50 protein-coding genes and 1 pseudogene (1 of these 51 running past the window's edge) are annotated in these 50,188 nt (G+C 70.8%); 28 read left to right on the top strand and 23 right to left on the bottom strand.

Annotated features, from left to right (window positions below):
- Positions 1-107 precede the first annotated feature (107 nt).
- The 8 genes from ACGFNH_RS23965 (at position 108) to ACGFNH_RS23930 (ending at position 7,241) form a co-directional block, all read left to right on the top strand.
- Positions 108-767, top strand: a complete 660-nt coding sequence (locus tag ACGFNH_RS23965; protein ID WP_393656855.1) for an HAD family hydrolase — start codon at positions 108-110, stop codon at positions 765-767.
- 121 nt (positions 768-888) lie between these two features.
- Positions 889-2,142 (top strand): MFS transporter, encoded by a 1,254-nt coding sequence (locus ACGFNH_RS23960; RefSeq protein WP_393656853.1) that lies wholly within the window; start codon positions 889-891, stop codon positions 2,140-2,142.
- Positions 2,093-3,265, top strand: a complete 1,173-nt coding sequence (locus ACGFNH_RS23955) for an acetoin utilization protein AcuC (RefSeq protein ID WP_393656851.1) — start codon at positions 2,093-2,095, stop codon at positions 3,263-3,265. Before ACGFNH_RS23960 ends, ACGFNH_RS23955 begins: the two co-directional genes overlap by 50 nt.
- A 291-nt stretch (positions 3,266-3,556) precedes the next feature.
- A complete protein-coding gene (locus ACGFNH_RS23950) occupies positions 3,557-4,372 on the top strand; it encodes a phosphatase (protein WP_393656849.1) in 816 nt (271 codons plus the stop codon).
- Between the two features lie 128 nt (positions 4,373-4,500).
- Positions 4,501-4,710 (top strand): helix-turn-helix domain-containing protein, encoded by a 210-nt coding sequence (locus ACGFNH_RS23945; RefSeq protein ID WP_351507891.1) that lies wholly within the window; start codon positions 4,501-4,503, stop codon positions 4,708-4,710.
- Between the two features lie 111 nt (positions 4,711-4,821).
- Complete coding sequence (locus tag ACGFNH_RS23940; protein ID WP_003948845.1) at positions 4,822-4,920, top strand: 30S ribosomal protein bS22; 99 nt, start codon at positions 4,822-4,824, stop codon at positions 4,918-4,920.
- A gap of 199 nt (positions 4,921-5,119) precedes the next feature.
- A complete protein-coding gene (locus ACGFNH_RS23935) occupies positions 5,120-6,172 on the top strand; it encodes an NAD-dependent epimerase/dehydratase family protein (RefSeq protein WP_393656847.1) in 1,053 nt (350 codons plus the stop codon).
- Position 6,173: 1 nt separating this feature from the next.
- A complete protein-coding gene (locus tag ACGFNH_RS23930; protein WP_393656845.1) occupies positions 6,174-7,241 on the top strand; it encodes a lysophospholipid acyltransferase family protein in 1,068 nt (355 codons plus the stop codon).
- Between the two features lie 138 nt (positions 7,242-7,379).
- Here ACGFNH_RS23930 and ACGFNH_RS23925 read toward each other — a convergent pair whose 3' ends face one another.
- The 4 genes from ACGFNH_RS23925 to ACGFNH_RS23910 form a co-directional block, all read right to left on the bottom strand.
- A complete protein-coding gene (locus ACGFNH_RS23925; RefSeq protein WP_393656843.1) occupies positions 7,380-8,579 on the bottom strand; it encodes a DUF5667 domain-containing protein in 1,200 nt (399 codons plus the stop codon).
- Positions 8,580-8,843: 264 nt separating this feature from the next.
- Positions 8,844-9,623, bottom strand: coding sequence for an ECF subfamily RNA polymerase sigma factor, BldN family (locus ACGFNH_RS23920; RefSeq protein ID WP_393656841.1), 780 nt, complete (start codon positions 9,621-9,623; stop codon positions 8,844-8,846).
- Positions 9,624-10,716: 1,093 nt separating this feature from the next.
- Positions 10,717-11,649, bottom strand: a complete 933-nt coding sequence (locus ACGFNH_RS23915; RefSeq protein WP_393656904.1) for an HAD family hydrolase — start codon at positions 11,647-11,649, stop codon at positions 10,717-10,719.
- Between the two features lie 264 nt (positions 11,650-11,913).
- A complete protein-coding gene (locus tag ACGFNH_RS23910) occupies positions 11,914-12,195 on the bottom strand; it encodes a glutaredoxin family protein (RefSeq protein WP_393656902.1) in 282 nt (93 codons plus the stop codon).
- A 339-nt stretch (positions 12,196-12,534) separates the two neighbouring features.
- Here ACGFNH_RS23910 and ACGFNH_RS23905 point away from each other — a divergent pair, with 339 nt between their 5' ends.
- From ACGFNH_RS23905 to hemB, 5 genes are read left to right on the top strand one after another with little or no spacing between them, the layout of a single operon-like run.
- A complete protein-coding gene (locus tag ACGFNH_RS23905) occupies positions 12,535-13,311 on the top strand; it encodes a redox-sensing transcriptional repressor Rex (RefSeq protein WP_393656839.1) in 777 nt (258 codons plus the stop codon).
- Positions 13,308-14,681 (top strand): glutamyl-tRNA reductase, encoded by a 1,374-nt coding sequence (locus ACGFNH_RS23900; protein ID WP_393656837.1) that lies wholly within the window; start codon positions 13,308-13,310, stop codon positions 14,679-14,681. Before ACGFNH_RS23905 ends, ACGFNH_RS23900 begins: the two co-directional genes overlap by 4 nt.
- Positions 14,678-15,688 carry a hydroxymethylbilane synthase gene (gene hemC, locus ACGFNH_RS23895; protein ID WP_393656836.1) on the top strand — a complete coding sequence of 337 codons (1,011 nt, stop codon included), beginning with the start codon at positions 14,678-14,680 and terminating at the stop codon, positions 15,686-15,688. The genes ACGFNH_RS23900 and hemC overlap by 4 nt, the downstream gene beginning before the upstream one ends.
- Positions 15,685-17,343 carry a uroporphyrinogen-III synthase gene (locus ACGFNH_RS23890; protein ID WP_393656834.1) on the top strand — a complete coding sequence of 553 codons (1,659 nt, stop codon included), beginning with the start codon at positions 15,685-15,687 and terminating at the stop codon, positions 17,341-17,343. Before hemC ends, ACGFNH_RS23890 begins: the two co-directional genes overlap by 4 nt.
- Positions 17,340-18,341, top strand: a complete 1,002-nt coding sequence (hemB, locus tag ACGFNH_RS23885; protein ID WP_393656832.1) for a porphobilinogen synthase — start codon at positions 17,340-17,342, stop codon at positions 18,339-18,341. Before ACGFNH_RS23890 ends, hemB begins: the two co-directional genes overlap by 4 nt.
- Positions 18,342-18,646: 305 nt before the next feature.
- Here the strand turns inward: hemB and thrS are convergent, their stop codons facing one another.
- Complete coding sequence (gene thrS / locus ACGFNH_RS23880; protein ID WP_393656830.1) at positions 18,647-19,936, bottom strand: threonine--tRNA ligase; 1,290 nt, start codon at positions 19,934-19,936, stop codon at positions 18,647-18,649.
- Positions 19,937-20,257: 321 nt separating this feature from the next.
- Between thrS and ACGFNH_RS23875 the strand changes: the two genes are divergently transcribed.
- Both ACGFNH_RS23875 and ACGFNH_RS23870 read left to right on the top strand, forming a co-directional pair.
- Positions 20,258-20,911 carry an ATP-dependent Clp protease proteolytic subunit gene (locus ACGFNH_RS23875; RefSeq protein ID WP_393656828.1) on the top strand — a complete coding sequence of 218 codons (654 nt, stop codon included), beginning with the start codon at positions 20,258-20,260 and terminating at the stop codon, positions 20,909-20,911.
- Between the two features lies 1 nt (position 20,912).
- Positions 20,913-21,524, top strand: a complete 612-nt coding sequence (locus tag ACGFNH_RS23870) for a ClpP family protease (RefSeq protein ID WP_393656826.1) — start codon at positions 20,913-20,915, stop codon at positions 21,522-21,524.
- Positions 21,525-21,567: 43 nt separating this feature from the next.
- Here the strand turns inward: ACGFNH_RS23870 and ACGFNH_RS23865 are convergent, their stop codons facing one another.
- Positions 21,568-22,002, bottom strand: a complete 435-nt coding sequence (locus tag ACGFNH_RS23865; RefSeq protein ID WP_393656824.1) for a helix-turn-helix domain-containing protein — start codon at positions 22,000-22,002, stop codon at positions 21,568-21,570.
- Positions 22,003-22,096: 94 nt separating this feature from the next.
- Positions 22,097-22,459 carry an SCO5918 family protein gene (locus ACGFNH_RS23860; protein ID WP_393656822.1) on the bottom strand — a complete coding sequence of 121 codons (363 nt, stop codon included), beginning with the start codon at positions 22,457-22,459 and terminating at the stop codon, positions 22,097-22,099.
- Between the two features lie 300 nt (positions 22,460-22,759).
- Between ACGFNH_RS23860 and ACGFNH_RS23855 the strand changes: the two genes are divergently transcribed.
- Both ACGFNH_RS23855 and ACGFNH_RS23850 read left to right on the top strand, forming a co-directional pair.
- The gene (locus tag ACGFNH_RS23855; RefSeq protein ID WP_009715709.1) at positions 22,760-22,963 is read left to right on the top strand and encodes a cold-shock protein; all 204 of its coding nucleotides are present in this window, start codon (positions 22,760-22,762) and stop codon (positions 22,961-22,963) included.
- A 213-nt stretch (positions 22,964-23,176) separates the two neighbouring features.
- A complete protein-coding gene (locus tag ACGFNH_RS23850; protein WP_393656820.1) occupies positions 23,177-24,688 on the top strand; it encodes a DEAD/DEAH box helicase in 1,512 nt (503 codons plus the stop codon).
- Between the two features lie 39 nt (positions 24,689-24,727).
- On the opposite strand, the gene ACGFNH_RS23845 is transcribed toward ACGFNH_RS23850, so the two are convergent.
- The 4 genes from ACGFNH_RS23845 to ACGFNH_RS23830 all read right to left on the bottom strand — a co-directional run bounded on the left by ACGFNH_RS23845 (position 24,728) and on the right by ACGFNH_RS23830 (position 27,065).
- On the bottom strand, positions 24,728-25,306 hold the full coding sequence (locus ACGFNH_RS23845) for a hypothetical protein (protein ID WP_393656818.1): 579 nt from the start codon (positions 25,304-25,306) through the stop codon (positions 24,728-24,730).
- Between the two features lie 170 nt (positions 25,307-25,476).
- Positions 25,477-25,782, bottom strand: coding sequence for a phosphotransferase (locus tag ACGFNH_RS23840; RefSeq protein WP_393656816.1), 306 nt, complete (start codon positions 25,780-25,782; stop codon positions 25,477-25,479).
- 219 nt (positions 25,783-26,001) lie between these two features.
- Complete coding sequence (locus ACGFNH_RS23835; protein ID WP_393656814.1) at positions 26,002-26,250, bottom strand: DUF397 domain-containing protein; 249 nt, start codon at positions 26,248-26,250, stop codon at positions 26,002-26,004.
- A complete protein-coding gene (locus ACGFNH_RS23830) occupies positions 26,247-27,065 on the bottom strand; it encodes a helix-turn-helix domain-containing protein (RefSeq protein ID WP_393656812.1) in 819 nt (272 codons plus the stop codon). Before ACGFNH_RS23830 ends, ACGFNH_RS23835 begins: the two co-directional genes overlap by 4 nt.
- Positions 27,066-27,177: 112 nt before the next feature.
- Between ACGFNH_RS23830 and ACGFNH_RS23825 the strand changes: the two genes are divergently transcribed.
- From ACGFNH_RS23825 to ACGFNH_RS23815, 3 genes are all read left to right on the top strand, one after another.
- Complete coding sequence (locus ACGFNH_RS23825) at positions 27,178-27,579, top strand: ATP-binding protein (protein ID WP_393656811.1); 402 nt, start codon at positions 27,178-27,180, stop codon at positions 27,577-27,579.
- A gap of 65 nt (positions 27,580-27,644) precedes the next feature.
- Complete coding sequence (locus ACGFNH_RS23820; RefSeq protein WP_393656809.1) at positions 27,645-27,875, top strand: antitoxin; 231 nt, start codon at positions 27,645-27,647, stop codon at positions 27,873-27,875.
- Positions 27,872-28,282, top strand: a complete 411-nt coding sequence (locus tag ACGFNH_RS23815; protein ID WP_393656807.1) for a type II toxin-antitoxin system VapC family toxin — start codon at positions 27,872-27,874, stop codon at positions 28,280-28,282. Before ACGFNH_RS23820 ends, ACGFNH_RS23815 begins: the two co-directional genes overlap by 4 nt.
- A gap of 73 nt (positions 28,283-28,355) precedes the next feature.
- On the opposite strand, the gene argS is transcribed toward ACGFNH_RS23815, so the two are convergent.
- Positions 28,356-30,125 (bottom strand): arginine--tRNA ligase, encoded by a 1,770-nt coding sequence (gene argS, locus ACGFNH_RS23810; protein WP_393656805.1) that lies wholly within the window; start codon positions 30,123-30,125, stop codon positions 28,356-28,358.
- An 81-nt stretch (positions 30,126-30,206) separates the two neighbouring features.
- On the opposite strand from argS, the gene lysS reads away from it, so the two are divergent.
- Positions 30,207-32,027 carry a lysine--tRNA ligase gene (lysS, locus tag ACGFNH_RS23805; RefSeq protein WP_393656803.1) on the top strand — a complete coding sequence of 607 codons (1,821 nt, stop codon included), beginning with the start codon at positions 30,207-30,209 and terminating at the stop codon, positions 32,025-32,027.
- Positions 32,028-32,271: 244 nt separating this feature from the next.
- Here the strand turns inward: lysS and ACGFNH_RS23800 are convergent, their stop codons facing one another.
- From ACGFNH_RS23800 to ACGFNH_RS23790, 3 genes are all read right to left on the bottom strand, one after another.
- Positions 32,272-33,858 carry a DUF2637 domain-containing protein gene (locus tag ACGFNH_RS23800; protein ID WP_393656801.1) on the bottom strand — a complete coding sequence of 529 codons (1,587 nt, stop codon included), beginning with the start codon at positions 33,856-33,858 and terminating at the stop codon, positions 32,272-32,274.
- A gap of 348 nt (positions 33,859-34,206) precedes the next feature.
- Positions 34,207-34,995, bottom strand: coding sequence for a DUF3558 domain-containing protein (locus tag ACGFNH_RS23795; protein ID WP_393656799.1), 789 nt, complete (start codon positions 34,993-34,995; stop codon positions 34,207-34,209).
- A 24-nt stretch (positions 34,996-35,019) separates the two neighbouring features.
- Positions 35,020-36,021 carry a hypothetical protein gene (locus tag ACGFNH_RS23790; RefSeq protein WP_393656798.1) on the bottom strand — a complete coding sequence of 334 codons (1,002 nt, stop codon included), beginning with the start codon at positions 36,019-36,021 and terminating at the stop codon, positions 35,020-35,022.
- A gap of 161 nt (positions 36,022-36,182) precedes the next feature.
- Here ACGFNH_RS23790 and ACGFNH_RS23785 point away from each other — a divergent pair, with 161 nt between their 5' ends.
- The gene (locus ACGFNH_RS23785) at positions 36,183-37,376 is read left to right on the top strand and encodes an RtcB family protein (protein WP_393656796.1); all 1,194 of its coding nucleotides are present in this window, start codon (positions 36,183-36,185) and stop codon (positions 37,374-37,376) included.
- Positions 37,377-37,743: 367 nt separating this feature from the next.
- Here the strand turns inward: ACGFNH_RS23785 and ACGFNH_RS23780 are convergent.
- The 3 genes and pseudogenes from ACGFNH_RS23780 to ACGFNH_RS23770 all read right to left on the bottom strand — a co-directional run.
- Positions 37,744-37,845 (bottom strand): annotated as a pseudogene (locus tag ACGFNH_RS23780) (transposase); the annotation flags it as partial.
- 178 nt (positions 37,846-38,023) lie between these two features.
- Positions 38,024-39,115: a hypothetical protein gene (locus ACGFNH_RS23775; RefSeq protein ID WP_393656794.1), complete on the bottom strand. Its 1,092-nt coding sequence runs from the start codon at positions 39,113-39,115 to the stop codon at positions 38,024-38,026.
- Positions 39,116-39,266: 151 nt separating this feature from the next.
- Positions 39,267-39,536, bottom strand: a complete 270-nt coding sequence (locus tag ACGFNH_RS23770) for a hypothetical protein (RefSeq protein ID WP_393656792.1) — start codon at positions 39,534-39,536, stop codon at positions 39,267-39,269.
- Between the two features lie 562 nt (positions 39,537-40,098).
- Between ACGFNH_RS23770 and ACGFNH_RS23765 the strand changes: the two genes are divergently transcribed.
- Positions 40,099-41,016: an alpha/beta hydrolase gene (locus tag ACGFNH_RS23765; protein ID WP_393656790.1), complete on the top strand. Its 918-nt coding sequence runs from the start codon at positions 40,099-40,101 to the stop codon at positions 41,014-41,016.
- 282 nt (positions 41,017-41,298) lie between these two features.
- On the opposite strand, the gene ACGFNH_RS23760 is transcribed toward ACGFNH_RS23765, so the two are convergent.
- The 3 genes from ACGFNH_RS23760 to ACGFNH_RS23750 form a co-directional block, all read right to left on the bottom strand.
- Positions 41,299-41,826 (bottom strand): hypothetical protein, encoded by a 528-nt coding sequence (locus tag ACGFNH_RS23760; protein WP_393656788.1) that lies wholly within the window; start codon positions 41,824-41,826, stop codon positions 41,299-41,301.
- Positions 41,827-42,430: 604 nt separating this feature from the next.
- A complete protein-coding gene (locus ACGFNH_RS23755; RefSeq protein ID WP_393656786.1) occupies positions 42,431-43,198 on the bottom strand; it encodes an SDR family oxidoreductase in 768 nt (255 codons plus the stop codon).
- A 46-nt stretch (positions 43,199-43,244) separates the two neighbouring features.
- A complete protein-coding gene (locus tag ACGFNH_RS23750) occupies positions 43,245-43,580 on the bottom strand; it encodes a YnfA family protein (protein ID WP_393656784.1) in 336 nt (111 codons plus the stop codon).
- Positions 43,581-43,661: 81 nt separating this feature from the next.
- On the opposite strand from ACGFNH_RS23750, the gene ACGFNH_RS23745 reads away from it, so the two are divergent.
- Entirely contained in the window at positions 43,662-44,402 is a 741-nt protein-coding gene (locus tag ACGFNH_RS23745) for an AAA family ATPase (protein WP_393656782.1), read from the top strand.
- Positions 44,403-44,408: 6 nt separating this feature from the next.
- Here ACGFNH_RS23745 and ACGFNH_RS23740 read toward each other — a convergent pair whose 3' ends face one another.
- On the bottom strand, positions 44,409-45,986 hold the full coding sequence (locus ACGFNH_RS23740; protein WP_393656780.1) for an FAD-dependent oxidoreductase: 1,578 nt from the start codon (positions 45,984-45,986) through the stop codon (positions 44,409-44,411).
- Between the two features lie 117 nt (positions 45,987-46,103).
- Between ACGFNH_RS23740 and ACGFNH_RS23735 the strand changes: the two genes are divergently transcribed.
- Both ACGFNH_RS23735 and ACGFNH_RS23730 read left to right on the top strand, forming a co-directional pair.
- Positions 46,104-46,775, top strand: a complete 672-nt coding sequence (locus tag ACGFNH_RS23735; protein WP_393656778.1) for a TetR family transcriptional regulator — start codon at positions 46,104-46,106, stop codon at positions 46,773-46,775.
- Between the two features lie 293 nt (positions 46,776-47,068).
- Entirely contained in the window at positions 47,069-47,527 is a 459-nt protein-coding gene (locus ACGFNH_RS23730) for a hypothetical protein (RefSeq protein WP_393656776.1), read from the top strand.
- A 350-nt stretch (positions 47,528-47,877) separates the two neighbouring features.
- On the opposite strand, the gene ACGFNH_RS23725 is transcribed toward ACGFNH_RS23730, so the two are convergent.
- Positions 47,878-48,456, bottom strand: coding sequence for a hypothetical protein (locus ACGFNH_RS23725; protein WP_393656774.1), 579 nt, complete (start codon positions 48,454-48,456; stop codon positions 47,878-47,880).
- Positions 48,457-48,572: 116 nt separating this feature from the next.
- On the opposite strand from ACGFNH_RS23725, the gene hemL reads away from it, so the two are divergent.
- Both hemL and ACGFNH_RS23715 read left to right on the top strand, forming a co-directional pair.
- The gene (hemL, locus tag ACGFNH_RS23720; protein ID WP_393656772.1) at positions 48,573-49,901 is read left to right on the top strand and encodes a glutamate-1-semialdehyde 2,1-aminomutase; all 1,329 of its coding nucleotides are present in this window, start codon (positions 48,573-48,575) and stop codon (positions 49,899-49,901) included.
- Between the two features lie 8 nt (positions 49,902-49,909).
- A protein-coding gene (locus ACGFNH_RS23715; RefSeq protein ID WP_393656770.1) for a histidine phosphatase family protein crosses the window boundary here: on the top strand, positions 49,910-50,188 show its beginning. 462 nt of this gene lie beyond the right edge of the window; the window shows 279 of its 741 coding nt (coding positions 1-279); the start codon lies at positions 49,910-49,912; its stop codon lies beyond the right edge, outside the window.

Genomic DNA, 50,188 nt, shown 5'->3' with positions numbered 1-50,188 from the left:
CTGCAGGGGGGACCCTGTGGGAGAGTAGGACACCGCCGAACAATTTTTAGCCTCAACCCCTGGGTCCAGCCCGGGGGTTGAGGCATTTCTGCGTTTAGGCTGCATCCATGCGCTACGACCTGGTGATCTTCGACAACGACGGCGTGCTCGTCGACAGTGAGCCGATATCCAACACGATCCTCGCCGCGTACCTCACCGAATTGGACCACCCCACCACGTACGAGGACTCGATCCGCGACTACATGGGTTCGGCCATGCACCGCATTCACGACCTCGTCATGGAGCGGCACGGAAAGCGGCTCCCCGAGGGTTTCGACGAGGTCTTCCACGCCCGGGTCTTCGAGGCCTTCCGGCGCGAACTGCAGCCCGTCGCCGGTGTCGACGAGGTGCTGGAGAAGCTCGCTGCGGACGATGTGCCGTACTGCGTCGCCTCGTCCGGGAGCCATGAGCGTATCCGCGTCACGCTGCGCACGACGGGCCTCTACGACCGCTTCGGCGAAGGCCGTATCTTCAGCTCGCAGGACGTGGGCCGCGGAAAGCCGGCTCCCGATCTGTTTCTCCACGCCGCGGCCGCCATGGGTGTGGTGCCCGAGCGGTGCGCGGTCGTCGAGGACAGTCCGCTCGGGGTCCGGGCGGCTCTGGCGGCGGGCATGGACGTGTACGGCTTCACCGCCATGACTCCGTCCACCGCGCTCGCGTCTTCCACCGCGTGCTTCGCCGGCATGAGGGAGCTTCTGCCCCTCCTCGCCGGGGATGTCCTCGCCTGAGACACCGCTCTTCCGGAACACGGCCCGCCTGAGACGCCCTCGTCTGAGGCGACCCGTCCGGTTGATTCGGGACGTGACGGCGTCTACCCAGCGGTAGCTCCGGGTCGTACGCTCCACGGCCATGGACGCAAAGCTGCGGCACGGCCGGGCCTCGCTGACGGTCAGCTTCTTCGTGCAGGGCGTCTGCTTCGCGCTGCTCGTGACGCGGATCCCGGCGATCCAGGACCGCTACCGGCTCAGCGACGCGTACTTGCCGGTCTTCCTCGCCGCGGTGCCGATCCTCGCCGGCGTCGGCAGCGTCCTCACCGAGCACCTGGTCAAGCGCGTACGTCCCAGCACGGTTCTCCGCTCGGTCCAGCCCGTCGTCTGCCTCGCGCTCCTCGGCGCGGGCGCCGGGACCGACCTGTGGCAACTGGCCACCGCGCTGGGGGTGTTCGGCCTCGCCGTCGGCGGCCTGGACGCATCCATGAACATGCTCGGCGTCAGCCTGCAGCGCACCTACGGGCGCAGCATCATGCTCGGCTTCCACGCCGCGTACAGCCTCGGCGGGATCCTCGGGGCCTCGCTCGCCTGGAGCGGAGCGCACTGGAAGTTGTCGCTGGCGGTGCTGTACGGGCCGGTGGTGGCGGTGCTCGTCCCGGTCGTGCTCGTCGCCGGCCGCTGGTACGTCGACCGGGCCCGGCCGGTGTCACCCGCTCCGGCCCCGCCACCGGTCCCGCAGGCCAATGGCGGCCGCAGGGCCGCGTCCGCCGGCGCCGGGTTGTCGATGACACTTCTGCTGCCGCTCTGCCTGGTCATGACCTGCGCGTACATCGGCGACTCGACGGTGGCGAACTGGAGCGCCAAGTACCTCCAGGACGTGCTGGGCAGCTCCGAGCAGCTCGCCACCGTCCCGTACAACGTCTACATGGTGACGACCCTGCTCGGGCGGTCCGTGGGGGACCGGGGCGTCCGTCGGTTCGGGGCGGTCGCCGTCGTGCGGGCGGGGACGGTGACCGCGGCGACCGGGTTCGCGGCCGTCGCGGTGGCGCCGGGTGCCTGGTGGGGGATGCTCGGCTTCACTCTGCTGGGCCTCGGCCTGTCCGTGATCGTCCCGCAGACCTTCGCCGCCGCCGGCCGCCTGTTCCCCGACTCCTCGGACGCCGCCGTCGCGCGTCTCAACATCTTCAACTACGTCGGCTTCCTCATCGGATCACCCCTTGTGGGCGGGCTGGGGGACCTGTGGGGCTATCGCGGCGCCATGCTCGTACCGATGGCCCTGGTGCTGGTGACACTCGTGTACGCCCGATCGTTCGGCGCTGAACCAACCCGATACGGTGGCGGACATGAGCGGCCGCGCACAGCTGATGTGGGACGAGGCAGTAACGGGCTATGACTTCGGGCCCGGACACCCCATGGATCCGGTGCGGCTGGCACTGACCATGCGCCTGGTGGAGGCGTTCGGCCTGGATCGCGCCGTGGACGTGGTGTCCGCCAAGGCTGCCGGGGACTCCACGCTGCGGCTCGTCCACCGCGCCGACTACATCGAGGCCGTACGGCGGGTGTCGGCCGATCCGAAGACCGCGGACGGCTCGTACGGGCTGGGCACCGAGGACGATCCCGCGTTCGCCGGGATGCACGAGGCGTCGGCGCTCATCGCCGGGCAGTCGGTGGGCGCGGCGGAGGCGGTCTGGCGCGGGGAGGCGCAGCACGCCGTGAACTTCGCGGGCGGGCTGCACCACGCCATGCCGGGCAGCGCCTCCGGCTTCTGCATCTACAACGACGCCGCGCTGGCCATCGCCCGGCTGCTGGAGCTCGGCGCGGAACGGGTCGCGTACCTGGACGTGGACGTGCACCACGGCGACGGGGTGCAGGCGGCCTTCTGGGACGACCCGCGGGTGCTGACGGTGTCGGTGCACGAGCATCCGCAGACGCTGTTCCCGCAGACCGGCTGGCCGGAGGAGACCGGAGGCCCGGGCGCGGAGGGCAGCGCGGTGAACGTGGCGCTGCCGGCCGGGACGGGTGACGAGGGCTGGCTGCGCGCCATCCATGCGGTGGTGCCGGAGCTCCTGGCCGCCTTCCGGCCACAGGTGCTGGTGACGCAGCACGGTGCCGATACGCACTTCGAGGACCCGCTCGCGCATCTGGCGGTGAGCCTGGACGCGCAGCGGGCGGTGGCGGAGTCGGTCCACGCGCTGGCCCACGAGCACGCCGAGGGGCGCTGGGTGGCCCTGGGCGGCGGCGGTTACGCGATCGTGGACGTGGTGCCGCGGTCGTGGACGCATCTGGTGGGGATCGCGGCGGAGCGGCCGGTGGAGCCCGAGTCCCTCGTACCGGAGGAATGGCGCCACCAGGTCTACGCCCGGACACGGCAGATGGCGCCGGGGCGGATGACGGACGGGCGCACGCCGGTGTGGCGGGACTGGGAGGAGTCGGGGTACGACCCGGCGGACCGGCTGGACCAGGCGATCCGTGCGACGCGGATGGCGGTCTATCCGGCGCACGGGCTGATGCCGTAGCGCTGGTTCCGTAGCGGGGACGCGGTACCGGCGGGGACGCACCGGCGGAGGTCGGCGTCCGAACGTCGTCCGCGTCGCAGGACGTACGCCGCAGATCGCATGCCGCACATCGCGTGCCGCGTGCCGCGTGCCGCACATCGCGCCAACTCCGGGCGATTTCCCGGCCGTACGCGGCTGCACTTGCAGCCCCCTCTCGTACAGAGGTCCATTCCGTGCCGCGGAATTACGCCGACCGTGGGTCGTACGGCCGATCCCGGCCCCGCCGGGCGTGCCATGGGCGAGCATCAGGACGTGCTGAGTGCTGGAGCGTTACGGGCGCACCTGATGGCGGCGCGGCTGGCGGGGAGCGTGACCACATCCCGCGAGGAGAGCCTGCGCAGTTACCGGCTCTTCGCCGCGGGGGACCCACGGGTGCTGCTCGGCCTTGAGCCCGAACGGCCATGGGACGAGTCCGGTCTGCTGCGGTTGATGGCCGATCGTTGTGGCGTGTCAGACGACCCGTGCCATGTAACGGGACCGGATGTGATCGATCCCGACCGCACGGTGTCCGCGCTCGATGCCTTCGCCGCCCGGCTCGGTGTCGTCGCGGCGGCGCGCGCGCCCGTTCTCCTCGGCACCGGACACCCCCATCGGCTCCTGGGTTTCTACGCCTCCTTGGCTGGTGCGCTGTCGGCGGCAGGATGTCCTGTCCTCACACCAGCGCATGGTCGATGTGTCGACATACCGACCCGGTTCGGCGTACGCACGTACCAGCTCGACTACGTACGGGGCGTCGCGTTCGTGCGCGAGCCGGACGCGCGCGGTGACGCCCCCGGCGGCGGTGCGCACAGCCACTCCCCGCTCCCGGTCCGGGCCGCCCTCGCCGCCGCGGCCGACGCCGACGCGCCCCTTCCGGCGCTCGTCGTCGGGGACCATGGATGGGTCTGCGGGGCAGGTCAGCTGGGGATCGAGGCGATCGGTCTCGCGGATACGGACGATCCCGCGCTCTTCGTCGGCGAGGCCGAGGGCCTGGTCTCGGTGACGGTCCCGCTCGATGACGCTGCGCGGTCCGATTACTACCGTCCGCTTACTCGCTATGTACTCAATCGAGCGTGTCTGTCACGGTAGGCGGTCGATGGCTGCTCCTCTTCCCCACTTGCATCACACGCCCCTACTCTGGGGAGAGAGCGCACAGGGACGAGAAGCCACCGGAGGGGAAGCCGGTGCCCGTCATGTGCGGAAGGTTCAGGTGTGTCATGGCTGCTGGCGAGAGGCCTCTGAACGAGGTTCAGTTCCTGACTGTGGCGGAAGTCGCCACGGTGATGCGCGTGTCCAAGATGACCGTGTACCGCTTGGTGCACAGCGGTCATCTGCCTGCTATCAGGGTGGGGAGGTCCTTCCGGGTTCCGGAGCAGGCGGTGCACGACTATCTCCGCGAGTCCTATGTGGGGGTGGAGACCGCCTGACGAAGACCCTCGGATTACGATCCTCACTCTGTGCCGGGTAGGCTGAGCCGCCGTAGGTAGTGTGGGCTCGGACGCCCCGCACCGAGTGATTCGAAGTGAGCGAGGGTAGTCGTGGGCTCTGTTATCAAGAAGCGGCGCAAGCGGATGGCGAAGAAGAAGCACCGCAAGCTGCTCAAGCGCACCCGCGTTCAGCGTCGCAACAAGAAGTGAGCGACAGCTGAGCGTGACACGACGCCCTCCCACCCGTTCGCCGGTGGGAGGGCGTCGTCGTCTTCCCGTGTCCCGCGTCCGGCTGGAAATGTAGCTCTATGCATCCTCAGGTCACCACAGTGCAACATCCACTCGATACGGTGACCGCGGAAGCAACAAACCCGAACGCCGTCGAAGTGCGGGAAGGAAGGCGCTGATCTTGGGCAAAGTCGTGCTCGTCACCGGTGTCGCGCGACAGCTCGGGGGCCGATTCGTACGGCGTATCCAGCGCGAACCGGACGTCGACCGGGTCATCGGGGTCGATGCCGTACGGCCCGAGCACCGGCTCGGTGGGGCCGTGTTCGTCCAGGCCGACATCCGGCAGCCGACGATCGCGAGGGTCCTCGCGGAGCACTCGGTGGACACCGTCGTTCACATGGATGTCACCGGCACTCCGCTCGGCACTCGCGGCAGCCGGGGCACCATCAAGGAAACCAACGTCATCGGCACCATGCAGCTCCTCGGTGCCTGCCAGAAGGCGCCGTCCGTCTCGCGGCTCGTGGTGAAGTCGACCACCAGCGTGTACGGCTCCGCGCCGCGCGATCCGGCCGTCTTCACCGAGTCGACGCCCCCCAAATCGCTGCCCAGCGGCGGCTTCGCCAAGGACGCCGTGGAAGTGGAGGGCTACGTCCGGGGCTTCGCGCGCCGGCGCCCCGATGTCGCCGTCTGCGTCCTGCGCTTCGCCAACATCCTCGGGCCACGCGCGGACACCCCGCTCGCCGACTACTTCTCCCTGCCCGTCCTGCCCACCGTCCTCGGCTACGACCCCCGGCTGCAGTTCGTGCACGAGGACGACGTGATGGAGGTGCTGCGGCTCGCCTCCTTCGACCCCCGTCGCGGCACGCTCAACAGCGGCACGTTCAACATCGCGGGAGACGGCGTACTGCTCCTCTCGCAGACTGCCAGACGGCTCGGCCGCCCCACCGTGCCCGTGCTGCTGCCGGCCGTCACCTGGGTCGGCCAGGCCCTGCGCTCGGTCGGTATGACGGACTTCTCGCCCGAGCAGATCCGGCTGCTCACCCACGGCAGGGTGGTGCAGACGACGCAGATGCGCGAGACCCTGGGGTTCCATCCCCGCTATACGACGGCGGAGACCTTCGCGGACTTCGCGCGCAGCCGCGGACCGGGACTGCTCCCGCCCGAGACCCTCGCCCGTACCGTCGACCGGCTCGCGGACCTCGTCTCCGCGACCCCCAGTGAGGAGCGCACCTGACATGGCCGATGCCAAGGTCATTCCCTTCGGCGAGGATCCGAGGTCGCGTCGCGGCGGCAAGGCGGGCAAGCCCAAGTCCAAGGTGAACGGGCGCAGGACGGGCCAGCTCTCGCCCGTACCGGAGCAAGCGCTCACGGACGGCGCGGAGGGCGCGGAGAAGGCCGGGACGGGGCCGGCGGCCCAGCGCGGGGCGGAGGCCGGGGAGGCCGCCGAGGGGCAGCGTGCGGGCGGCGGTTGGGACCGCAGACTGGCGCAGGGGCTGTCGTTCCTGCGGCGCCGGGTGACCGGGGACTACGAGGTCGACGACTTCGGCTACGACGAAGAGCTGACCGACCAGGTCCTGATGTCACTGCTGCGCCCGCTCTACGACAAGTACTTCCGTGTGGATGTGAAGGGCATCGAGAACATTCCGGATGCCGGCGGCGCGTTGATCGTCGCCAACCACTCCGGGACGCTGCCCATGGACGGCCTGATGCTCCAGGTCGCCGTGCACGACAACCACCCGGCGGACCGCCATCTGCGGCTGCTCGCGGCCGACCTGGTCTTCATGCTGCCCGTCGTCAACGAGCTGGCGCGCAAGGCCGGTCACACCCTCGCGTGCGCCGAGGACGCACAGCGGCTGCTGGAGCGCGGCGAGGTGGTCGGGGTGATGCCGGAGGGCTTCAAGGGCATCGGGAAGCCGTTCTCGGAGCGCTACAAGCTCCAGCGCTTCGGGCGGGGCGGGTTCGTCTCCACGGCGTTGCAGGCGCGGGTTCCGATCGTGCCGTGCTCGATCGTCGGGGCGGAGGAGATCTACCCGATGATCGGGAACGCGAAGACTCTCGCGCGTGTGCTGGGTTTCCCGTACTTCCCGATCACGCCGACGTTCCCGTGGCTCGGGCCGCTGGGTGCGGTGCCGCTGCCGACGAAGTGGACGATCCAGTTCGGGGAGCCGATCGCGACCGACGGTTTTCCGCTGGAGGCGGCCGAGGATCCCATGCTGATGTTCAACCTCACGGATCAGGTGCGCGAAACGATTCAGCACACGCTCTACAAGCTGCTGGTGCAGCGGCGTTCCGTGTTCTTCTGAGTGGCCGGGAGGGCGGTCTCGCCCCGCTCGGCACGACGAACGGCGCTCGGCCTCCTCACGATGCATGACGTGAGGAGGCCGAGCGCCGTGGTGCGACGAGCCTTGGTGCGGCCGCCCGAACATGGCGGCCGCGCGCGCCTATCTGTCGTCGTCCCCGTCGATGCCCAGGCCCGGGAGCAGGCCGGGGAGCAGCGGCGGGAGCGTGATGTCCGGCTTCGCCGAACCGCCTGCGCTGCCACTGCTGCTGCCGGGCAGCGTCGACGCGCTCCCCTTGGGCGGGTCGAGCAGATCGCCGGCGCCGCCGATCAACCGCTCGTCCAGGCGCTGCGATTCGCTGGGCCGCGGCGTGGTGCCCCCGCTGGCCCCTGGCTCTGACGAGGAGCCCGACGTGGACGGCGTCGAATCCTGCGACGCCTTCGCGTCGCCCGTCCCCGAGGAGTCCCCTGCCCTGCCGCGGGAGGGATCCGAGCTGCCGGGGGCGGCGGGCAGCAGCGACTTCAGCGGACCGACCTCGTCGTCTATGGCGTCGAAGACCGAGGTCACCCCGTCGCCCACATCGGTGAGTTGGACGGGGAGCCGGTCGCGCAGTTCGCTCCAGCTACGGCGGTTGGACGTCGAGAACGACTCCAGCGCCTGGATGGGGGCGAGCGAACCGTCGCGTGCGTACGCGGCGGAGAGCAGCCGGTGGCCCTCGGAAGCGTCGTGACGCATACCGGAGAGGGCCCGGCGGACCTCGCCGAGCGACTCGTGGTCGAGGTCGCCGGAGCGGCCCCGCTCCATGAGCCTGCGCGCCTCGTTCATCCGCGTGGACGCCTGGCCGAGGTAGATCTCACCGCGGTCGGACTCGTCGTCCGCCATGCCGCGCTTCAGATCCTCCATGCCGCGCTTCAGCCCGTAGAGCGAGTCACCGGGCAGCGCGTCGGAACTGGCTGCCGCGACACCGCTGAACGCCCCCGCCGCCACGCCGACCGTGAGCCCGCCCGCCGCGAGCCCCTGGGACCAGCGGGACCGTGGTTTGAGCTTGCTGAGCGACGTCGCCCGGTGGGCACCCCTCCGCCGCTGTTCCGGAACGCGCGGACCGTCGGACCCCGCCCCTTCGGAGAGCATGGCTTCCATGGCGGCGACCAACTGGGCTCGCTGGACGATCCTGACGTCGGGGTCAAGCTCCGGCTTCGGGATCCGGGCGAGTCTCCCCGCCACGGCCGGCAGTCTGTCCTGCTCGTCCGCCGCCGCCGGAGCACAGGTCTGCTCGGGCGTCCGGTCCTGGCTGGCCTGCCGCTCATCCAGGGCCTGGGCGAAGGCGTTCGCCCGCCGGTGCGCCGATACGTTCGCGATCACGGGCGGCACCTCCTCTCGTCATCACCTGCAACTCCCTGGCATGTATGGAAGGTTGCACACCTTGAGCGCAACCACTCTTTCGAGTGACGCATTCTGGACAGCATGCGACCACAGGGAGTCTGCACCCCGGACAACGAGCGGTGATGCAGCCGGGTTACGCAGTCACGATGATCCGACCGCTGGGTCATCTGGGGGTCACCGTATGTGTTGTCTTCTGTGGCGGCGTGTTCTGCGTTGGTGGGGGTTCTCGCCGGGGCGCCCGGGTCAGCGGGCGTCATCCGGCAGAAGCCGGGCCAGCGTGCGGACCGCCCGGTACTGGAGGGTCTTGATGGCACCCTCGTTCTTGCCCATGACCCGGGCCGTCTCGGCGACCGAAAGGCCCTGCAGGAAGCGCAGCGTGACGCATTCCTGCTGCTGTGGGTTGAGCTTGCGAACGGCTTCCAGCAGCGCCGCGTTGGAGAGCGACTCCAGGACGGAGTCCTCCGGGCTGCGCTCCACCTCATTGGCGTCCAGCATTTCGCCGGTCGTCACCTCGAGGCGGAAGCGGCTGGACTTGAAGTGGTCGGCGACCAGGTTGCGGGCGATCGTCACGAGCCAGGCCCCGAAGTCGCGGCCCTGCCAGGTGAACGTCCCGATACGGCGCAGAGCGCGCAGGAACGTCTCACTTGTGAGGTCCTCGGCGGTCGCCTTGCCGCCCACTCGGTAGTAGATGTACCGGTACACCGTGTCGGCGTACTGGTCGTAAAGGCGCCCGAAGGCTTCGGCCTCTCCGGCCTGGGCGCGTTCGACCAGGTCCATCATGCGGCGGCTGTCGCTGTCCGCGGCGGGACGGCGGGCGGTGGTTGCACCGCCGGCGCGCGATCGTCTCCCGACCGCTGCGGTGTTCTCGGCCAGGGCGTAGGCGGGGCCGGCAGGACCGGCAGGGACAGGCGCGGCGAAGGCAGGGACGGCGTACGCGGTGGGGACGATGCCGCGCATATGGTCGGCGACCGTTGCGCGGAGCGTAGCCAGGCCCGAGGCGTCAACCCCGACGTGTGGGTACACGGGACTCCCAGAGGCAGAGCTTCCATCACGTGCAGTGCGGAACCGTTCACCCGTCGTAGGGACGTGTGGGTACCGGTTTGCGTCTGAGGAGAATAACGCTTCGTACAGGCCGTGCTACGCCGAGTTGCTCAAATCGCCGGGTCGGAACGCTCTGTTATGAATTGGTGACCGATGCAATATCGAACATTCGATAGATAATGATCGGAATTTTGCTCGATTCGCCCGAGTGGCGCTCAAGTCGTGGCAGTCCAGGGGCATCAGGACTGGCAGGAGGCCTGTAGGGGTAAGTGGCCTGGATTGGCCGCACATCGCTTCGCGTGGTCCGATCCGATGCGGTACGCCACCCATGACGCGTCCAGGAACGATCCGGTTCCCGCGCGTTTCGCGCGCATCTCGTGCATCCCCCGCGGGTGCGCGTGTTGCGCGGCTCCTGGAACGGCTACCGGTGCCGCGCCGGTGCCGCCCGGGCGGCCGTCCCGTACGGACGGCGGTGCGCCCGATGCGCCGCGAAGGCTGTGATGTGGCCCGGATCACAGGGTGATTTGTGCGGTTGTCGCGCCCGTATCCCCGTGAGAGGTGGTCCCGCCCCGTGCCTCCCGTGCCGTGCCCCCGTGCCGCGGCGTGTCGAGCCGAAGGCACGCTCCTGCGCGGCCGTTGAGTCCCTAAGGGTCGGCGTAGGGCGTAAGGCGCCGTCGGCGGGCGCGGGGCAGTGGGAGAGGTGAGCGCGGGACCTGCGCAATGACGCGCCTCGTGAGCCGGTCCTCCGAAGGGCGACCCAACGTACGTCGGTGACGGGCCCTGGACCCCGGGGCGTCCGAAGCGCGACCGAACGTATGCCGCTGACGGGACCGGACCCCGGGACGTACAGAGCGCGCCCAGAGGGGCGGGAGTGCTGTGTCCGGCGTCGGCAGCGGCGACCCGGGGAGCCGGCCCTCCGCGGGGGCGCCCCGGCCCCGGGTGCGGACACCGGGGCCCGCGGGCGCCGCCACGCGTGAAGCCGCCACGCGTGAACCAGGGCGGCGAAACAGCCGCGGTGAACCAGTGCCGCGAACCCATCGCGGCGAACCAGGGGCCGCGAATCAACCGCGGCGAACTAGCGGCGGCGGCGCTGGAGTGCCACCGCGGCCGCCGCTCCGCCCGCCAGTGCCCCGACCCCGGCCGCGGCCGGGATGCCGACCTTCGCCGCCTTGCGGCCCGTCCTGTAGTCGCGCAGCCGCCAGCCGTGTTCGCGCGCGTGCTTGCGCAGCCTGCTGTCCGGGTTGATGGCGTACGGATGCCCGACGATCGACAGCATCGGGATGTCGTTTGCGGAGTCGCTGTACGCCGCGCAGCGCGACAGGGTCAGGCCTTCCGCCGCCGCCAGGGCTCGTACGGCCTCGGCCTTCGCCGGGCCGTGGAGGATCTCGCCGACCAGCCGGCCCGTGTAGATGCCGTCGACGGACTCGGCAACCGTGCCGAGGGCGCCGGTCAGGCCGAGTCGGCGAGCGATGATCGTCGCCGTCTCGACCGGGGCCGCGGTGACCAGCCAGACCTTCTGGCCCGCGTCGAGGTGGGCCTGGGCCAGGGCGCGGGTGCCCGGCCAGATGCGCTCGGCCATGTACTCGTCGTAGATGTCCTCGCCCATCTCCATGAGTTCGGAGACGCGGTGGCCCTTCACGATGGAGAGCGCGCTGTTGCGGGCGTCCTCCATGTGCGCCGGGTCCTCGACGCCCGCCATCCGGAACCACGCCTGCTGCCAGGCGAAGCGGGCGAGTTCGCGCTTGCGGAAGAACTTGCGCTTGTGCAGGCCGCGGCCGAAGTGGAAGAGCGCGGCGCCCTGCATCACGGTGTTGTCGAGGTCGAAGAAGGCGGCGGCGAGGGCGTCCCCGGCGACGGGGAACTCCGGCTCGGCCGACTCCTCGCCGGCTTCCATCTCGATCTCTTGCGAGGTCTTGCGGGCCGCTTCGGCGGCCGCCTCGCCGGCCAGCACACTGCGTGCGGTCGCGGGGCGCCTGCGGCGCGTGAGCCATCCCCATCCGAGGTGCATCGCGGAGGGACGCCAACCGGAACGGTGGTCGGGCGATGGGAGGGACATGACGTGAGCATAGCCAGCCCGACCCGTCAATCCGGAGTCGGGAGGATTCGGACGCGTGAACTTCCTCCGACGGATTTGTTACGGCGTACGGGCCGTTGTCCCGTCCCCGTCCCCCTCCGGCCGGTCGCGCGACCGCCTTTCGGGGGCGTGGAGTTCAGGTTCGACGTCGCGCCCGGTGGCAGTTCAACCGCTGGTCAGCGCCGTGCCGCCGGGGTGTCACCCGCCGCCCAGCGCCTTGCGCAGACGGTCCGGGTCCACGCGCCAGAAGTCGTGCTGGGCGCCGTCGATGAGGACGACGGGAATCTGCTCCCAGTAGCGGCGGTGCAACTCGGAGTCCTGAGTGATGTCCCTCTCCTCCCAGGATGCACCCAGTTCGTCGCAGACCGTGACGATCACTTCCCGTGCCTCATCGCAGAGATGGCAGCCTGGCTTGCCGATCAGCGTCACGGTGCTGTCGGCGGGGTTCTTGCGGGGTTTGCGGCGCAGCAGCGGGCTCATGGCTCCGGAACTCCGGTGGTGGGTGCCGCCCTTCGCCGCGGTGGGCACGGGGTTCAGGGGGCGTGGGGCGAAAAGGGTGGCGACGAGCGGGGGCGTTTCGGCGGGATCGGGGGCACAGTCGTAGGGAGAAGTGTGCGTGTGGTCCCTGCCGGCGCTCAACGGGTCCGTCCCGCGGGTGGTTCCGCGATCATGTCGTCGAACCGCGTGACCCCGGTCACTTTGACCGGACAAAGCGGACACCATCTTTGTGCACGCGTTCACAAAGACATAGCCTGCTGTCAACGGGGCGGTCGTGGGACGTGTGACCGCCTGCAGCCCCGCTCTACCCGCAGGAGCACCGTGGCAACTGGCCGAACACACCGACCGGCGACCCGTAGCCGAGGGATCCCCGAGGCCACCGTCGCCCGTCTTCCGCTGTATCTGCGCGCGCTGACCGCGCTCTCGGAGCGCTCGGTCCCCACGGTCTCCTCCGAAGAGCTCGCGGCGGCGGCCGGGGTGAACTCTGCCAAGTTGCGGAAGGACTTCTCGTACCTGGGTTCGTACGGGACGCGCGGTGTCGGCTACGACGTGGAGTACCTCGTCTACCAGATCTCCCGCGAGCTCGGCCTGACCCAGGACTGGCCGGTCGTGATCGTCGGTATCGGTAACCTCGGCGCCGCGCTCGCCAACTACGGCGGCTTCGCCTCCCGCGGGTTCCGGGTCGCCGCGCTGATAGACGCGGATCCCGCCATGACGGGGAAGCCCGTCGCCGGTCTGCCCGTCCGGCACACCGACGACCTGGAAGCGATCATCAACGACAACGGCGTCTCCATCGGGGTCATCGCCACCCCGGCCGGGGCCGCCCAGCAGGTCTGCGAGCGGCTCGTCGCCGCCGGTGTGACCTCCATCCTCAACTTCGCGCCCACCGTGCTGTCCGTGCCCGACGGCGTCGACGTGCGCAAGGTCGACCTCTCCATCGAGCTGCAGATCCTCGCCTTCCACGAGCAGCGGAAGGCCGGCGAGGAAGCCGATCTGTCCGAGGCCTCCGGGGCGGTTGCGCCGCCGGCCGTGCGCGCCGCCTCCGACGGAGGCAGGAAGGGACCCGACGGGGACGTCCCCGCCGTGATGCCCGCATGAGTCTTCTGGTCGTCGGCCTGAGCCACCGCAGCGCGCCGGTCAGCGTGCTGGAGCGGGCCTCGCTCGCAGTCGAGGCGCAGGGCAAGCTGCTGCAGGACGCGGTCGCCGCCGAGCCCGCGGCGGAGGCCGCCGTGCTCGCCACGTGCAACCGCATCGAGCTGTACGCCGACGTCGACAAGTTCCACGCGGGTGTCGCCGAGATGTCGACGCTGCTGTCCGTGCACAGCGGCGTCGGGCTGGAGGAGCTGACCCCGTACCTCTATGTGCACTACGAGGACCGGGCCGTCCATCACCTCTTCTCGGTGGCCTGCGGCCTGGACTCGATGGTCGTCGGCGAGGGCCAGATCCTCGGCCAGATCAAGGACGCGCTGGCGCTCGGCCAGGACCAGCACACCGCCGGCCGCCTGCTCAACGACCTGTTCCAGCAGGCGCTGCGGGTCGGCAAGCGGGCCCACAGCGAGACCGGTATCGACCGGGCCGGGCAGTCGCTCGTCACGTTCGGCCTGGAGCAGCTCGCCGACGGCTCCGCCGTCGAGACCTGGGCCGGGCGCAAGCGCGCCCTGGTCATCGGTGCCGGCTCCATGTCGTCCCTTGCGGCCACGACGCTCGCGCGGGCCGGTATCACCGAACTGGTGATCGCCAACAGGACCGAGGACCGGGCCGAGCGCCTGGCCGCCGCCCTCGTCGAGCAGAGCGCCCGCGGCGCCGCCGACTCCGCGGCCTTCACGGCCCGCGCGGTCCCCATGGACACCGTCGCCGCCGAGCTGACCGCGGCCGACCTCGTCGTCTCCTGTACGGGTGCCACCGGCCTCGTACTGACGGCCGCCGCCCTGCACAGCGCCCTCGCCGGAAGCCCCGGTCGCCGCATCGACGTCCTCGACCTGGCCATGCCGCGGGACGTCGACACCGCGGCCCACCGCATCGACGGGGTGCGCCTCGTCGACATCGAGACCCTCGCGGAGGCGTCCGCGGACGCCCCGATGGCGGCCGATGTGGACCGGGTCCGCTCCATCGTGTCCGAGGAGGTCGGCGCCTTCGGCGCGGCTCAGCGTGCTGCCCACATCACCCCCACGGTGGTGGCCCTGCGCACCATGGCGGCGGACGTCGTCGCGAGCGAGGTCTCCCGGCTCAACGGCCGTCTGCCCGGCCTGGACGACAAGGAGCGCGCCGAGATCACGCAGACGCTGCGCCGTGTCGTGGACAAGCTCCTCCACGCGCCCACGGTGCGGGTGAAGGAACTCGCGGGCGAGCCCGGCGGCGCCGGGTACGCGGACGCCCTGCGGGAGTTGTTCGACCTCGATCCGCAGGCGGTCGCCGCCGTCAGCCGTGCCGACGCCGGCGATCCGAACCGAGGAGGGCGGGCCACATGAACGACAGCCGTCCCGTCTCCGGCGCAGGCGGTCTCCGGCCTCTGCGGCTCGGGACCCGCCGCAGCAAGCTGGCGATGGCCCAGTCCGGGCGCATAGCCGATGCCGTACGCGATCTGACCGGCCGCCCCGTCGAACTGGTGGAGATCACCACCTACGGCGACACCTCCCGCGCGTCGCTCTCGCAGATCGGCGGCACCGGAGTCTTCGTGACCGCGCTGCGTGACGCGCTGCTGCGCGGCGAGGTCGACTTCGCCGTGCACTCGCTGAAGGACCTGCCGACCACGCAGCCCCACGAGCTGGTCATCGCCGCGGTGCCTCCGCGCGAGGACCCCCGCGACGCCCTGGTGGGCCGCGACGGGCTCGGCTTCGAGGAGCTGGCGGCCTCCGCGGCGGAGGCGTCCCGCCCCGCCCGTATCGGCACCGGTTCGCCGCGCCGCACGGCGCTGCTGAACGCCTGGGCCCGCAGTCTCGGTCTCGACGTCGAGACCGTCCCGATACGCGGCAATGTCGACACCCGGATCGGCTACGTCCGTTCCGGGGAGCTCGACGGCGTCGTACTGGCCGCCGCGGGTCTGACCCGGATCGGCCGCATCGACGAGGCAACCGAGTTGCTGCCCGTCGACACCGTGCTGCCGGCCCCCGGTCAAGGGGCGCTGGCGGTCGAATGCGCTGCATCCGCAGCGGATCTCGCAGCCCGTCTCGCCGAGCTCGACGACCCGCGCACGCGGGCCGCCGTGACCGCCGAGCGATCCCTGCTCGCCGCCCTGGAGGCCGGTTGCAGTGCACCTGTCGGTGCCCTGGCCGACCTTCTGGCCGACGGGCAGGCTGTCACCGAAATGCGCCTGCGCGGAGTCGTCGGTACCACCGACGGCACGACGCTGGTGCAGCTGTCCACCACCGGTCCCGTACCCGCGTCTCACGACGACGCCCTCGCCCTCGGCAGCGAACTCGCCGCCGAGATGCTGGCGAAGGGTGCGGCCGGTCTGATGGGGGAGCGCGCACTTTGAGCCCCACCGCCGCACATCTTGCACGAGCACCACACGCTGCTCTCGGTCACGTCACCTTCCTCGGTGCCGGACCCGGAGATCCGGGACTGCTGACGCTGCGCGCCGTGGAGGCGCTGGCCCACGCGGACGTCCTGGTGGCCGATCCGCAGGTGCTCGATGTGGTGAGCCAGCACGCGAGGACGGGCGCGGACATCCCGCAGCCGGAGCAGGACGAGGCCACGGCCTCAACTGCCGCCCCTGCCTTGCGAGATGCGGCCAATCTTGTCATGGGGGCCGCGCGGGCCGGCAAGCGGGTCGTGCGTGCGGTCGCGGGCGATCCCGGCCTGGACGCCGACACGGGCGCGGAGATGCTGGCCTGTGTCGGCGAGGGCATCCCGTTCGAGGTGGTGCCGGGTGTGGCGGCGGCCGTGGGCGTGCCCGCGTACGCCGGTGTGCCGCTGCGGTCCGCCGAGGGCGCCGATGTCCGTTTCGTCGACGCGAGGACGGCCTCCGAGCGCTGCTGGAACGAGACCGGCGCCAGCGACGCGACGGTCGTCGTCTCCACGACGCTGGACGCGGTGGCCACGGCCTCCGGTGAACTGGTCGCGGCCGGGCGGAAGCCCGACACCCCGATGACCGTCACCGTCGCGGGGACGACCACCCGGCAGCGGACGTGGACGGCCACGCTCGGCACGATCGCCCAGGTGCTGAAGGCGGCGAAGGCGCTGCCGTCCGCGGACGGCGGTCAGCCGGTGATAGCCGTGGTCGGCGAGCACAGCGCCGCGGCCCAGCGCGACCAGCTCGCGTGGTTCGAGTCCAAGCCGCTGTTCGGCTGGAAGGTCCTCGTCCCGCGGACGAAGGAGCAGGCGGCCTCGCTCTCCGACCAGCTCCGGTCGTACGGCGCCGTGCCGCACGAGGTCCCCACCATCGCCGTGGAACCGCCGCGCACGCCCCAGCAGATGGAGCGCGCCGTCAAGGGTCTGGTGACGGGCCGCTACGAGTGGATCGCCTTCACCTCGGTCAACGCCGTCAAGGCGGTCCGGGAGAAGTTCGAGGAGTACGGGCTCGACGCCCGCGCCTTCGCCGGGATCAAGGTCGCGGCGGTGGGCGAGCAGACCGCCAAGGCGCTGGTGGACTTCGGTGTGAAGCCGGACCTGGTGCCCAGCGGTGAGCAGTCCGCGGCCGGGCTGCTGGAGGACTGGCCGCCGTACGATCCGGTCTTCGACCCGATCGACCGTGTCTTTCTGCCGCGCGCCGACATCGCGACCGAGACACTGGTCGCCGGGCTCATCGAACTGGGCTGGGAGGTGGACGACGTGACGGCGTACCGGACCGTGCGCGCCTCGCCGCCGCCGGCCGAGACCCGTGAGGCGATCAAGGGCGGCGGGTTCGACGCCGTGCTGTTCACCTCCTCCAGCACCGTGCGGAATCTGGTGGGCATCGCCGGCAAGCCGCACAACGTCACCGTCATCGCCTGCATCGGCCCGGCGACGGCCAAGACGGCGGAGGAGCACGGCCTGCGGGTCGACGTCCTCTCGCCGGAGCCGTCGGTGCACAAGCTGGCCGAGGCCCTCGCGGAGTTCGGCGCGCAGCGCCGGGCGGCAGCGGTCGAGGCAGGTGAACACGTCACCCGGCCGAGCGAGCGCCGTCCGGGTTCGCGCAGGAGGCGCAGTTGAGCGTTTACGGAAACTTCCCCGGCGCGCGGCCGCGGCGGCTTCGGACGACCCCCGCCCTGCGGCGGATGGTCGCCGAGGCGCGGCTGCATCCGGCCGAGTTGATCCTTCCCGCCTTCGTGCGGGAGGGCATCTCCGAGCCGGTGCCGATCTCCACCATGCCGGGCGTCGTCCAGCACACCCGCAACACCCTGCGGAAGGCGGCCGCGGAGGCGGTGCAGGCGGGCGTGGGCGGCATCATGCTGTTCGGTGTCCCGGAGGAGGCGAAGAAGGACGCGATCGGTTCGCCGGGCACCGACCCGCGGGGCATCCTCCAAGTCGCCCTGGAGGACGTACGGTCCGAGGTCGGCGACGACCTGGTCGTCATGTCCGACCTGTGCCTGGACGAGCACACCGACCACGGTCACTGCGGTGTGCTGGACGCCGAGGGCCGGGTCGACAACGACGCGACGCTGGAGCGGTACGCGGAGATGGCCCGCGTCCAGGCGGACGCGGGCGCCCATGTGGTCGGCCCCAGCGGCATGATGGACGGTCAGGTGCGGGTCATCCGGGAGGCGCTGGATGGCATCGGCCGCCAGGACGTCTCGGTCCTCGCGTACACCGTCAAGTACTCGTCGGCGTTCTACGGGCCGTTCCGCGAGGCGGTGGGCTCCTCGCTCAAGGGCGACCGCAAGACCTATCAGCAGGACCCGGCCAATGCCCGGGAGGCGCTGCGCGAGCTGGCGCTCGACCTGGCGGAGGGCGCGGACATGGTGATGGTCAAGCCCGCGCTGCCCTACCTCGACATCCTCCGCCGCATCGCGGACGAGGCGGATGTGCCGGTTGCCGCCTACCAGATCTCCGGCGAGTACGCGATGGTCGAGGCCGCGGCGGCCAACGGCTGGCTGGAGCGCGACCGGGCGATCATGGAGACGCTGACGGGCATCCGGCGGGCGGGCGCGGGCCTGATCCTGACGTACTGGGCCACGGAGGTCGCCCAGCGGCTTCAGCGCGGGGAGTGACCACCCCGTAGGACCACGCGCACAGGACTGGGCACGTACGTCCTACGAAGCCCCTGCCGATGCAGTACTGCATCGGCAGGGGCTTCTTCCGTTCCTCCGCGGAAGCTGCGAGTCCTGCCGCTCCGCCGGGCATGAGATCGCAAGGGGGCGCCGTTTCAAGGGATTTGCTGCAGTTCCGCAGCCGAGAGCTCGTCAAGGAGGTCGCCGAGCCACGGCGATGCCGGGCATCGCCGTGGCCGCGCCCCCTGGGCCCGCGACCTCTGGGCCCGCGACCCCTGGGCCCGCGACCCCTGGGCCCGGAACTCCTACGCGCCGTCGCCGTCGTCCCACAGCGCGGTGCTGTGGGATGACACCAGGACCCCGATACGGGCGAGCGCCTCGCCGACCGGAAGCGGGTCCGGCCGGCGGCCGTCGCGCAGCCGCAGCGCCACCTCGCCGTCGACGGCCTCCTTGGGACCGATCACGGCCTGGTACGGCACCAGGCGCGCCTGGCGGATGCGCGCGCCCAGACTGCCGCGCTCGGCCTCCGCCACCTCGGCCCGCAGATCCTGTTCCCGGCACCTCCGGGCGAACGCCTCGGCGTGCTCCGACTCGGCGTCGGAGACGGGGAGGACCGCGACCTGGACCGGCGCGAGCCAGGCCGGGAACGCTCCGCCATGGGCCTCGATGAGGTGGGCGACCGCCCGCTCCACACTGCCGATGATGCTGCGGTGGACCATCACCGGCCGGTGCTTCACGCCGTCCGCGCCGATGTAGTGCAGATCGAACTGCTCGGGCTGGTGGAAGTCGATCTGCACGGTGGACAGGGTGGACTCCCGGCCCGCGCCGTCGGCGACCTGGATGTCGATCTTCGGCCCGTAGAACGCGGCCTCGCCCTCGGCCGCCTCGTACGGGAGCCCCGAACGGTCGAGGACGTCGGTCAGCAGGGCGGTGGCCCGCTCCCACATCCCGGGCGCGGCGACGTACTTCCCGCCGGGGCCGGGGAGGGAGAGCCGGTGGCGGGAGGGGGCGATGCCCAGCGCCTCGTACGCCCTGCCGATCATCTCCAGGGCCGCGTGTGCCTCGTCGGTGACCTGGTCCAGGGTGCAGAAGATGTGCGCGTCGTTGAGCTGGATCGCCCGTACGCGGGTGAGCCCGCCGAGGACGCCGGAGAGCTCTGACCGGTACATCCCGCCCAACTCCGCCATTCGCAGGGGGAGTTCACGGTAGCTGTGGGAGCGGGAGCGATAGATCAGGGCGTGGTGCGGGCACAGGCTGGGCCGCAGGACGACCTGCTCGCCGCCCACGTCCATCGGCGGGAACATGTCGTCGCTGTAGTGGGACCAGTGGCCCGAGATCTCGTACAGCTCGCGTTTGCCGAGGACCGGCGAGTAGACGTGGCGGTAGCCCGCCCGCCGCTCCGCGGTGCGGATGTACTCCTCCAGCGCGTGCCGCACGGCGCCGCCGTCGGGCAGCCAGTACGGCAGTCCCGCGCCGATCAGGGGGTCGGTGTCGAACAGGTCGAGCTCGCGGCCGATCCTGCGGTGGTCGTGCATGGCGGTCTCCTCGCGGACATCGGGCGAGGCGAGTACCCACGGCGAAGCCCCGGGGCTCACCCCGGGGCTTCGGCAGGACATCGGTCAGCGCGCCGGGAGGGTCTCCGGCGTCGTCGTCATCGCGGCACGCTGCATACGGGCGACGGTAGCAGGGGCCCGGCGCGGGTCGCGCGGCCTTTTCCGTCGGGTGCACAGCGTCAGGGCGACCCACCCCCGATCCCTGTCGCACCGTCCCTGGCCTGCGCCGATGCCCCGGAGCCGGATCGCTCTGCCCGCAGCGAATCTGCTGCGGGCCAAGATTCCTGACGTAGTGGCACGGACGCGCCGACAGTGGAGTCATCGGCGGCTGCAGCAGCCGCCACCACCCTTCGAGGAGGACCGATGGCTCCACTGACCACCGGCCGGGATCCGGCCCTCGCCCCGCGCGCCACCGACGGCGACACGCTCCCCACGCGCTTCGACGACGATCTGGCCGCCCAGCTCCTCCATCAGCGGATCATCTTCCTGGGCACCCAGGTCGACGAGGTCTCCGCGAACCGCGTCTGCGCGCAGCTCCTCCTGCTCTCGGCCGAGGACGCGCGGACCGACATCAGCCTCGTCGTCAACAGCCCGGGCGGCTCGGTGACCGCGGGGCTCGCGATCTACGACACCATGCGGCTCATCCCCAACGACGTCTCGACCCTCGCGATGGGATTCGCCGCCAGCATGGGCCAGTTCCTGCTCACCGTCGGGGCGAAGGGCAAGCGCTACGCCCTGCCGAACGCGCGGATCATGATGCACCAGCCGTCCGCCGGTATCGGCGGGACCACGGCCGACATCGCCATCCAGGCCGAGAACCTCGAGTTCACCAAGAAGGCCATCGAGCGCATCACCGCCGAGCACACGGGCCAGACGGCCGAGACCGTCGCCCGCGACGGCGACCGCGACCGGTGGTTCACCGCTCAGCAGGCCAAGGAGTACGGGATGGTCGACCGCGTCGTGGAGTCGCTCGCCGACGTGCGCCCGGCCGGTTCGCAGCGACGGATGGGGATCTGACATGGGCCAGTACACGATTCCGACGGTCGTCGAGCGCACCCCGGTGGGCGAGCGCGCGTACGACATCTACAGCCGGCTGCTGTCCGAGCGCATCATCTTCCTCGGCACCGAGATCGACGACGGCGTCGCCAACGTCGTCATCGCCCAGCTCCTCCACCTGGAGTCCTCGAACCCCGAACGCGAGATCTCGATCTACATCAACTCACCCGGCGGCTCGTTCACTTCACTGATGGCCATCTACGACACGATGACCTTCGTCGGCTCGCCGATCTCGACGTTCTGCGTCGGGCAGGCGGCCTCGACCGCGGCCGTCCTCCTCGCCGGGGGCGACCCCGGGCGCCGCATGATCCTGGAGCACGCCCGCGTGCTGCTCGGGCAGCCCGCGAGCGGCGGCCGCCAGGGGACGGTCTCGGATCTCAGCCTCCAGGCCAAGGAGATGGTCCGGATCCGCTCCCAGGTGGAGGAGGTGCTCGCCCGCCACACCCCCCACGATGCGGCGACGCTGCGCGCGGACATGGACCGCGACAAGGTGTTCACCGCGCAGGAGGCCGTGGCGTACGGGCTGGCGGACGAGGTGCTGAGCCGCCGGATCCCGGTAGCCGCCGCTGCCTGACCGCCGCCGGGCGGCGATCCCTGGGCGCGTACGGCCGCAGTGGTCAGGCAGCGAGCCGTACGTCGCCCTGGCGCGAGGTCACCCGTGCGGTCGCCTGCGGAGCCGATGGTGAGGTCAGCCGGGAGGTGACGCGGGTGGTCGTCCGCCGTACCGCGGTGAGGCGGGCGAGTTCGCCCTGACCCAGGGCGAGGAGGTCGGCCAGCCCGAGACCCAGGGCTGCGGCGGCGGCCGCGAGGACCTCGGAGGACGCCTCCTTCAGGCCGCGCTCGACCTCGGAGAGATACGGCACGGAGATTCGTGCCGCGTCGGCCACATCCTTGAGAGTGCGCTTCTGCGCGAGGCGCTCACGGCGCAGGGACTCCCCGACGACCTGGCGCCAGAGGGGCTCCTTGGCGGGGGCGGTCGGCGCCGGCTCAGCGGGCGCTACGACGGGGCGCAGGGGAATGACGCGGGCTTGGTTCGGCGCGTGGCTGGTCACCGCTCCAGGGTAGAAGCGCCGCGCTCGGGAGGGAGGGGCGCGGCGTTCTGCCTGTGGCGAAGCGACCGGCCGAAAAGGGCCGGCCGGCGGTCGGTCAGCTGCCGAACGGTGAGCCCGAGGGGTGCGGGCCGGTGGGCGGCGTCCGGTCGGGCGTCGAGATCGGCAGCACCTCGGGGTAGAGGAACTCGTCCGAGAGGGGGGGAGGGGGCGGCGGCGGGGGCGCCGGTGCCGCAAGGCAGGTGAATCCCAGGCGTGTCATGGCCCGGGTCACCTCACCGGCACTGAAGTCGCGGCGGTCCTGGCGTGTGACGAGCGCCCCGACCTGCTTCACCGGGAAGGTGGAGCGACCGATCTTGACCGATGGACCTGTGATCGGCTCGGGCCTCACCCCGCGCATCGTCAGCTCCACCTCGCTCGCGGTCAGGTCGAAGGGGTAGCCGGCGATGATGACGCGCATGAGGCCTCAACAAGGGGGAGGGGGAGTACGTCGGGCGGACGTCGGTCTGCTCAGCGTCCCACAGCCCTGCCCGAGCGGGAAGCACATGCGGTCACCGGAAATTCGGTGGTCGGGGGAGGAGTGTGCTAGATTGCTTTCAGTTGCAGTTTTGGTACCCATGGACTTTGTGTGCACCTGACGGGATGTGACCGGTCAGGTGCATTTTTGTTTATCCGATCTCATCGGATGGGGTCATTGCGGCGACTCGGAATCCGCACAGGGCGGGTTTCGGTACTGCTTCCCCTAAGAAGGAGATTTCTTATGGCCACCGGCACCGTCAAGTGGTTCAACTCGGAAAAGGGCTTCGGCTTCATCGAGCAGGACGGCGGCGGCGCGGACGTCTTCGCCCACTACTCGAACATCGCCACCCAGGGCTTCCGTGAGCTCCAGGAAGGCCAGAAGGTGACGTTCGACGTCACGCAGGGCCAGAAGGGCCCGCAGGCCGAGAACATCGTCCCGGCCTAAGTCCTGGACGAGCCACACAGCAGGGGCCCGCACCTGAAGGGTGCGGGCCCTCGCCTGTCCTGTCTTTACTGAAACCTCGTCGGCAAGATTTCACCCGGCCGTGCCAGGTTTTCGCTTTTTCTTTCCGGCTCGTTCCCGCGATTCTCCGGTCGGCTCAGCCGCCACGGATACCTCCCCGGTTCGCGCCGTCGCCCCGAGGAAGGCTCCTTCCCAGTGAATCGTCGTGCCCGACCCGCCCGAAAGTCCCGTCCGCAATCGTCTGCGCCCGCTCGTGGCCGCGGATCCGGTTCCGGACCGAGCGATTTCGCTCTCCCCACCTCCGGCACCCCGGCGCTGCCCGCCGTCGGCTCCTTCGCCGAGCTGGACATGCCGCGCCCCCTGATGGAGGAGCTCACCCGCCAAGGGGTGACCGTGCCGTTCCCCATCCAGGCCGCGACCCTGCCCAACGCCCTGGCCGGCCGTGACGTACTCGGCCGCGGACGCACCGGCTCCGGCAAGACTCTCGCCTTCGGTCTCGCGCTGCTCGCCCGCACCGCGGGACAGCGCGCGGAGCCCCGCCGGCCGCTTGCTCTTGTGCTGGTCCCCACCCGGGAACTGGCCCAGCAGGTCACCGCGGCCCTCACTCCCTACGCCCGGCACCTTCGGCTCCGGATGGCCACGGTGGTCGGCGGCCTGTCGATCGGCCGCCAGGCCGGGGATCTGCGCTCGGGCTCCGAGGTCGTCGTGGCCACCCCCGGGCGGCTCAAGGACCTCATCGAGCGCGGCGACTGCCATCTGGACCAGGTCCGCATCACCGTGCTCGACGAGGCCGACCAGATGGCCGACATGGGCTTCATGCCTCAGGTCACCGCGCTGCTGCGCCAGGTGCCCGCCGACGGCCAGCGGCTGCTCTTCTCCGCGACCCTCGACCGGAACATCGACACGCTGGTCCAGCGCTACCTGACCGACCCGGTCGTCCACTCCGTGGACCCGTCCGCCGGTGCCGTCAGCTCCATGGAGCACCATCTGCTGCACATCGCGGACACGGACAAGCAGGCCGCCATCACCCGGATCGCCGCCCGCGACGGCCGGGTGATCATGTTCCTGGACACCAAGCACGCCGCCGACCGGCTCGCGCGGCGGCTCCTGGCCAACGGCGTACGGGCCGCGGCGCTGCACGGCGGCAAGTCGCAGTCCCGGCGTACCCGCACCCTCGACCAGTTCAAGCAGGGGCAGGTCACGGCGCTGATCGCCACCAATGTCGCCGCCCGCGGCATACACGTCGACGATCTCGACCTCGTGGTCAACGTCGACCCTCCGGCCGACCACAAGGACTATCTCCACCGCGGCGGCCGCACGGCACGCGCCGGTGAGTCCGGCCGGGTGGTCACCCTCGTTCTGCCGCACCAGCGGCGGGAGATGACCAGGATCATGGCCGATGCCGGGATCACGCCCGAGGTCGCGAAGGTGCACTCCGCCGACGCCGAACTGGCCCGCATCACCGGCGCGGCGGCGCCGTCCGGCGTGGCGGTCACCATCGTGGAAGCGGCGCCCGAGCAGCCTCGCCGCGCGGCGAACGGCGGCGCCCGAAGGCGCCGTCCGTCCGGCCGCTCGGCCTCGTCGTCCGGCCGCTCTGCCACGGCATCCGGCGGCCGCACCTCCTCGGTGTCCGGCCGTACCTCTGCGGCGTCGGGCCGGCAGGCCGGTTCCACGCCGCGGAAGGCATCGCGCCGCCGGGCGGCGTGACCACCCGGCTCGGCTCCGCCGTCAGCGTCCGCTCCTGGATCAGCGTCCCGCGGTCCAGGAGTGGGCGACGTCGATCACGAGACGGTCGCCCGTCTGGAACACACGGAACGGCAGCCGGGCCCGGACGCCCAGACCGATCTGGGTGTCGCCTTCGAAGCTCGTGGCGAACCGGGTGTCCTTGAACGTCTTGTAGCCGGTGAGGTTCACGCCGGGCAGCGGCTTGCCCGCCCGCCCCGCGTACGTCGCGGCGCCGGTGTCCGGGTCGTAGCTCGGCGCCGCCACCCGTATCTCGAGGACGGCCCCGCCGCTGACCGGGATGAACTGGCCCGAGCCGTCCTGGTAGAGCTTGTTGACGTACTGCACCGTGTAGCCGATGCGGTTGCTGCCGGTGCCGGGGACGTCGAAGACCATCCGGTCGTAGCAGGTGTTGCGGCCGGTCCTGATGTCCTTGAGCGGCGTGTAGCCGGTGGGCGCGGCCGTCTTGTCGGTGCTTCCCCAGCCGGTCTCGCAGGCCGTCGCGGATGCGGGTGCCGCCGCGGCAGTGGCCGAGGTCGCTGTTGCCGCCAGACCCGCACTCGCCAGAACGAGCGCGGCCAGCGTCGTACCCAACCGTCGCATTTCTACCCCCCAGGTATCGAAAACGGTTACGTCGGGTTGGACAGGTGATATGCCCGAAGGGTTGCCTATCCGGACGGATCGGTTCGGGTCAACAAGACCCGGTGCAAAGCGGCCAGTTGGCTTGATCTTGGTCCGCGACCGTCCGTGCCCCCGCGTTCCGGTCCGGCCGGTCAGCCGGTACCGAACCACCCCTCCGCGAGCGCGTCCGGCGTGCCACCGGGCGGCGCGGCCAGCTCACGCGGGTACCAGGGGAGATCGCTGTCGACGTGCGGCAGCGTGTACGCGAGCAGCTCGGGCGGTTCGGAAGCGCGGCCGTACGCCGCGAAGAGGCGGCGCAGCAGCTTCGGATCCCCGCGCGTGACGAACAGGCCGACGGCGATGACGTCGTACGCCGGGTCGCCGATCATCGCCGGCTCGAAGTCGAGGACCCCGCTCAGCCGCCGGCCGCGCGGGTCCACGACCAGGTGCTGACGCATGAACTCGGTGTGGAGGAGGGACAGACGGCCCGGCTGCGGCAGGGTACGGCGTCGAGGAACGCGGGGATCGGTTCCGGCCAGTGATCATCCAGCCCGCGCTCCCGGTGCTGCTCGACCGCACCGGCCCGTTGACGCTCCACGAACTCCGCCCAGTCGCCGGGCCCGAGCACATCCGCGAGCGGCGCGAAATCCAGCGCGTGCGTAACTGCTGTGCACTGCCTACGCGTTGCGGGTCACCCAGGAGGCGAAGGAAGCCCAGGCCTCGGTGGAGAAGTCGAGCACCGGCCCGTCGGGGTCCTTGGAGTCACGGACGTGGACGGTGGTGGGGTGCGCGGAGATCTCCACGCAGGCACCGCCCTGCTCGCTGCTGTAGCTGGACTTGCGCCAGGCGTAGGCGATCTCGATGCAGTTGCCGCCCTGCTCGCTGCTGTAGCTGGACTTGAACCACTCCAGTGCGCGGTCCTTCATTGCTCTCCTCGCAGCCGGTCCAACTCGCCCTTGGTCTCATCGGGATTGAGGGCCTGAGTTCGCAGCATCGCATACTTCCTGGCCAGGATGCTGACCTCATCGGGGTCGGAGATGAGCATGCTGCCGCGCTGTGTCTCGGCGTAGGCCAGCAGGTCGTGGCCGGGGGTCTCCAGCAGGACGAACGGTCCGGACAGTCCCGCGTGGGTCTGCCGCCCGCCCGGCATGATCTGGAGCACGACGCCGTGCCATTCGGTGCAGGCGAGCAGATGGCACACCTGCTCGCGGTGGACTCCCTCGCCACCGAGCCGGTCCCTCAGCACTGCCTCCGAGATGATGAAGCTCGTGGAGGGCGGGACCTTCCGGCGCAGGATGTCCTGACGTTCCATGCGGGCCGCTACGCGGACTTCGATGTCCTCTTCGCTGAGCGGAGGAATGTCGTTCCGGATGACCGCGCGGGCATAGCTCTCGGTCTGCAACAGCCCGGGGATGACCTGGTTCTCGTAGGAAGAGAGGTCGATCGCCTCCCGCTCGTAATCGATGAACTCCGCCGCCCACACCGGGAACTTGTCCACATCCGGCATGTTCGCCACCGCCACCGCGAGCGCGCCCTTCGTCTCCAGAAGGCGGTCGAGGTCCTCCGCCAGGTCCGGCTTCAGCGGGCGCCTGCCCTGCTCGATGGAGGCGATGGTCTCCTCGTGCAGGCCGAGGCGTTCGCCGAGTTCTCGTTGGGTCAGGCGCGCGGACCGGCGGAACTGCGCCGTCAGTGCGCCGACGAGCCGTACCGACGACGCGTTCTTCCTCTTCCGTGGGTGCATGCCCGACCAACTCCCCGCCCCTGTCCCCGCGTTACTCACCGTCAGCCCGTACAAACAATCCGTACGGGTGCGCGCACTGTTCAGCGTAGTCACGGAGAGCGACCATGGTGTCATGAATGGCACGACTCATCCCCCGTATCTCCGCGAGCGGTTCTACCGCCGCGACCGCCGATCCGTCCCCGCTGCCAGGGAGTTCGCCGCGCAGGCGCTCGTGGACTGGGGGATCGGGGACCGGGTCGAGGATGTGTTGCTCTGTGTGAGCGAGTTGGCCACGAATGCGCTGCTGCACGGGGTGCCGCCGGGGCGGGGCTTCAAGCTCTTCCTGTTACGGGACGGAGTCGCCGGGCCCCTCCGCATCGAGGTGCACGACAGCGGTGAGGGACACCCGCGGATTCCGGACACGGCGGCGGGGGGCGAGGGCGGGCGCGGGCTGATGCTCGTCGAGGCGCTGGCGGACAAGTGGGGCGTGGGCGAGCGCGACCCGGGCAAGGTGGTCTGGTGCGAGTTCGGGTGAACGCAGTGTGTGGCGTCCCACGGGCGCTGCTAGCAGAATGCTGGCAATGCGACTACTCTTGTTGCATGGCGACTCTCTATGTGCGCGACCTCTCCGAGGATGCGCTGGCAGAGCTGAAGATGCGAGCTGCGCGCAACAAGCAGTCCCTGCAGGCCTACGCCAGAGCGCTTCTCGAAGAGGAGGCGGCCACCCCGGCCATCGAGGACGTCATCGCCCGGATTCGCGAGCGCGTCACCGCGCATCTGGCGACCGATGACGTACTGGCGGACATCGCGGCAGGAAGGCGCCGCGAGTGATCGTTGTCGATGCCGGTGCGCTGGTTCTGCTGGTGGCCGATGCGGGGCCGGTGGGAGAGGCGCTGCGCGAGCGTGCCATGGGGGAGCGGCTCGCCGCCCCCCACTTGCTCGATGTCGAGGTCGCCTCGGCCCTGCTGGGGCGGCGCCGTGGTGGCAAACTGACGGCCAGTCAACTCGACTCTGCATGGGAGGCGTTCACGGCGCTGCCCATCAGGCGCATGGAGCATCCGCCCGTACTGCCCAGGGTGCGGGAGCTGTTCGCGAACCTGTCCGCCTACGACGCCACCTATGTCGCTCTGGCCGAGGGGTTCGAGGTGCCCCTCGTCACGAGCGACGCCAGGATCGCCGGATCCGGACGGCCCCGCTGCAAGATCGAAGTCTTCAACGAGCAATCACTGGGCCGGTAGCGGACCACGCCGGAAGGGGCCGGTGACGCGGCGTATGCGGCGTCACCGGCCCCTTCCGCCGTACGGGTACGTGTCAGAGCCGCTCGGGCGTGCGGATGCCGAGCAGCGCCATGCCCTGGTGGAGCGTGCGGGCCGTGAGGTCGCACAGGAAGAGCCGGTTCTCCACCGTCTCGGCCGTCTCGGCCTTCAGGACCGGGCACTGGTCGTAGAAGGTCGTGAACTGCGAGGCGAGCTGGTAGAGATACGCGGCCAGCTTGTGCGGCTCGTAGGTCTCGGCGGCGCCCGCCAGCATGTCGGCGAAGTCGTCGAGGTGCAGGCCGAGCGCCCGCTCGGCGGGCGCCAGCGGCAGCTCCGGGTGCGCGGCCGGCCGGGCGTCCCCCGCCTTGCGGAGGATCGAGCGGATCCGGGCGTAGGCGTACTGGAGGTAGACGCTGGTGTCGCCGTTGAGCGAGACCATCCGGTCCAGGTCGAAGACGTAGTCCCGGGTCATCGAGTTGGACAGGTCCGCGTACTTCACGGCGCCGATGCCCACCTGGGACGCCCGCTCGGCGATCTCCGCCTCGGTGAGGTCCTGGGCCTTCTCCCGTACGACCGCGGCGGCCCGGTCGGTCGCCTCGTCCAGCAGGTCGACCAGCCGGACCGTCTCGCCCTCACGGGTCTTGAACGGCTTGCCGTCCTTGCCGAGCACCGTGCCGAACTGCAGGTGCGTGGCGGTGACCTCGTCGGTGAGCCAGCCGGCCCTGCGGGCGGTCTCGAAGACCATCCGGAAGTGCAGCGCCTGCCGGGCGTCCACGACGTAGAGGAGGGTGTCGGCCTTGAGCACGCTCGTCCGGTCGCGGATCGCGGCGAGGTCGGTCGCCGCGTAGCCGAAGCCGCCGTCCGCCTTCTGCACGATGAGCGGGACGGGCGAGCCGTCCTGTCCCTTGATGTCGTCGAAGAAGACGCAGAGCGCGCCCTGGGAGCGGACGGCGACGCCCGACTCCTCGAGGAGCTTGCAGGTCTCGACGAGCAGGTCGTTGTAGGCGCTCTCGCCGACGATGTCCGGGTCCCGGATCTCGACGTCCAGCTTGGCGTAGACACCCTGGAAGTAGATCTTCGACTCGTCGACGATCTTGTGCCAGAGGTCGAGGGTCTCCTCGTCGCCGGCCTGGAGGTCGACGACCCGGCGCCGGGCCCGCGTCTTGAACTCCTCGTCGGCGTCGAAGAGGGCGCGCGAGGCCTTGTAGAGCCGGTTGAGGCGGGCCATGGCGGCCTCGCCCTCGCCGTCGCCCTGCGCGGCGTCCGACGCGTGGTCCAGCTCGTGCGGGTGCTCGACCAGATACTGGATGAGCATGCCGAACTGGGTGCCCCAGTCGCCGATGTGGTGCCGCCGGACCACCGTCTCGCCCCGGTGCTCCAGGATCTGCACGAGCGCGTCGCCGATCACCGTGGAGCGGAGGTGGCCGACGTGCATCTCCTTGGCCACGTTGGGCTGCGAGTAGTCGATCACCGTCGTGCCGGGGTGCTCCGCGTACGGGACGCCGAGCCGGTCGTCCGCGGCCCGCGCGGCGAGCGTCGAGGTGATCGCGGAGTCGGTGACGGTGATGTTGAGGAACCCCGGCCCCGAGACCTCGACCTCCGCCAGGACGTCATCGGTCGGCAGGCCGCCCGCGACCTTCCCGGCCAGCTCCCGCGGATTGCTCTTCAGCTTCTTGGCGAGGCCCAGCACGCCGTTGGCCTGGAAGTCCGCCCGGTCGCTGCGTCGCAGCAGCGGGTCGGCGGTGCCGGCCTCCGGCAGAGCAGCCGAGAGGGCGTCCGCGACGCGCTGGTGGACCGTGGCGGCGAGGGAAGGGACCGAGGCCATGGATGCGTACCGTTCCGTTGGGGTGGAAGGGGATTCAGGCCAGTATCCCATGGCGCCGCCACCGAATTTCGGTCTGGGACAATGGGGACGCCAGGCTGTCGGAGAGAGATCAAGAGAATCAAGAAGGAAGTGCCGAACGTGGCTCAGAGCACTGAGACCGACTGGGTCTCCAGGTTTGCCGACGAGGTCATTGCCGAGGCGGAGCGCCGCGCGCCCGGCAAACCCATCGTCTGCGCCTCGGGCCTCAGCCCGTCCGGGCCGATCCACCTCGGCAACCTCCGCGAAGTCATGACCCCGCACCTGGTCGCCGACGAGATCAGGCGCCGCGGCCACGAGTGCGTACACCTTCTGTCGTGGGACGACTACGACCGGTTCCGCAAGGTCCCCGCGGGCGTCGACCCGTCCTGGAACGAGCACATCGGCAAGCCGCTGACGGCCGTCCCGGCCCCGCCCGGCAGCGCCCACGCGAACTGGGCGGAGCACTTCAAGGCGCCGATGATCGAGGCGCTGCGGCAGCTCGGGATCGAATTCCGCGGCGTCAGCCAGACCGAGCAGTACACCTCCGGCGTCTACCGCGAGCAGATCCTCTTCGCGATGCGCGAGCGGCAGCGGATCGACGCGATCCTCGACCGCTACCGCACGAAGGACAAGGACAAGGACGCCGACAAGGGCGGGGACGCCAAGAAGAAGGCGCAGCCCAAGCAGCAGCAGAAGGGCAAGCTGGACGAGGCCGACACCGCTGCCGCCGAGGCCGCGGCCGAGGGCTCGGGTGCGGCGGGCGAGGACGACGGCACGGCGGCCGCGGGCTACTTCCCGTACAAGCCGTACTGCACCGTCTGCGAGCGCGACCTGACGACCGTCACGGCCTACGACGACGAGACGACCGAGCTGTCCTACACCTGCGCGTGCGGGCACAGCGAGACCGTCCGGCTCTCCGAGCACAACCGCGGCAAGCTGGTCTGGAAGGTCGACTGGCCCATGCGCTGGGCGTACGAAGGCGTGATCTTCGAGCCGTCCGGCGTCGACCACACCTCGCCGGGCTCGTCGTTCGTCGTCGGCGGGCAGATCGTCAAGGAGATCTTCGGGGGCGAGCAGCCCATCGGTCCGATGTACGCCTTCGTCGGCATCAGCGGCATGGCCAAGATGTCCAGCTCCAAGGGCGGGGTCCCGACCCCGGCCGAGGCGCTGGAGATCATGGAGGCGCCGCTGCTGCGCTGGCTGTACGCGCGCCGCAAGCCCAACCAGTCCTTCAAGATCGCCTTCGACCAGGAGATCCAGCGGCTCTACGACGAGTGGGACGCCCTGGAGCGGAAGGTCGCGGACGGTGCGGTGCAGCCGGCGGACGCGGCCGCGCACAGCAGGGCGGTACGCACCGCGGCGGGCGAACTGCCGCGCACACCGCGCCCGTTGCCGTACCGGACACTCGCCTCGGTCGTGGACATCACCACCGGGCACGACGAGCAGACGCTGCGGATCCTGCGCGACCTCGACCCGGAGAACCCGGTCACCTCGCTGGAGGAGACGCGGCCCCGGCTCGACAGGGCGGAGCGGTGGATCACCACCCAGGTCCCCGTGGAGCAGCGCACGCGGGTCAGGGAAGAGCCGGACACCGAGGCGCTGGCCGAACTCGGCGACACCGAGCGGGAGTCGCTGCGGCTGCTCCTCGACGGGCTGGACGAGCACTGGTCGCTGGACGGCCTGACGACGCTCGTCTACGGCGTTCCGAAGATCCAGGCGGGACTGGAGCCCGACGCCAAGCCGACGCCGGAACTGAAGGTCGCGCAGCGGTCCTTCTTCGCCCTGCTCTACCAGCTCCTGGTGGGTCGGGACACCGGGCCGCGGCTGCCCACGCTGCTGCTGGCGGTCGGGGCGGACCGGGTCCGCAAGCTGCTGGGGGCCTGAGCGCTGTTGGCGATGTGCCCGTGGGCCTCGGACGGGAGTCCGGGGACCACGGGCATCCGTATTTTCGGGTCCGGTGGCCGGGACGGGCGGTCGGATGAGTGGTCCCGCCGGTCGTGGGGCGGAGGGGCCAGGCGCTTCGGGGACGGAAGCGGGAGCGGATGGGCCGACCGGTCTCGGGGCGGTTGTGGGAGGGATCGGCCAGGCGGTTGCGGGGCGGTTGTGGGAGCGGATGGGCGGCCGGACTTCAGCCGGCCATGCCCATCTCGGCGTTGTAGCGGTCCCTGAACTCCCGCATGTACGCGCGCAGATAGCTCTCGCTGAGCAGGCTGCCGTCGCTGTTGGTGACGCCGAAGCGGTCGTTGAGCGCGCGGGAGAGCTGACGGGCGGTGGGGCGGCTGCCCTGCTCCGCTATGAACCCGCGGTACGCCTCGAAGTACACCTCCTCGCGCGGCACGCCGTCCGGCAGGCCGACGGGGTCGTCGCCCGCCTCCGGAGCCGGATAGTCATCGGCCGTACGGGCGGGAGCGGGCGCGGGAGCGGGCTCGACGAAGAGCTGCTCCTGCGGGTCGATCCCGTTGGTACGGGGCGAGGGCACGAACGGGGAGTTGCCGGGCGCCTGGGCCTGGCCGAGGCTGCGGTAGCGGCCCGGGCCGACGGGCACCGTGACGTGTGAGGGCTCCGCCTCGGCCGCGGGGGAGGCGGCGGGGGAGGCAGCGGGCTGCGGTTGGTCGGCCGGGGGTTGTTGCTCGGGTTGGGGCTGCGGCTGCTGAGGCCGGCCCTGTTGCGCCGACTGCGACTGCGACTGCGGCTCCTGCCACTGCTGTGGCTGGGGCAGTTGGGACTGCTGCGGGCCGGTCCGGTCCTGCGGCTGCGCCTCGGCGGCCGTCGGCCAGGCGCCATCCCTCCCGTACGCCGTACCCGCGGGGATCTCGCCGGCGTACGCGCTCCCGTACGCCGCCCGCGCATACGTCTCGGCCTCCGTCCCGGACCCGGACCCGGCCCCGGCGGAACCGTCGAGGCCCGGCGCCGCGGCAGCCGGGTCCCCGGCTGCCAGTGACCGGCGCTCCGCCGTCCCCGAGGCGAGCCCGGACGACCGGTCGCCGGGCGCGGCGCGGCCCGCGGTGACGACCGGCGGGTCGATACCGGCAGCGGCCAGGCCCGCCGGGCCGGTCTCGGCGAGCGGGATGCCGTATCGCGCGAGCTTGAGCGGCATCAGGGACTCCACGGGCGCCTTGCGGCGCCAGGCGCGGCCGTAGCGGGCGCGCAGGCGGGCCTGGTAGACGAGGCGGTCCTGTTCGAGCCGGATGACCTCGTCGTAACTGCGCAGCTCCCACAGCTTCATGCGGCGCCAGAGCCGGAAGGTGGAGGGGAAGGCGAGCAGCCAGCGGGCGATGCGGACCGACTCCATGTGCCGGTCGGCGGTGATGTCGGCGATGCGGCCGATCGCGTGCCGGGCCGCTTCGACGGCGACGACGAACAGGATGGGGATCACCGCGTGCATGCCGACGCCGAGCGGGTCGGGCCACGCCGCGGCGCCGTTGAAGGCGATGGTTGCGGCGGTCAGCAGCCAGGCGGTCTGGCGCAGCAGCGGGAACGGGATGCGGATCCAGGTCAGCAGCAGGTCGAGCGCGAGCAGGACGACGATCCCGGCGTCGATGCCGATGGGGAAGACGACGGCGAAGGCGCCGAATCCTTTTCGCTCGGCCAGGTCGCGCACGGCCGCGTACGAACCGGCGAAGCCGATCCCCGCGATCACGAGCGCGCCGGCGACGACGACGCCGACGAGTATGCGGTGTGTGCGTGTCAGCTTCATCGCGTTCGGCGCGGCCATCCCGCGGTCCCCTCCAACAGCCTTCGGCATCCGGCGCCGCACAGCCTGGCACACGCGCGGACGCGGCGGTGCCCGGGTCCGCGGGGGACCCGGGCACGGTGCTGCCGTTTCTGCTGTTTCGCGGCTTACGTCTTTCCGGCTCGGATCTCTCCGGCCCGTACGTCTTTCCGGCCGAGGTCTTCCGGTTCGTGTCGTCCCGGCGTTCGCGCGGCCGGCGCTGCCACGGGCGTGCAGGGGAGGCACGGCGGGAACGGCGGCACGTAACTCCCCGCGCGCATCCGCTCCCTGGCGCGCCCGCCCCTCACCCGCCCGCGTACGGGCCCGGTGGCCCGGTGGGGGCGCCGCCGGCTACTTGCTGGTGTCCTCGACCGCCTTGACGGTCTCCTTGGCCGCGCGCACCGCGTCCTTGACCATGTCGTCGGCCTTGGGCGTCTTGGCGTCCTCGTAGCCCGTGCCGTTGTAGTTGACGGTGATGACGACATTGGCCGTGCGGACGACGACGGCCTGGTTCCGGAAGTCCTCGCGGTCCTTCTTCAGGTCGTAGCCGATGGTCGTGGCCTGGTCGCCGACTCCGGCCGCCGTGCCCGTCTTCAGCTTCTTGGCGTCCTTGACCGACTTGACGGCCGCGACCTGCTTGGTGAAGTAGTCACCGGCGCGCTTGGAGCCGCTGCCCAGGGCCGTGTCGGAGGCGAAGCGCTGCAAGGAGACGTCCAGCCAGCGGTACTGGAAGCCGTCGAGGCCGTTCCAGGAGCAGGAGCTGCGGGATTCGAGATCGGCCGACTTGCCCTCCGCGCCCGACTTGTTCTTCGCCTTCGGCACCAGATCCTTCACGGTCTTCTTGCCGAGGACGCCGCAGGGGCGGGGCAGCTTCGCGTACTTGGCGGGCGCGACGGTGGGGCCGGCCTTCGCCGACTTCGAGGCCTCGCCGCCCGAGGCCGGTTCCTTGCTGTCGTCGGAGCCGAGCGAGCAGCCGGCTACGAACATCACCGGTACGACGGCTGCGCACGCGAGGAGGCGGGCGAGTCTCGGGGTGGGTCGCTGGGCTGTGGTGTGCATGGTTCCTTCGCTCTTCTGTCGGCGGCAGTCGTCGATGTGGTCGTCGATGTCGTCCAGGTCGTCCCTGGGGCGGCCGGTCATGCCGCGCCCCTTTCGCCCGACAGGCTATTCGTCGAAGCGGCCGACGAGCTCCTCGGCGAGACGCAGGGCCTTGTTCTGGAGATCCGGACTCTCCGGTACGGCGGAGGGGACGGAGGACCAATGGTCGTACTCGACCGTGACGATGACGTTCGAGGCCCGGAAGACGAGGGTGACGTCCCTGTGGACGCCCGAACCGGCCTTGACCAGCCGGTCGTCGAGGTACGCGACGTCGGCGAGGTCGTCGAGCGGGCGGGGCGCGGTGGCGGGATCCGCGCTCGCGTCGCCGGGGGACGGGGAGCCGCCGGAGGGGGAGCCTCCGGGGGCCTTGTCGCCGTTCTTGTTGTCTTTCTCACTCTTGTCCGCCTTGTTGGCGGCGGACTCCGAAGCGGACGCGGTCGCGGAGCCCGGCGACTGCGCATCGCCGTCCTCATCACCCTTGGATGTACCGCTTCCTCCGGTTTCGGTGGATTCCTGGCCGGTGTCGCTTTTTTCGCCTTCGCCGGATTCTTCGCTCGCGTCGCTCTCCGGGCTGCCCTCGCTCTCGTCCACCTCGGGAGCGACGGCGGGGATGTCGGCGGCCGTGGCCTTCTTGTCGTAGAGCACCTGCGCACGGTCGTCGTCGCTGACGGCCGGGTCGTAGGAGACGACGCGCTCGAAGTCGATGTTCAGGTGGCGGGTGCCGTCCGGGGACTGGGCCTGCCAGCGGCAGCCCACGCGCCGGTCCGTGTCGTAGGTGAGCGCGGCCTCGCCCTCGTACGCCTTGTCCCGCTCCGCGTCGGCGAGGCTGTCCAGGCCCGGGAGCAGGGCGCGGAGCGTGCCGCGCTCGACCGAACTGCAGGGCTCCTCGAGGGTGCGGTACTTGCCGGGCTCGGCCTCGGGCGCCGTGGCGGCGGGGTCGCCCGGCTTGGCGTCGTCCGTGCCGCCGCCGTCGGAACCGTCGGTGCAGCCCGCCAGGCCCGCGGCCAGTCCTGCCGCGAGGAGCGCGGCGGCCAGGGCGGTGCCCGGTGCGTACGGCCTTCGCTGCAAGGTGGCCGGCTCCCTTCGGACGAAAACGTGTTGCCGCCGGTCGGCGGACGCTGGAGACAATGTCTATCGCACGCACCGCCGCGCCTGCCGGTTCCTTGCCGAGAACCTGGCGGTAAGTCCGGCTTTTGCGGTTTCTGTCTTTCGGGGGAATTGAGGACGTCATGACGTACACCGAAGTGCCCGGTGCCCGGGTGCCGATCCGGATGTGGGCCGATCCGGCGACCGTCGAGGGCGGAGCGATGCAGCAGCTCCACAACGTGGCGACGCTGCCGTGGATCAAGGGCCTGGCCGTGATGCCGGACGTGCACTACGGCAAGGGAGCCACCGTCGGCTCGGTGATCGCCATGCACGGTGCGGTCTGCCCGGCGGCGGTGGGCGTCGACATCGGCTGCGGGATGAGCGCGGTCAAGACCTCGCTCACCGCGAACGACCTGCCCGGCGACCTGTCCCGGCTGCGCTCGCAGATCGAGCAGGCGATTCCGGTCGGACGCGGGATGCACGACGATCCCGTGGACCCGGGGCGGCTGCACGGATTCCCGACCTCCGGATGGGACGACTTCTGGTCGCGGTTCGACGGTGTCGCGGACGCGGTCAAGTTCCGCCAGGAACGGGCCACGAAGCAGATGGGCTCGCTCGGCAGCGGCAACCACTTCGTGGAGTTCTGCCTCGACGAGTCCGGCTCGGTCTGGCTGATGCTGCACTCCGGGTCGCGGAACATCGGCAAGGAACTGGCCGACCACCACATCGGCGAGGCCCAGAAGCTGCCCCACAACCAGGGCTTGGTCGACCGCGACCTGGCGGTGTTCGTCGCTGACACCCCGCAGATGGCGGCGTACCGGAACGACCTGTTCTGGGCGCAGGAGTACGCCAAGTACAACCGCGCGATCATGATGGGGCTCTTCCAGGACGTCGTCCGCAAGGAGTTCAAGAAGGCCAGGCCGACCTTCGAACCGGTCATCTCCTGCCACCACAACTACGTGGCGGAGGAGCGGTACGAGGGCATGGACCTGCTGGTGACGCGCAAGGGCGCGATCCGCGCGGGCAGCGGCGACTACGGCATCATCCCGGGGTCGATGGGCACGGGGTCGTACATCGTGCGCGGGCTCGGGAACGCGGCGTCGTTCAACTCCGCCTCGCACGGCGCGGGCCGCAAGATGAGCCGGAACGCGGCGAAGAAGCGCTTCACGACGCGGGACCTGGAGGACCAGACCCGTGGGGTGGAGTGCCGCAAGGACGCGGGCGTGGTGGACGAGATCCCGGGCGCGTACAAGCCGATCGAGAAGGTGATGGACCAGCAGCGCGACCTGGTGGAGGTCGTCGCGAAGCTGAAGCAGGTCGTGTGTGTGAAGGGCTGAGTGCTCAGCGCACCACGTGATCGACGGGGCCCTGGACATTTGGTCCGGGGCTTCGCGTCCAGGGAGAGCGGCGCCCGGTGACTTCTCCCCGCACCACCGAACGGTCGTCGAGCTTTGCGGCGACTTTGGTGCTCACCTCGGAGTCCACCGAGATGTCCCAGTCGATCTGATCTGCCGCGTCGGCGTCGGCCTGCCGCGTCGGCCTCGGCCCGGACCTGCTGCGGCAGGCGTTCCCAGGTGCAGCCGACGGACCAACGCCGGTGCCGTCCCCCATGGACGGCTTTCCCTGGGCCGAACCGTTCGGGCCGAACTGTTCGGGCCGAACTGTTTGGGCGAACCGTACGGGCCGAACTGTTTGGGCGAACCGTACGGGCAGGTCATGCCACTGCGCCCCGGTCCGCACCCGGTGCAGAACCCCGTCGATCACTTGCCGGTGGTCATGCCACCGGCCACCACGCCCATTGCTCACCGGTCACCACGCCCGTTGCTCACCGGTCACCACGCCCATTGCTCACCGGCAGGAACGGCCGTTGCTCACCGGCAGGAACGGCCGCAGCCGTTCCCACTCGGCATCGCTCGGATCACCCCGCCCCATGCCCGGAACAACGCCCCGGACACAGCGCGTCACATGATCGGCCGGACAGTTCCTAGAAGCTCTTCGCTTCCGTATCGATGCCCGGGAACTTCTTGGCGCCCGTCAGAACCGGAAGCGCAGACTGGTCATTCTTCAGCGTGTACGCGTAGAACGCGCGCAGGTAAGTGACCGCGAGGCCCCGCTGCTGCTTCGCGCTCGGCCGGCCGGCCGTGTTCGGGCAGGTGGTGTCGTCACCGTCCGTGGGTCCCGGCCCCTTGGTCCACTCGGAGTTGTAGTAGTTGTGGTTCCCCTTCACCACACGCAGCCGAAAGCCCCTCGCACCCGCGTGGCCGCGAGCGTCGTCGAAGTACCTCTCGCCACCGAGCGACCAGCACCCGGCGGAGATCACCGCGAGCGGTGTCTTCGTCACCAGCGTGTCGTAGAAGTCGCTCGGTCTGGGTGACGCGAGTGAGACCACGCCGCGGATCCGTACACCGGTGGGCAGCTCCTCGCGGTTGGCGTGGGCAGCCTGGTACATGACGCCCTCGCCGCCCACGGAATGTCCCATTGTGCCGACCCGGCTCAGATCGAGACGGTTCCTCAGGTCCACCGTCGTCGGACGACCGGTTCGCGCGTCGGTGAAGCGGCCGGCGAGCGGGCCGCCACCGGTCGTGGTGAACTGCTTCAGCAGTTTCAGGTGCCGGTTGACCAGGCGGGCGCGCTGCGGGGCGACGCCCATGTAGTGGTTGACACCGTTTGCGCTCGGCGACACCACCACGAAGCCGTCCCGGGCCAATGCGTTGGCGAGGTAGTCGTAGCCCCGGTTGCTGGGGTAGGGAGCGACGCCAGGCGGGCAGGGCCAGTCCTCCGCGTCGGCGGAGTGGCAGGCGCCTTGCTGACCATGCAGCAGCACGATCACCGGCAGCTTGCGGGTGATCTTGCGCGGGTAGTGGATCACAGCCCGGATCTCGGCCTTTCCCTCCCACTCCGGCGCGTCGGTGAATGCGGTGTCACCCAGGTTGTACTCAACGACGCCGATCGTGTCGGCGGCCTCGGCCTGTCCGGCAGGGCTGACCGTCATCAGGGCGACAGCGGCGGCGAACGCGAGCCCGGCTGCGCCGAGTCGGGAACCTATTCGATGGAGAACAACGAATCTCTTCGTCACGCGAGTCATGGTGGGGAACGCTAGAGAACGAATATATGGATCGTGTCAGGAAATTCTCCCAACCACCTCGTCAGTCCGGGCCGTTGGCCTGACGAAGCGGTCATGTCCCTGGTGGAAGGACCTTGAGCCGAAGAACGTCTCCGCCTGAGCTTCATGTGCCTGTTCGCCCGTCGGCCATCGACGTGCCCGTCTCCGCTCTCGGAACAATGCACTGCAGAAGGCGCAGGCCGTTACCCATGTCGAGGTCGAGGTCGAGGGCGATGTCGGTGTCGGCGCAACTGCCGATGTCCGGGGCGTTGTTCGGGGCATGGGGCGGGGTGATCCGAGCGATGCCGAGTGGGAACGGGCTGCGGGCGTTGCGGCCGGTGAGCAACGGGAGTTGTGGGCGGTGGTGTGACCACCGGCAAGTGATCGACGGCATTCCGCACCGGGTGCGGGACGGGGTGCAGTGGCGTGACCTCACCGAACGGTTCGGCCCGAACGGTTCGGCCCATGAAAACCGTCCATGAACGACACCGGCGTTGGTCCGCCGACGGCACCTGTGAACGACACCGGCGTTGGTCCGCCGACGGCACCTGTGAACGACTGCCGCAGCAGGTCCGGGCCGAGGAGGACGCGGCATGTGAGGCCGACGCGGCAGCTCAGATCGACTGGGACATCTCGGTGGACTTCACGATCGTGCGCGGCCATCAGCACGCGGCCAGTGCCCGCTGCCGGCCACTGCTTCAAAGGGGCCCAAGCTCCAGAACAGCAGGACGAGACGCTCTGGCAGAGCCTTCACGACCTGCGGGCGGCGGGTGGGTGGTGTGGTGTGGGAGGTGAGTCGGGGCCGCTCGCGTGGCGGGTTCATCACCAAGCTCCACCTGAGCGCCGACGGCCGCTGCCGCAGCTGTCCCTGGGGCGCTGTCGCCGCTCTGGCCGGGAAGGCCTCCGCCACAGTCGGCGATAGCGTGGAGTTGCGACGCAAGTGATGAGGAGGGCGCGTGCGACTCGCGCTGGACAAACTGTTCGCTGACGTCTCCGCAGAGCAGGTCGATGAAGCTCGTGGCTTCTACGAATTGAGGGCGGCAGGCCGTGGCCCGAGCACACTGGAGGAGCTGAACGAGGCGCGAGCGAGGAGGTCCGTTCCTTGTGCCGCCGATCCTCCTGCCATCGAAGAGACGATCACAGCTGCGGAAGCGCCCGTCCCCATCAGGATCTTCACTCCTGTCGACGGTCCGCCGCGGGGCGTCTACCTGGACATACACGGCGGCGGCTTCTACATGGACTCCGCAGCGCGAGGAGACAAACGCAACCGCGAGCTCGCAGACGCCCTGCAACTCGCCGTTGTCAGCGTCGACTACCGGCTGGCCCCTGAGCACCCCTGGCCGGCGGCAACCGATGACTGTGAAACCGCAGCACTCTGGCTCGTCGAAGAAGCCGATGCCCGCTTCGGAACGTCTCGACTTGCCATCGGCGGGACCTCCGCGGGAGCCACACTCGCCCTGGCGACCCTGCTCCGGCTGAGGGACAGAGGTGCCGTTGGCCGATTCACCGGCGCTGCGCTCCAGTTCGGCACCTACGACTTGAGCGCACGAACCCCGGCCGGTCGCCGCATCGCGGACGAGTACTTCATCCAGGCGTACGCCGGCCATGCGGAAGACCTCACTGTTCCCGATATCTCTCCGATCTACGGCGTCCTTCGAGGGCTTCCCCCAACGCTGCTGATCGTCGGAAGCGCAGACGTGTTGCTGGAGGACAACCTGGCGCTGGCAGGCCGGTTGTCAGCGGCCGGCAACGATATCGAGGTCCGGGTCTACCCCGAGTCACCCCACGGCTTCACGGGCCACCCCACGGCAATGGCCAGGACGGCACTCAGCGGGGTCGACTCCTGGCTGCGCGACCGGATTACGCAAGCGTAGGGGCCTGCGACCGGCGCCTTGACCCACCTGTGATCGTTGCGGTCCATCGGATCGGCCGCCCCGGTGGAGGCTCCCACTGGGACACGGCAACCCGGTTCGTTCCGAGCCGTGTTCGCATCTTGCCCCGGCCTGCGGTCCGGGGCACCGGTGCGCGACGCGTCACGTCGCAAGCCGCACGCACCAAGCCGCACGTACCAAGCCGCAAGCCGCACGTACCAAGCCGCAAGCCGCACGGCGTACTCGGGTCCGGTGCGGGCCCGCCGCGGAGGCTCAACGCGGGGATCAAGCCGATGGCAGGCGCCACTGGCCCGTGTGACCGGGTGGGAGCGCGAGATCCCGTCGGACCGCCCCGTAGTACCCCTCGCGCGCGGCACGCTGCTTGAGCAGCAAGTCCGACCATGCCCCCGGGTCCTGGGTCCGGTGGCGCAAAAACGCTTCCATCTCCATCACCACGACCACCCATGCCCGTGCCTTCTCGACCACGTCGGCCGTACCGAGCATCAGCAACGCCTCACCGGAAGGATCCCGGCCCTCGGCAGCCGCGGCCAGTTGAGGCGCTCCTTCCTCGGGCGACAAGGGGTGCGGATGGGGATCGTTGCCGAGGTGGGCGGCTATCCGGTACGTCAGGGTGACGCTCTTCTTCAGCGACCTGGCGTAGTCGGAGTAGATCGAGAGGCGTCGTTCGTCCCAGCGAGCCGCTTCCTCGCGCCGGAAGCGGGCCCGGTCTCCCCGGGTGATCGCCAGGTACGAGCCGGCGGCGCCGACGATCACGCCGAGCAGGGCGGGGAGTTGCTGTATGAACTCGGACACGCCGACACGCTATCTGCCGTACGGACAAATCGAGTTGGGCCGGGGCCGTAGCCCGCAGAGGGACCCGCACCCGCGCCCGCATCCCGGGCCGTAGCCCGGACTGCACCCGTACCCCGCGCCGCACGCCCCGAGCCTGCACCCCCGGGCCCGCATCCCGCGACGGCACCCGCATCCCGTATCCCCGCGCCCCGGGTACGTGCCCTGGGCCCGCATCCCGCCCGCATACCGGGCCGTAGCCCGCGACGGCTCCTGCATCCCGCGCGGCACGCCCCCGGGCCCGCATCCCGCGACGGCACCCGCATCCCGTATCCCCGCGCCCCGGGTACACGCCCCGGGCCCGCGTCCCCGCCTGCACCCCGCGCCCGCGACACGTTCGACACCCCGCGCCCGCACTCAGACCCGCTGAGGAGCGCGGGTTGGGAGGCTTCCACGGGCGGCGAGCACGGCGTGGGCACTGTCCCCGGCGGGGGCGTGGCACTGTCCGGAGGGACGTGGGAACTGCCCCGGAGTTGGGCACCGTCCACGTGCCCCTCCGACGCTCCCCGCGCCCCGACGCTCCCCGACGTGCCTCGCGCCCCGGTGGGCCCGGTGGCCCGCCAGGCTGTCAGCTCTCGCGGTGGACCTTGGAGTTGGACGCCTGCGCGCGGGGGCGCACCACCAGGAGGTCGATGTTGACGTGCGGCGGGCGTGTCACGGCCCAGTTGACCGTGTCCGCCACGTCTTCGGCCGTCAGCGGTTCGGCCACGCCCGCGTAGACCGCTGCGGCCTTGTCCGTGTCGCCCCGGAAGCGGGTCGTGGCGAACTCGTCCGTCTTCACCATGCCGGGTGCGATCTCGATGATCCGCACGGGCTGCCCGCACAGTTCGAGGCGGAGTGTCTCCGCGATGACGTGGGCGCCGTGCTTGGCGGCCACGTAGCCACCGCCGCCCTCGTACGTCGCCAGGCCCGCGGTGGAGGAGAGGACGACGACGGTGCCGTCGCCCGAGGCCGTCAGGGCGGGCAGCAGGGCCTGCGTGATGTTGAGCACCCCGAGGACGTTGACCTCGTACATCGTGCGCCAGTCCGCCGGGTCCGAGGAGGCAACGGGCTCCGCGCCCAGGGCGCCGCCCGCGTTGTTCACCAGGACCTGCACCGGACCCTGGCCGTCGAGGAACGCGGCGAACGCGTCGACCGCCGCCCGGTCGGTCACGTCCAGCACGTACGGAACCGCCTCGTGCCCCGCCTCGGCCAGCTCGGCGGCGAGTGCCTCGATGCGCTCCTTGCGGCGGGCGGTGAGGACGACGCGATAACCGGACGTCGCGAGACTGCGTGCGGTCGCTGCGCCGATGCCGCTACTGGCACCGGTGATGACGGCGGTGGGGGTGGTGGACATGGAGCCTCCTGGTGCACGTCGTTCTCGATACGCAGGATAGTTCGAATCAGCGGCCCCTCGGTGCGTACATGATCACGGCGACGCCGACCAGGCAGATCAGTGCCCCGGCCACGTCGTAGCGATCCGGGCGGTAGCCGTCCGCGACGACGCCCCAGGCGAGCGACCCGGCCACGAACACCCCGCCGTACGCAGCCAGGATCCGGCCGAACTGCGCATCCGGCTGGAGCGTGGCGACGAATCCGTACGCGCCCAGGGCGATGACGCCCGCGCCGATCCAGGCCCAGCCCCGGTGTTCGCGCACGCCCTGCCAGACCAACCAGGCGCCGCCGATCTCCAGGAGGGCCGCGAGGACGAAGAGGGACACGGAGCGCGCGATGAGCATGAGGGCAAGCCTATGGACCGGCGGACAGGGCCCCGGGCCTTGTCCGCCGGGCCTGTCAGTGGTGTGTGCCACCGTCGGGACATGCTGATAGAGCGCGCCTATGGCCATCTTCCGGACAGCGACGAGTTCGACCGGAGCCGGTGGCCCTGGACGGTGCCCTGCGTGCGGCAGTTGCTCGACACCGACGGCCTGCGCTTCACCGCGCCCGTCACCTTTCTGGTCGGGGAGAACGGCTCGGGGAAGTCGACGCTCGTCGAAGCGCTGGCCGAGGCCTACGGCCTGGACTCCTACGGCGGCTCGGCCGGCTACAAGTACGCAAGTTCGCGGACGCCGTCCCCGCTCGGGCGAGTCGTGCGCTTCGACGCCACGACGGAGGGCCGGCGGATGGTGCGCGGGCCGCGCGTCCGCAGGAAGGGCTTCTTCCTGCGGGCGGAGACCGCTCTGGAGGCACTGCGTTCGGAGGAGGCGGGCAAGGGGCTGTCGGTCCGCGTGGACCACGTGAGTCATGGTGAGGGCTTCCTCGCGGCGTTTCGGGACAAGTTCCATCAGCGGGGGCTCTACGTTCTGGACGAGCCGGAGTCCGCGCTGTCCTTCACCTCCTGTCTCGAACTGGTCGGGATCCTGGCGCAGTTGGGGCGGACGGGCGCCCAGGTCGTCTGTGCCACCCACTCACCGCTGCTGACGGCGCTCCCGGGGGCGGAGATCGTCGAGGTCGGCGAGCACGGCATGCGCACGGTGGAGTGGAAGGATCTGGCGATCGTGGACCACTGGCGGCGCTATCTCGCCGACCCGAACGCCTACTTGCGGCACATCGCCGGATGAGACCGGTCACCGGGCGGCGCTCGCGCTGCTCGCGGTCCTCTCCGGTCCGGTCCACCGTATGAGCGCGGCCCGCAGAGCCTCCGCCCGCCGGGACGGGTCCCGTTCCCCGGTTGCCCAGGCCACATAGCCGTCGGGGCGGACGAGGACGGCGGTGGGTCGGGAAGGCGAGCCGGGGCCGGGCCAGGAAGCGACCACGAGGCGGTCGTCCCGGGATCCGGTGTCCGGGTGCTCTCCGGGCGGGGCGATGAGCACGAACTTCCCGGCGCCCAGGGCCTCGTGGAGCCGGGCGGCAGGCTGGGAGGGGCTGTCACCGGTGGGCGCGGCCAGGGCGAGATCGGGGGCACGCCGGCCGGCGAACCGGTGTGCCCCGTGACCTCCGGCGTAGGAGATGCCGATCCCGGACACCTGGCCCATGGCCCTGTCCGAGGCGGGACGCACGGAGTTGAGGAACCAGGCGATCGCGGCGCGGGAGGCACGCTCGACGCGGGAGTGCGCCATCGCGAGCCGAAGGATCGCGCCGCTGCTGCGGACCACCGACTTCCCGACCGGGTGGCGCTCGGTCTGGTACGTGTCGAGGAGGCTGCCGGGAGCGTGGCCACGGAGGACCGCGGCGAGCTTCCACCCGAGATTGGCGGCGTCCTGGATACCGGTGTTGAGGCCCTGGGCTCCGGCGGGGGAGTGGACGTGGGCGGCATCCCCGGCGAGGAAGACCCGGCCCACACGGTAGGAGCAGACCTGGCGCTCGTCGCTGTGGAAGCGGGAGAGCCAGCGGGCGTCGTGCATGCCGTAGTCACTGCCCAGCGCGAGCCGGGCGAGCTCCCTGACCTCGTCGAGGTCGAGGGGTGCGGAGTCGGGGACCTGGCGCTTCCGGTTCCAGCCCATCACGCGGTACCAGCCGTCGCCGAACGGGGCGATGAACGCGAAGGCCTCACCGACGCCGCTGACCGTCAGCAGGCCCTCCGGCTTCTCGGCGAGACGCACATCGGCCAGGACGATCGAGCTGATCACCGACCGGCCGGGGAAGGGCAGGCCGAGGGCTGTGCGCACGGTGCTGCGGACGCCGTCCGTGCCGACGGCGTAGGCGGCGCGCAGCGTCTCCACGCCACCGCCCTCGCCGTGCACCTCGACCTCCACGCCGTCGGCGTCCTGCCTCAGATCCCGCACCTCCGCGCCGTACCGGAAGTGCACCCCGGTGTCGGCCGCGCGCCGCTCGAGCAGCCGCTCCACCTCGTACTGCGGGGTGATGAGGACGAACGGGAAGCGGCTGCGCAGTCGGCTCATGTCGAGCGTGAGCCGCTTGAACAGCCGCAGCCCCTCGACGGGTTGGCCGCGCGCGACGAGCGCGTCGGCGATGCCGCGGGAGTCCAGCAGCTCCAGGGTGCGGGCATGGACACCGAACGCGCGCGTGAGGTTGCTCGTCCCCTGTGGTCGTCGCTCGAGCACGGTGACGGCCACACCGGCCGAGGCGAGGTCGGCCGCCAGCATCAGCCCGGTGGGGCCCGCGCCGACGACGATCACATCGACGGGCGGCGCGCTGTCCCCGCTGCCTGTGCTCGCGCCCGTGCCGCTGGTCCTGTCCGCCATGACCGCCTCCTACGCCCGCAAACCCCCAAGCGCCAACACGTGTTGGTCAACGCTTGTTGGCAACGATAGGTCCCTCCCGAGTGGCATGTCAACGGCTGTTGGCCTACTCTCGTTGGCATGCGGGAATCGGACAGAAGAGGCGGCGCTCTCGGTGCGGATGCGGTCGCCGCGGAGGCAGCGGCGGAAGCAGCCGAACAGGGCGGCGCCCCGGGGGTGTCGGCGCCTCCGAACGCCCGCCCCCGCCGCTCCGACGCCACCCGCGCCGCGATCCTCGCCGCCGCCCGCGAGCGCTTCGCCGCCGACGGTTACGAGCGCGCCACCATCCGGGCCATCGCCGCCGACGCGGGCATCGACCCGTCGATGGTGATGCGGTACTACGGCAACAAGGAGGGCCTCTTCGCGGCAGCCTCCGACTTCGACCTGAGGTTGCCCGACCTCGCCTCGCTGCCGCCGGAGGAGATCGGCGAGGCACTCGTCCGCCACTTCCTGAACCGCTGGGAGGAGGACGAGGTGCTGACCGCGCTGCTGCGCGTCGGCGTCACGAACCCGGCGGGCGCGGAGCGGATACAGCAGATCTTCCGTGACCAGCTCGGCCCGGTCGCCGCGGCCGTCTGCCCCGACCCCGGCGACAGTGCCCGGCGCGCCGCCCTGACGGCGTCACAGATCCTGGGCATGGCCATGAGCCGCTACGTGCTGCGCTTCCCTCCGGCCACCGAGATGACGCGGCTCGAGGTGGTGGCCTGGCTTGCCCCGACCGTCCAGCGCTACCTGACGGCGGAGCAGCCGTAGGGCCCGTGCCGGTAGCCGAACACCGTTGCCGGGGCTACTGCCCTCCGCCGTCTGATAGGTCATCACTCAGCCGGGCGTGCTCCGCCCGGGGGTTCGTGCGCGAGTCGGCCCCGCCGCCGTGACACGCCGTCAGCCCTGCGGAAAGGCGCGACCGTACACCCGTAGCTGATGCGGCATCAGGGTGACCGGACGCCGATCTCGCGTCGCGCGCCGCGGCTTCCTCGCTTTGCATCGTTTCTGTGCCGGAATTCCGAAGTGGCCGCCAGGGGCCACGACCGGCGCCGGAGGGATCCATGCGTACTGCCAGCGCCTTCGCCACCGCGGCGGCCGCCACCGCCCTCGTCGGCCTGAGCGCTTCGGCGGCCGCGGCCTCCGTCAGCCCGCAGTGGGCGCGCCCCGGACAGACGGTGTGGGTCAGTGACGACGGCAGGTGCGACCTCCGGCAGGGAGCGACCGCGTACTCCGGGGCCTTCGAAACGGTCGAGCTGCGGCCGCGCGGCCACCAGCTCGCCGAGAGCGCGAAGGTCTTCCCGCACGCCCGGGGCGCGTACCGGGTCACCATCCGGTGCGGCGACGGACAGAGGTTCCACGACCGGCTGCAGGTCGGCCCGACCGGAGGCGCGCACGCCGGCGAGGGCGGCAGCCTCGGCGGGATGAGCGATGCGCAGTTCGCGGGCGGTGCCGCAGTGCTCGCGCTCGCGGCGGGCGGCGGGGTCCTGGTGCTGCACCGCCGTACGAAAGGTGCGGCATGACCGGGAAGGCGTCGGGAGCCCGTACGATCCCGCGCACCGGCGTGCCGGACGCCCGCCTGTCACGGGACCAGGCCCGGGCACGCCTCCCGCTCCCCGACATATGACCGTGCGGCGCCCCGGGCATGGGGCGCCCGAGGATGGGGGACAGGGGTCACCGGCGCGGCCGGGTCGTCCGAGGAACGCAGGAGGAACCGGCGTACGCGGCCGGAGCCGCGGAGATCGGACCGAGCCCGGCCGGGGTCCCCGAAGCCGAAGGCCTCGGGCGCGGAGCGCGCGCAACCGGAGTCGGTGGAAAACCGGGCGCCCGCAGGACGGCCGGGAGCGGATCCCGGAACGCCTGCAGTCCGCGATCAGGGCCAGACCAGGCAGTACGGCTGGTGGCCCGCCTCGTGGAGCCGGTGGCTGAAGTCCTGCCACTCGTGCAGAAGCTGGTAGACGTTGAACGCGTCCCGCGGTCCGCCGCGGTCCGGCACCGTCGACCAGATGAACGCCGCCGCGCCCACGGCCTCCTCGCCGACGCCGCGCAGCGGGTCGACGACCGTCATCGGCAGCCTCACCACTGCGTAGTCGGGGTGCAGCACGACCAGTTCGAGCGGCGGCACCTTGTTGAGCGGTATGCCTTCGATACCGGTCAGGACCATGGCCGCCATGGTCTCGGGCTTGATCTTGGTGAACATTCCGCCCATGCCGAGCTCGTCACCGCCGAGCTCTTCAGGGCGCATCGAGATGGGGACCCTCGCCGCGGTGGCTCCGTCGGGCGCGCCGAAATATTTGTACGTCACCCCCACCCGGCCACTCCTGCTCCCGCCACTGTGCACCTCGCGCTCGCGTCGGTGCCTCCCCCGCCCTTCGCCTCCGGCGTGGGGGACGCCGGCGCGCTCGGGGCCCAGGTCATCGGTCCCCTCGCCCAGTCCGCCACCGCGCTGCATATCTCCACCCGACCACTCGCGGCCATTCCCGCGCAACCCGATCATCGTCTCAGAGACCTCCCCCGCACACGGGCGGTGAAACGCCCGGGCGCGTGTCCCTGTACGGCTCTGACACCATGGATTACGTGACTCACTCGTACGATGCCTCAGTTGCCGCCTCAGTTTCGCAGACACTTTTCGACCGCGCTGCTGTCGTGACACCCGGCGGCGTGAACTCCCCCGTACGCGCCTTCCGTGCTGTAGGGGGTACACCCCGGTTCATGGTGTCCGGATCCGGTCCGTATCTGACCGATGCGGATGGTCGCGAATATGTCGATCTGGTGTGTTCGTGGGGGCCGATGATCCTCGGTCATGCCCACCCTCAGGTCACCGAGGCCGTCCAGGCGGCCGTGGCCCGCGGCACATCGTTCGGCACGCCCGGCGCGGGCGAGGTCGAACTCGCCGAGGAGATCGTGGCCCGGGTCGCCCCTGTCGAGCAGGTTCGGCTGGTGTCCTCGGGGACCGAGGCGACGATGTCGGCCATTCGGCTCGCCCGTGGCTTCACCGGGCGCGGCAAGGTGATCAAGTTCGCCGGCTGCTACCACGGCCATGTGGACGCGCTGCTCGCCGCGGCCGGGTCCGGTGTCGCCACGTTCGGGCTGCCGGACACCCCGGGGGTGACCGGCGCGCAGACCGGGGACACGATCGTGCTCCCGTACAACGACCTGGAGGCCGTACGGGAGGCGTTCGCGCGCCACCCGGGCGGGATCGCCTGCGTGATCACCGAGGCGGCACCCGGCAACATGGGCGTCGTCCCGCCGCTGCCCGGGTTCAACGCCGGCCTGAAGTCGCTGTGTGCGCAGAGCGGCGCGCTCTACATCTCCGACGAGGTCATGACCGGTTTCCGGGTCAGCAGGGCGGGCTGGTTCGGCATCGACGGCGTGGAGCCCGACCTGATGACGTTCGGCAAGGTCATGGGCGGTGGCTTCCCCGCCGCGGCCTTCGGCGGCCGCGCCGATGTCATGGCGCACCTGGCCCCGGCCGGCCCCGTCTACCAGGCGGGCACGCTCTCGGGGAACCCCGTCGCGACCGCCGCCGGCGTCACCCAGCTCCGTCTCCTCGGCGACGCGGAGTACGAGAAGGTCGATGCGGTCTCCGCCGAGGTGCGGGGTCTGGTGAGCGAGGCACTGGCCAAGGAAGGCGTTGTCCATCGCGTCCAGACGGCCGGGAACATGTTCTCCGTGTTCTTCACCGACGAGGACGTGACCGACTACGACAAGGCGAGGACCCAGCAGTCCCATCGCTTCACCGCCTTCTTCCACGCGATGCTGAACCAGGGCGTCTACCTCCCGCCGTCCGCGTTCGAGTCCTGGTTCGTCTCCACGGCTCATGACGCCTCCGCGATCGAGCGCATCGCCGCTGCGCTGCCGTCCGCCGCGCGGGCCGCTGCCGAGGCGTCTGCATGATGGACGACATGACCAACGAGAGCGCCCCCGCCGCCGAGACCCCCGGCACCGACCGGACCGACACGACCGTCACCGTCGTGCATGTGCTGCGCCACGGCGAGGTCGAGAATCCGGACGGGGTGCTCTACGGGCGTCGCCCGGGCTACCACCTGTCCGATCTGGGGCGGCAGATGGCCGACCGAGTCGCCGAGCACCTCGCCGAGCGCGACATCCGGTACGTCGTCTCTTCGCCGCTGGAGCGGGCGCAGGAGACGGCGACCCCGATCGCCAAGGCGCACGCGCTCGAC

This window comes from Streptomyces sp. NPDC048639 (genome assembly GCF_043199075.1).
Classification (GTDB): domain Bacteria; phylum Actinomycetota; class Actinomycetes; order Streptomycetales; family Streptomycetaceae; genus Streptomyces.
The sequence above is the reverse complement of the archived record's forward strand: the minus strand, read 5'-3'. Positions and strand labels throughout refer to the sequence as shown.

Coding starts and splice junctions, on each gene's coding strand:
- ACGFNH_RS23965 (WP_393656855.1), top strand. CDS start 108: ATGCGCTACGACCTGGTGATCTTCGACAACGACGGCGTGCTCGTCGAC.
- ACGFNH_RS23960 (WP_393656853.1), top strand. CDS start 889: ATGGACGCAAAGCTGCGGCACGGCCGGGCCTCGCTGACGGTCAGCTTC.
- ACGFNH_RS23955 (WP_393656851.1), top strand. CDS start 2,093: ATGAGCGGCCGCGCACAGCTGATGTGGGACGAGGCAGTAACGGGCTAT.
- ACGFNH_RS23945 (WP_351507891.1), top strand. CDS start 4,501: ATGGCTGCTGGCGAGAGGCCTCTGAACGAGGTTCAGTTCCTGACTGTG.
- ACGFNH_RS23930 (WP_393656845.1), top strand. CDS start 6,174: ATGGCCGATGCCAAGGTCATTCCCTTCGGCGAGGATCCGAGGTCGCGT.
- ACGFNH_RS23915 (WP_393656904.1), bottom strand. CDS start 11,649: ATGCACCTCGGATGGGGATGGCTCACGCGCCGCAGGCGCCCCGCGACC.
- ACGFNH_RS23910 (WP_393656902.1), bottom strand. CDS start 12,195: ATGAGCCCGCTGCTGCGCCGCAAACCCCGCAAGAACCCCGCCGACAGC.
- ACGFNH_RS23900 (WP_393656837.1), top strand. CDS start 13,308: ATGAGTCTTCTGGTCGTCGGCCTGAGCCACCGCAGCGCGCCGGTCAGC.
- hemC (WP_393656836.1), top strand. CDS start 14,678: ATGAACGACAGCCGTCCCGTCTCCGGCGCAGGCGGTCTCCGGCCTCTG.
- ACGFNH_RS23875 (WP_393656828.1), top strand. CDS start 20,258: ATGGCTCCACTGACCACCGGCCGGGATCCGGCCCTCGCCCCGCGCGCC.
- ACGFNH_RS23870 (WP_393656826.1), top strand. CDS start 20,913: ATGGGCCAGTACACGATTCCGACGGTCGTCGAGCGCACCCCGGTGGGC.
- ACGFNH_RS23860 (WP_393656822.1), bottom strand. CDS start 22,459: ATGCGCGTCATCATCGCCGGCTACCCCTTCGACCTGACCGCGAGCGAG.
- ACGFNH_RS23855 (WP_009715709.1), top strand. CDS start 22,760: ATGGCCACCGGCACCGTCAAGTGGTTCAACTCGGAAAAGGGCTTCGGC.
- ACGFNH_RS23845 (WP_393656818.1), bottom strand. CDS start 25,306: ATGCGACGGTTGGGTACGACGCTGGCCGCGCTCGTTCTGGCGAGTGCG.
- ACGFNH_RS23840 (WP_393656816.1), bottom strand. CDS start 25,782: ATGCGTCAGCACCTGGTCGTGGACCCGCGCGGCCGGCGGCTGAGCGGG.
- ACGFNH_RS23835 (WP_393656814.1), bottom strand. CDS start 26,250: ATGAAGGACCGCGCACTGGAGTGGTTCAAGTCCAGCTACAGCAGCGAG.
- ACGFNH_RS23830 (WP_393656812.1), bottom strand. CDS start 27,065: ATGCACCCACGGAAGAGGAAGAACGCGTCGTCGGTACGGCTCGTCGGC.
- ACGFNH_RS23825 (WP_393656811.1), top strand. CDS start 27,178: ATGAATGGCACGACTCATCCCCCGTATCTCCGCGAGCGGTTCTACCGC.
- ACGFNH_RS23820 (WP_393656809.1), top strand. CDS start 27,645: ATGGCGACTCTCTATGTGCGCGACCTCTCCGAGGATGCGCTGGCAGAG.
- argS (WP_393656805.1), bottom strand. CDS start 30,125: ATGGCCTCGGTCCCTTCCCTCGCCGCCACGGTCCACCAGCGCGTCGCG.
- lysS (WP_393656803.1), top strand. CDS start 30,207: ATGGGGACGCCAGGCTGTCGGAGAGAGATCAAGAGAATCAAGAAGGAA.
- ACGFNH_RS23800 (WP_393656801.1), bottom strand. CDS start 33,858: ATGGCCGCGCCGAACGCGATGAAGCTGACACGCACACACCGCATACTC.
- ACGFNH_RS23795 (WP_393656799.1), bottom strand. CDS start 34,995: ATGACCGGCCGCCCCAGGGACGACCTGGACGACATCGACGACCACATC.
- ACGFNH_RS23785 (WP_393656796.1), top strand. CDS start 36,183: ATGACGTACACCGAAGTGCCCGGTGCCCGGGTGCCGATCCGGATGTGG.
- ACGFNH_RS23770 (WP_393656792.1), bottom strand. CDS start 39,536: ATGCCGTCGATCACTTGCCGGTGGTCACACCACCGCCCACAACTCCCG.
- ACGFNH_RS23755 (WP_393656786.1), bottom strand. CDS start 43,198: ATGTCCACCACCCCCACCGCCGTCATCACCGGTGCCAGTAGCGGCATC.
- ACGFNH_RS23750 (WP_393656784.1), bottom strand. CDS start 43,580: ATGCTCATCGCGCGCTCCGTGTCCCTCTTCGTCCTCGCGGCCCTCCTG.
- ACGFNH_RS23745 (WP_393656782.1), top strand. CDS start 43,662: ATGCTGATAGAGCGCGCCTATGGCCATCTTCCGGACAGCGACGAGTTC.
- ACGFNH_RS23740 (WP_393656780.1), bottom strand. CDS start 45,986: ATGGCGGACAGGACCAGCGGCACGGGCGCGAGCACAGGCAGCGGGGAC.
- ACGFNH_RS23735 (WP_393656778.1), top strand. CDS start 46,104: ATGCGGGAATCGGACAGAAGAGGCGGCGCTCTCGGTGCGGATGCGGTC.
- ACGFNH_RS23730 (WP_393656776.1), top strand. CDS start 47,069: ATGCGTACTGCCAGCGCCTTCGCCACCGCGGCGGCCGCCACCGCCCTC.
- ACGFNH_RS23725 (WP_393656774.1), bottom strand. CDS start 48,456: ATGCAGCGCGGTGGCGGACTGGGCGAGGGGACCGATGACCTGGGCCCC.
- hemL (WP_393656772.1), top strand. CDS start 48,573: ATGGATTACGTGACTCACTCGTACGATGCCTCAGTTGCCGCCTCAGTT.